At 72.1% G+C, this 43539-nt stretch carries 33 protein-coding genes and 2 tRNA genes (1 of these 35 cut by a window edge); 12 read left to right on the forward strand and 23 right to left on the reverse strand.

Translation table 11 applies throughout. The annotated features are described in order from the left end of the window. Positions 1-57, forward strand: the 3' end of a protein-coding gene (gene hisN / locus ACZ6SQ_RS31640) for a histidinol-phosphatase (protein WP_469568186.1). It extends 744 nt beyond the left edge of the window; 57 of the gene's 801 nt are visible here — the last part of the coding sequence; the start codon falls outside the window, past its left edge; it ends in the stop codon at positions 55-57. 170 nt (positions 58-227) lie between these two features. Further along, positions 228-620: a CBS domain-containing protein gene (locus tag ACZ6SQ_RS31645; RefSeq protein ID WP_386378861.1), complete on the forward strand. Its 393-nt coding sequence runs from the start codon at positions 228-230 to the stop codon at positions 618-620. An 85-nt stretch (positions 621-705) separates the two neighbouring features. Here ACZ6SQ_RS31645 and ACZ6SQ_RS31650 read toward each other — a convergent pair whose 3' ends face one another. Beyond that, the gene (locus ACZ6SQ_RS31650; RefSeq protein ID WP_469568189.1) at positions 706-2157 is read right to left on the reverse strand and encodes a catalase; all 1452 of its coding nucleotides are present in this window, start codon (positions 2155-2157) and stop codon (positions 706-708) included. Positions 2158-2301: 144 nt separating this feature from the next. Between ACZ6SQ_RS31650 and ACZ6SQ_RS31655 the strand changes: the two genes are divergently transcribed. Continuing rightward, a complete protein-coding gene (locus ACZ6SQ_RS31655) occupies positions 2302-2718 on the forward strand; it encodes a Fur family transcriptional regulator (RefSeq protein WP_356686356.1) in 417 nt (138 codons plus the stop codon). A 130-nt stretch (positions 2719-2848) separates the two neighbouring features. Here the strand turns inward: ACZ6SQ_RS31655 and ACZ6SQ_RS31660 are convergent. From ACZ6SQ_RS31660 to ACZ6SQ_RS31675, 4 genes are all read right to left on the reverse strand, one after another. Further along, a tRNA-Met gene (locus ACZ6SQ_RS31660) sits at positions 2849-2922 on the reverse strand. 636 nt (positions 2923-3558) lie between these two features. Continuing rightward, the gene (locus ACZ6SQ_RS31665; RefSeq protein WP_469568191.1) at positions 3559-5460 is read right to left on the reverse strand and encodes a tetratricopeptide repeat protein; all 1902 of its coding nucleotides are present in this window, start codon (positions 5458-5460) and stop codon (positions 3559-3561) included. Positions 5461-5689: 229 nt separating this feature from the next. Next, positions 5690-5763: transfer RNA gene (locus ACZ6SQ_RS31670), tRNA-Met, on the reverse strand. 56 nt (positions 5764-5819) lie between these two features. Further along, positions 5820-8783 (reverse strand): UPF0182 family membrane protein, encoded by a 2964-nt coding sequence (locus ACZ6SQ_RS31675; protein ID WP_469568253.1) that lies wholly within the window; start codon positions 8781-8783, stop codon positions 5820-5822. Positions 8784-8947: 164 nt separating this feature from the next. Between ACZ6SQ_RS31675 and ACZ6SQ_RS31680 the strand changes: the two genes are divergently transcribed. Beyond that, positions 8948-9490, forward strand: a complete 543-nt coding sequence (locus tag ACZ6SQ_RS31680) for a PPA1309 family protein (RefSeq protein ID WP_469568194.1) — start codon at positions 8948-8950, stop codon at positions 9488-9490. Between the two features lie 87 nt (positions 9491-9577). Here ACZ6SQ_RS31680 and ACZ6SQ_RS31685 read toward each other — a convergent pair whose 3' ends face one another. From ACZ6SQ_RS31685 to ACZ6SQ_RS31700, 4 genes are all read right to left on the reverse strand, one after another. After that, complete coding sequence (locus tag ACZ6SQ_RS31685; protein ID WP_469568197.1) at positions 9578-10672, reverse strand: YlbL family protein; 1095 nt, start codon at positions 10670-10672, stop codon at positions 9578-9580. A 48-nt stretch (positions 10673-10720) separates the two neighbouring features. Continuing rightward, the gene (locus ACZ6SQ_RS31690) at positions 10721-10885 is read right to left on the reverse strand and encodes a hypothetical protein (protein ID WP_386378866.1); all 165 of its coding nucleotides are present in this window, start codon (positions 10883-10885) and stop codon (positions 10721-10723) included. A 129-nt stretch (positions 10886-11014) separates the two neighbouring features. Next, positions 11015-11476 (reverse strand): molybdenum cofactor biosynthesis protein MoaE, encoded by a 462-nt coding sequence (locus ACZ6SQ_RS31695; RefSeq protein WP_469568199.1) that lies wholly within the window; start codon positions 11474-11476, stop codon positions 11015-11017. Between the two features lie 310 nt (positions 11477-11786). After that, positions 11787-12899, reverse strand: coding sequence for an SDR family oxidoreductase (locus ACZ6SQ_RS31700; RefSeq protein WP_469568201.1), 1113 nt, complete (start codon positions 12897-12899; stop codon positions 11787-11789). 193 nt (positions 12900-13092) lie between these two features. Between ACZ6SQ_RS31700 and ACZ6SQ_RS31705 the strand changes: the two genes are divergently transcribed. After that, positions 13093-14541: a zinc-dependent metalloprotease gene (locus tag ACZ6SQ_RS31705; RefSeq protein WP_469568204.1), complete on the forward strand. Its 1449-nt coding sequence runs from the start codon at positions 13093-13095 to the stop codon at positions 14539-14541. Further along, complete coding sequence (locus tag ACZ6SQ_RS31710) at positions 14538-15059, forward strand: NUDIX hydrolase (RefSeq protein ID WP_469568206.1); 522 nt, start codon at positions 14538-14540, stop codon at positions 15057-15059. The genes ACZ6SQ_RS31705 and ACZ6SQ_RS31710 overlap by 4 nt, the downstream gene beginning before the upstream one ends. Before the next feature lie 106 nt (positions 15060-15165). On the opposite strand, the gene ACZ6SQ_RS31715 is transcribed toward ACZ6SQ_RS31710, so the two are convergent. The 4 genes from ACZ6SQ_RS31715 to ACZ6SQ_RS31730 all read right to left on the reverse strand — a co-directional run bounded on the left by ACZ6SQ_RS31715 (position 15166) and on the right by ACZ6SQ_RS31730 (position 19073). After that, a complete protein-coding gene (locus tag ACZ6SQ_RS31715; RefSeq protein ID WP_389336223.1) occupies positions 15166-15921 on the reverse strand; it encodes an AIM24 family protein in 756 nt (251 codons plus the stop codon). Positions 15922-15935: 14 nt separating this feature from the next. Then, positions 15936-16616, reverse strand: a complete 681-nt coding sequence (locus tag ACZ6SQ_RS31720; protein ID WP_386378874.1) for an AIM24 family protein — start codon at positions 16614-16616, stop codon at positions 15936-15938. A 13-nt stretch (positions 16617-16629) separates the two neighbouring features. Further along, on the reverse strand, positions 16630-18345 hold the full coding sequence (locus ACZ6SQ_RS31725; protein WP_469568210.1) for a TerD family protein: 1716 nt from the start codon (positions 18343-18345) through the stop codon (positions 16630-16632). A gap of 131 nt (positions 18346-18476) precedes the next feature. Continuing rightward, positions 18477-19073: a M48 metallopeptidase family protein gene (locus ACZ6SQ_RS31730; RefSeq protein ID WP_386378876.1), complete on the reverse strand. Its 597-nt coding sequence runs from the start codon at positions 19071-19073 to the stop codon at positions 18477-18479. Positions 19074-19330: 257 nt separating this feature from the next. On the opposite strand from ACZ6SQ_RS31730, the gene ACZ6SQ_RS31735 reads away from it, so the two are divergent. Together ACZ6SQ_RS31735 and ACZ6SQ_RS31740 are read left to right on the forward strand one after the other, a co-directional pair. Beyond that, entirely contained in the window at positions 19331-20569 is a 1239-nt protein-coding gene (locus tag ACZ6SQ_RS31735; RefSeq protein ID WP_469568213.1) for a TOMM precursor leader peptide-binding protein, read from the forward strand. Next, entirely contained in the window at positions 20562-21962 is a 1401-nt protein-coding gene (locus ACZ6SQ_RS31740) for an ABC1 kinase family protein (protein ID WP_469568215.1), read from the forward strand. The genes ACZ6SQ_RS31735 and ACZ6SQ_RS31740 overlap by 8 nt, the downstream gene beginning before the upstream one ends. 13 nt (positions 21963-21975) lie before the next feature. On the opposite strand, the gene ACZ6SQ_RS31745 is transcribed toward ACZ6SQ_RS31740, so the two are convergent. The 5 genes from ACZ6SQ_RS31745 to ACZ6SQ_RS31765 all read right to left on the reverse strand — a co-directional run bounded on the left by ACZ6SQ_RS31745 (position 21976) and on the right by ACZ6SQ_RS31765 (position 25870). Next, complete coding sequence (locus tag ACZ6SQ_RS31745) at positions 21976-22185, reverse strand: hypothetical protein (RefSeq protein WP_389336239.1); 210 nt, start codon at positions 22183-22185, stop codon at positions 21976-21978. Between the two features lie 134 nt (positions 22186-22319). Beyond that, complete coding sequence (locus tag ACZ6SQ_RS31750; RefSeq protein ID WP_469568218.1) at positions 22320-22643, reverse strand: hypothetical protein; 324 nt, start codon at positions 22641-22643, stop codon at positions 22320-22322. Beyond that, entirely contained in the window at positions 22640-23008 is a 369-nt protein-coding gene (locus ACZ6SQ_RS31755) for a WhiB family transcriptional regulator (RefSeq protein WP_005480495.1), read from the reverse strand. The genes ACZ6SQ_RS31750 and ACZ6SQ_RS31755 overlap by 4 nt, the downstream gene beginning before the upstream one ends. 175 nt (positions 23009-23183) lie before the next feature. Continuing rightward, the gene (locus ACZ6SQ_RS31760; protein ID WP_469568220.1) at positions 23184-23510 is read right to left on the reverse strand and encodes a hypothetical protein; all 327 of its coding nucleotides are present in this window, start codon (positions 23508-23510) and stop codon (positions 23184-23186) included. Between the two features lie 164 nt (positions 23511-23674). Beyond that, the gene (locus ACZ6SQ_RS31765; protein ID WP_469568221.1) at positions 23675-25870 is read right to left on the reverse strand and encodes an ATP-dependent DNA helicase UvrD2; all 2196 of its coding nucleotides are present in this window, start codon (positions 25868-25870) and stop codon (positions 23675-23677) included. Positions 25871-26053: 183 nt separating this feature from the next. Here ACZ6SQ_RS31765 and ACZ6SQ_RS31770 point away from each other — a divergent pair, with 183 nt between their 5' ends. Continuing rightward, positions 26054-26296, forward strand: a complete 243-nt coding sequence (locus tag ACZ6SQ_RS31770) for a mycoredoxin (RefSeq protein ID WP_386378884.1) — start codon at positions 26054-26056, stop codon at positions 26294-26296. A gap of 68 nt (positions 26297-26364) precedes the next feature. On the opposite strand, the gene nudC is transcribed toward ACZ6SQ_RS31770, so the two are convergent. From nudC to ACZ6SQ_RS31795, 5 genes are all read right to left on the reverse strand, one after another. Next, entirely contained in the window at positions 26365-27306 is a 942-nt protein-coding gene (nudC, locus tag ACZ6SQ_RS31775) for an NAD(+) diphosphatase (RefSeq protein WP_469568225.1), read from the reverse strand. A gap of 157 nt (positions 27307-27463) precedes the next feature. Further along, the gene (locus tag ACZ6SQ_RS31780) at positions 27464-28867 is read right to left on the reverse strand and encodes a dipeptidase (RefSeq protein ID WP_469568227.1); all 1404 of its coding nucleotides are present in this window, start codon (positions 28865-28867) and stop codon (positions 27464-27466) included. 47 nt (positions 28868-28914) lie between these two features. Further along, on the reverse strand, positions 28915-32562 hold the full coding sequence (locus ACZ6SQ_RS31785; protein WP_469568228.1) for an ATP-dependent helicase: 3648 nt from the start codon (positions 32560-32562) through the stop codon (positions 28915-28917). Between the two features lie 179 nt (positions 32563-32741). Then, positions 32742-36212: an ATP-dependent helicase gene (locus tag ACZ6SQ_RS31790; protein WP_469568230.1), complete on the reverse strand. Its 3471-nt coding sequence runs from the start codon at positions 36210-36212 to the stop codon at positions 32742-32744. Positions 36213-36469: 257 nt separating this feature from the next. Continuing rightward, positions 36470-36856 carry an MGMT family protein gene (locus ACZ6SQ_RS31795; RefSeq protein WP_386378892.1) on the reverse strand — a complete coding sequence of 129 codons (387 nt, stop codon included), beginning with the start codon at positions 36854-36856 and terminating at the stop codon, positions 36470-36472. Positions 36857-37042: 186 nt separating this feature from the next. On the opposite strand from ACZ6SQ_RS31795, the gene ACZ6SQ_RS31800 reads away from it, so the two are divergent. The 3 genes from ACZ6SQ_RS31800 to ACZ6SQ_RS31810 all read left to right on the forward strand — a co-directional run bounded on the left by ACZ6SQ_RS31800 (position 37043) and on the right by ACZ6SQ_RS31810 (position 43404). Then, a complete protein-coding gene (locus ACZ6SQ_RS31800) occupies positions 37043-40060 on the forward strand; it encodes a lysylphosphatidylglycerol synthase transmembrane domain-containing protein (RefSeq protein WP_469568232.1) in 3018 nt (1005 codons plus the stop codon). A gap of 101 nt (positions 40061-40161) precedes the next feature. Next, positions 40162-41706 (forward strand): alpha/beta hydrolase, encoded by a 1545-nt coding sequence (locus ACZ6SQ_RS31805; RefSeq protein WP_469568234.1) that lies wholly within the window; start codon positions 40162-40164, stop codon positions 41704-41706. Between the two features lie 141 nt (positions 41707-41847). Next, on the forward strand, positions 41848-43404 hold the full coding sequence (locus tag ACZ6SQ_RS31810; RefSeq protein ID WP_469568236.1) for an alpha/beta hydrolase: 1557 nt from the start codon (positions 41848-41850) through the stop codon (positions 43402-43404). The last annotated feature ends 135 nt before the right edge of the window (positions 43405-43539 follow it).

The following is a 43539-nucleotide window of genomic DNA, read 5'->3' on the forward strand; positions in this document are numbered from 1 at the left end:
GCGTCCAACGGCCTGCTGCACGACGAGCTGCTGGGGTATCTCGACCCGCGCGGATAGGGACTCGACCCGCGCGGACAGGAAACGGAATATCCGCCACGCGCCGTCAAACGGCCGCGCGCGCCCTCTTGTTGACCCGTTCTTGACCTGCCACCCTGAAAGTCCCCCCACTTGTGAACTTGTGAATCGATGAACAAGGGGCGGGACACTCCAGGAGGTGGCTCAAGCCCATGCTCGTCCGTGACGCCATGAGCACGATGGTCCTCACCATCGGCCCCAACCACACCCTTCGTCAGGCCGCCGCTCTCATGTCCGCCCGCCGGGTGGGCGCGGCCGTGGTGCTCGACCCCGATGCCGGCGGCATCGGCATCCTGACCGAACGCGACGTCCTCAACTCCCTCGGCCTGGGCCAGAACCCGGACACCGAACGCGCCCACGACCACACGACCACCGACGTCGTCTTCGCCGCACCGGCCTGGACGCTGGAGGAGGCGGCCCGCGCCATGACACACGGCGGCTTCCGCCATCTGATCGTGCTCGACGAGGACGGCCCGGCCGGGATCGTCTCGGTCCGCGACATCATCCGCTGCTGGGTACCGGCCCGGCAGCAGGTCCCCGCCTGACCCGTCCCGTCCGCCCGTACGGCCAGAACGGGCCGGGCCTCCACAGGGAGGTCCGGCCCGCACCCGGCGCCGAGCGGCGGCGGCGTCAGCCGCGCAGTGCCTCGACCGCGGCGCGGAGCCGCTTGCCGAAGTCCTCGTCCGCCCGGCGGAAGTTGCCGATCGCCCGCTCGACGATGTCGTCGCGCGTGACGCCGGCCATCGCGCCCGCCAGGTTCGCGACCAGCCGCTCGCGCTCGTCCTCGCCCATCAGCCGGTAGAGCGTGCCCGCCTGGACGAAGTCGTCGTCCTCGGCGTGCACGGGAGCCGCGTGGTCGCCGGTGGCGCTCCTCACCGCGACCGGCTGCCACAGCGGACGTCCGGTCTGCTGCGGGCCGCCGAAGCTGTTCGGCTCGTAGTTCTTCGCGCCGTCGTGGCGGCCGTCGTACAGATACCCGTCACGGGAGTTGGTGCGCGCCTCGGTGGCGTGCGGACGGTTCACCGGCAGGTGGTCGGCGTTGATGCCGACGCGGTAGCGGTGGGCGTCGCCGTACGCGAACAGCCGTCCCTGGAGCATCTTGTCGGGCGACGGACCGATGCCCGGCACGAAGTGGGCGGGCGAGAAGATGCTCTGCTCGACCTCGGCGAAGACGTTGCGCGGATTGCGGTCGAGCTCCAGCCGGCCGATCTCGAGGGGCGGGTAGTCCTCGTGCGGCCACACCTTGGTGAGGTCGAACGGGTTGAAGCGGTACGTCGCCGCGTCCGCCGCGGGCATGATCTGCACCTGCACGGTCCAGCTCGGGTACTCCCCGCGCTCGATCGCCCGGCGCAGGTCGCGCTGGTGCGAGTCGGGGTCCCTGCCCGCGAGGATCTCGGCCTCGGCGGCGGTCAGGTTCTTGATCCCCTGGTCGGTCTTGAAGTGGTACTTGACCCAGAAGACCTCGCCGGCCTCGTTGTTCCACTGGAAGGTGTGCGAGCCGTAGCCGTTCATGTGGCGGTACGACGCCGGGATGCCGCGATCGCCGAACAGCCAGGTCACCTGGTGGGTCGACTCGGGGCTCAGCCCCCAGAAGTCCCAGACGTTGTCGGCCTCCTGGCTGCCCGTGTACGGGTCGCGCTTCTGGGTGTGGATGAAGTCGGGGAACTTGATGGCGTCCTTGATGAAGAACACCGGGGTGTTGTTGCCGACGAGGTCGTAGTTGCCCTCCTCGGTGTAGAACTTCAGCGCGAAGCCGCGCGGGTCACGGACGGCGTCCGCGGCACCGAGGTTGCCGGCCACCGTGGAGAACCGCAGGAAGACCTCGGTCCGCTTGCCGACCTCGGAGAGGAACGCGGCGCGCGTGTACGGCGTCACGTCCGCCGTCACCGTGAAGGTGCCGTACGCCCCGGCGCCGCGGGCGTGCACGACCCGCTCGGGGATGCGCTCGCGGTTGAAGTGGGCGAGCTTCTCCAGCAGGAGCTGGTCCTGGACCAGAACCGGGCCGCCGGCACCGGCGGTCTCGCTGTTCTGGTTGTCGGCCACCGGGGCACCGGCCTCGGTCGTAAGCGGTCCCTGAGTCACGTGGGTCTCCTGCGCCATGTCGTGCTTGTCCTGTCCTTTGGCCAAAGCCGTTGTCGATCCTATACTGGACTAAGTCCAAATCCAGCTGGACTCTAACTTCACACCCGGTCGTGACCTGGTCCGTCTAGCTGTTAGGCTGATGCCATGAGCGACCTTCTTGAGCGGCTGCGCGGACGCGGATGGCGGATGACCGCGCAGCGTCGTGTCGTGGCCGAGGTCCTGGACGGCGAGCACGTCCATCTGACGGCCGACGAGGTCCACGCGCGCGCGGTGACACGGCTGCCGGAGATCTCCCGGGCGACCGTCTACAACACGCTGGGCGAGCTGGTCACCCTCGGTGAGGTGCTGGAGGTCTCGACAGACCGCCGCGCCAAGCGGTACGACCCCAACGCGCACCGTCCGCACCACCACCTGGTCTGCGCCCGGTGCGGCGCGATCCGGGACGTCCACCCCTCGGGCAACCCGCTCGCCGACCTCCCCGACACCGAGCGCTTCGGCTTCACGGTCTCGGACGTCGAGGTCACGTACCGGGGCGTGTGCCCGGACTGCGCCAAGGCGTGACGCTCACCACCACCGCAGCATGAGAAAAGGCCCCCGGCATCGGGGGCCTTTTCCATGTGCGTACGCCGCACACCGGCTCAGCAAACACCGAGGGCCGGAACCCTTTCGGATTCCGGCCCTCGGCCTTCAGTAGCGGGGACAGGATTTGAACCTGCGACCTCTGGGTTATGAGCCCAGCGAGCTACCGAGCTGCTCCACCCCGCGTCGGTGAACAGAACACTACGTCAGGGACGCACACGGAAGCAAATCCATTCCATGGAGGCACGCGGGCCCCACCACCGCCTCCGCGGGCATGCGTGCCGCCAAGGGCGGCACGGGTGGGCGCGGCGGCACCTCGCACCGCCGCGCTGCGCATCGCTTCAGGGTTGGCATGCGACGCCGTAGGCCCTGACGCCAGTGGGCGAGTACGGGCCGCGGTCGGCTGATCGCGCCGTTCCCCGCGCCCCTAAAGACGCCCGCCTCCGCGGGCATGCGTGCCGCCAAGGGCGGCACGGGTGGGCGCGGCGGCACCTCGCACCGCCGCGCTGCACACCCCCCTCGGGGTAGGCACGGCGGCGCCGCAGGCCCTGACGCCGGTGAGCACCCGCGGGCCGTGGCGGGCTGAGCGCGCAGTTCCCCGCGCCCCCAAAGACGCCCGCCTCCGCGGGCATGCGTGCCGCCAAGGGCGGCACGGGTGGGCGCGGCGGCACCTCGCACCGCCGAGCTGCACACCGCCCTCGGGGTCGGCACGGCAGCGCCGTAGGCCCTGACGCCGGTGAGCACGCGCGGGCCATGGCGGGCTGATCGCGCCGTTCCCCGCGCACCCAAAGGGGCGCTTCAGGAACCCCCGGCCAAGAAGACCTACGCCGAGAGTTCCTCGCGCAGGGCGTCCCGCAACCGCGCCGCCCGCTCCGCGACCTCCGCAGGGCCGAGCGACACCGCACGGTCGGCCCACCGCTGCCCCTCCGCGAGCTCACCCCGACGCGCATAGACGAGGGCCAGCCGCAACGCCGCCCGCCCATGCCCGGCGTCAGCCGCCCGCGTCCACCACACCGCCGCCTCCGGCTCACTGCCCTCCCGCGCCAGCAGCAGCCCGAGGTTGAACGCCCCGTTCCGGGACCCGGCCTCCGCCGCGGACCGGTACCACCGCGCCGCCTCGACGACATCGCCCCGCGCCGCGGCCAGCATCCCGACCCGCACCTGGGCCCGCCGATGCCCCTGGGAGGCGGCCCGCTCGTACCACTCCTCGCACTCCGACCGCTCCCGCACCGGCTCCCCGAGCTCATGCGCGGACACGGGCGGCCGACGCGCGTCCAGCAGCGCGGCCAGCCGATAGGCACCCTCCGCGCTGCCCCCGCCGGCGGCGCACCGCAGATGCCGCTCGGCCTCCTGCTCCTCACCGTCACGCAGACGCGCGATCCCGACCTGGAGCGCGGCCTCGGTGTGCCCGGCGGCCGCCGCCCGCTCGTACCAGCGAAGGGCCGTCACGTCCTCGCCCCGCCCGGCGTAGAGGATGCCGAGATTGAACGCGGCGTCCACGCTGCCGGCCTCCGCGGCCTTGGAGAACCACGGCTCCGCGCCCGTCTGATCACTGCCCTGGAGCAGCAGGACGGCCAGCGCGTTGGCGGCCTCGCGGTGCCCGGCGTAGGCCGCCCGCCGGTACCACTGCTCGGCCTGCGGGACACGGCCCTGCTCGGCGCAGAGCAGCCCGAGGTTGTACGCCCCGTTCACATCGCCCGCGTCCATCGCGGCCCGGTACCACCGCTCGGCCGTCTGCGGCTCACCACGCTCGGCGTGCAGCGCGCCCAGCGCGTTCGCCGCGTTGCCGTCGCCGTCCTGCGCGGCACGCAGCCACCACACGGCGGCGCTCTCGGTGTCCCCGGCGTCGCGCAGCAGGAAGCCCAGCGCGCAGGCGGCCCGCGCCTCGCCGTCCTTGGCGGAGGTCAGGTACCAGCGCCCCGCCTCCTTCAGGTCGCCGCGCCGCTCGAGGATCGCGCCGAGGTGGAGTGCGGCTCGCCGGTGCCCGCGCGCGGCGGCCTGCCGGTACCACTGCTCGGCCTCCTCCGCGCAGACGCCGGACACCTCGCAGACGCCGGACACCTCGCAGACGCCGGACACCTCGGAGCCGCCGGGCTCACCGGAGACGCCCGTCATGACACCGTTGTCGGGCCCGGCTTCCCCCTCGGGCGCCCCCCTGCGGTCGAGCGCCCTGGCCAGGCGGTACGCCGCCTCCCGGTGCCCGCGCTCGGCGGCGGCGCGGAGCCACCGCTCGGCACCGGCGTCCCCGCGGTGCTCCAGCAGATCGGCGAGCGCGTAGGCGCCGAGGGCGTGGTCCTGCTCGGCGGCCTGGCGCAGCCAGTACTCGGCGGCGGGCTCGTCGCCGCGCTCACGGTGGTGGCGGCCCAGCGCGTGCGCGGCGGGCGCGGACCCGGCGACGGCGGCGATCCGCCACCATCCGGCGGCCTCGTCGGCGTAACCGCGCTGATGCAGCAGGACACCAAGATTGTTGGCCGCGGCCCGGTCGCCGGCGGCGGTCGCGGCACGCAGATGGGGCTCGGCTCCGTCGAGGTCACCGCGGCGCAGCAGCATGGCCCCGAGGACGCTCATCGCCTCGACGTCCCCCGCCTCTGCGGCGATCAGGTACTGCGCCTCCTCCGCCGCGTCGCCCGTTTCGTCCCGTTCCGGGCCGGGTTCCACGCGGCCGGAAGGCTGCACAAATCGCCCTGTCTCCAACAGAGTTGCCTTGTCCCCCATAACGTCCATCGTCGCACCACCTGCAACCTGGGTACACCCGGTATATCGCAGCCCGTGAGGTCACTTCAGCGTTTTGTCGACATGCCCACAGAGAGACAAGTCAAACACAGTTCGCTCAACTCCCCACGGCGGCGCGACGATCCCCCACGTATCTGCACATGCGTTCGCACACCACGAAGGCCCGGATCCTGTATCGGATCCGGGCCTTCGCCCGTCGACGTCATACCGTCGACTTCAGTAGCGGGGACAGGATTTGAACCTGCGACCTCTGGGTTATGAGCCCAGCGAGCTACCGAGCTGCTCCACCCCGCGTCGTTGTGGTGCAACCGTATCACGACGCGGGACGGGCTCTTTCAACAATTCCCTGCTCAGCCGCTCGGGCTGCTCGTGGGCTTCGGACTGCCCGCCGGGCTGGGACTGCCGGAGGGCTTGGGGCTGCCGGTCGGGCTGGGGCTGCTCGTGGCGCCGCCGCCGGCCTTGGACTGGGCCTCCTCGGCGCGCTTGAGGGCCGCCTCAAGATCCGCCTGCGCCTTGCCGTACGCCTCCCAGTCGCCGTTCTTGAGGGCTTCCTGGCCCTCGTCGAAGGCCTTCTGGGCGTCGTTCAGCGCCTGCTGGACCGTCGGGTTCTTCGACGTCGGCGGCTGCTCGGTGTCGTCACCGCCGTCGTCCGGCGGCTCGGGCGTCGAACTCTCCGCGCCGAACACCTTGTTGAGGGCCGCGTCGAGCGTGTCCTCGAAGGCCGTCTGGCCACCGTAGGTCACCAGCACCTTGCGCAGCAGCGGGTACTTCAGTCCGCCACCGCGGACGTAGACGGGTTCGACGTAGAGCAGTCCGCCGTCCAGTGGCACCGTCAGCAGGTTGCCGTACTCGACCTCGGAGTCGCCGCCTCTCAGCAGCCTGATCGACTCGGCGATGTCCTGTTCGGAGTTGAACTGGCTCTGCACCTGTTTCGGTCCGTCGACCGTGGTGCTCGTCGGCAGTTTCAGGATTCTGATCTTGCCGTAGTCGCCGGTTCCTGCCTCGGCGTCGACCGCCATGAACGCGCTGAGGTTGTCGCGCCCGTTGGGCGTGAACGTCGTCGTCAGCGAGAACGCCTGCGCCTGCTGGTCCGGCATCTTCATGCTGAGGTAGTACGGCGGAACCGCGTTGCCCGACTTGTTGGTCGGGTCGTCCGGCACCTGCCACACCTCGCTGCCGCTGAGGAAGGTGTCGGCGTCCTTGACGTGGTAGCGGGCGAGCAGTTCACGCTGGACCTTGAACAGGTCCTGCGGGTACCGAAGATGCGCCATCAGGTCCTGCGAGATGGCGGTCTTGGGCTCGACCGTGTCCGGGAACGCCTTCATCCAGGTCTTCAGGACCGGGTCCTGGGTGTCCCACTGGTAGAGCTTGACCTCGCCGGTGTACGCGTCGACGGTCGCCTTCACCGAGTTGCGGATGTAGTTGACCTGGTTCTGCTGCGCCACCACCGCGCGCGAGTTGTTCGTCGCGGTCAGCGAGTCGGCCGTGGTGTCACCGAGCGTCGTACGCGAGGCGTACGGGTAGCCGTTGGTGGTGGTGTAGGCGTCGACGATCCACTGGATCTTGCCGCCCACGATGGCCGGGTAGGCGTCGCCGTCGATGGTCAGCCACGGGGCTACCGCCTCGACACGGTCCTTCGGAGTGCGGTTGTAGAGGATGCGCGAACCCTCGCCGATGGCCCCGGAGTACAGGATCTGCGGCTCGCTGAACGCCACCGCGTACGCGGCCCGGTTGAGCGGGTTGGAGAGGTTGACGCCGCTCTTGGCCTTGTAGCTGTACGTCTTCTCGCCGCTGTCGTCGGAGTAGTCGATCTCCTTCTGGGGACCGCCGACGATCGAGTACGTGTTGGTCTTCTCGCCGTAGTACACGCGCTGCTCGTACGTGCCGAGGTCGCCCTTGGAGGGCAGGTCGGACTCGGTGAAGACCGGGCGGCCGTCGACGTCGGCGGTGGTGCCCTTGGCGGCGACCACGCCGTAACCGTGGGTGTAGCGGAAGTGGTTGTTGATCCAGTTCTGCTTGTCCACGCCGCTCAGGTTCAGCTCACGCAGGCCGATGACCGTGTCCTGGTCGGTGCCCTTGTCGTTGTAACGGTCGACGTCCAGGTTGGTCGGGAACGCGTAGTACTTACGCATCTGCTGGAGCTGCTGGAACGTCGGCGAGACGATGTTCGGGTCCATGATGCGGATGCTGGCCGTGGCGTCGACGTCGTCGCGCAGCTTGGACTGGTCCGCGGTGTTGCCCTTGCCCGAGTAGTCCGTGACCTGGGCGCCGTCGATGCCGTACGCCTCACGCGTCGCCTTGAGGTTCTTCTCGACGTAGGGCGCTTCCTTGGCCTGCTCGTTCGGCTGGACCTGGAACTTCTGGACGATCGCCGGGTACAGGCCGCCGATGAGGATCGCCGACAGGACCATCAGACCGAAGCCGATCACCGGCAGCTGCCAGGTGCGCCGCCACAGGGTGGCGAAGAACAGCAGCGCGCAGATGACGGCGATGCAGAACAGGATCGTCTTGGCCGGCAGATAGGCGTTCGCGTCGACGTAGCGCAGACCGGTCCAGTTGTCCGTGGCCTTGAAGTCGCTGGACTTCACCGCCAGGCCGTACCGGTCGAGCCAGTACGCGACGGCCTTCAGGGCGACGAACACGCCCAGCAGCACCGACAGATGGCCGGTGGCCGCGGCCGTGGCGCGCGCTCCCGGGCTGGTGATGCGCAGCCCGCCGTACAGGTAGTGGGTCAGCGTGGCGGCGATCAGGGAGAGGATCGTGGCGGCGAAGCCGAAGCCCAGCAGGAAGCGGTACCAGGGCAGGTCGAAGGCGTAGAACGACACGTCGAGGTGGAACTGCGGGTCCTTCGTGCCGAAGGAGACGCCGTTGACCCACATCAGCCAGGTCCGCCACTGGCCGGAGGCGGACGCGCCGGCGATCAGGCCCACCAGAGCGGTGACCGCGAGCAGCAGCCACTTCTTGTAGGGCGCGATCCCCATCCGGTAGCGGTCCAGGCTCTGCTGCTCCATGGACATGGCGCTCAGCGGCGGGCGCAGCCGGTGGGCCAGCCAGATGTTGAAGCCGACCGCGAGAGCCATCAGCAGGCCGAAGACGAAGAACAGCCCGATCTTGGTCGACAGCGTCGTGGTGAAGACGGACGAGTAGTTGACCGACCGGTACCAGAGCCAGTCCGTCCAGAAGCCCGCGAACATGGTGAACGTCATGCCGAGCACGGCAAGGACGCCCAGTGTCATGAGCAGGGTCCGGACACGCCGGGACGGGCGGCCCACTCTGATCCGTGGCCCCGTCGGGCCTCCGCCGCGGTCCGGCATCTGGAAAGCCAAGGTGCGCACCTCGAAGTTCGCTGTTGGTCGGTCAGGCCCCCGGGTGGGATGGCCGTCGGTCGGGCCCCGTGATCGTAGGCCCACACCTATGCAACTTACTCACGCTTTACTCGGTTCCCGATTCAGGTCACGAACCAGGCAGGATTGTGACCATGTCCAACACACCCATGGCGGCGAGCCCGCTCACCCGGGCCGTACTCGAGATCGACGAGTACGCCTCCGGCCTCGGCTGGGACCAGCCGGCCCGCCTCTTCGCCCTTGTAGACACCACGCGGCTGCGGACCCAGGAGCCCGCGCTGGCGGAACAGCTCGGCCTCGGGGACGAGCCGGAGACCACCGGTCTCACCCCGATCGAGCAGGACGAGATTCCGACGGACAAGGCGCTCGACGAGTTCCTCGGCACCATCGCCTGGCCCGACGCCGTGGTCGGCTGCGCGCTCACCGTCGAGCGGCTGATGCTGCCCCCGTCCGCGGAGGCCCAGGTTCCGGACAATCTCGGCGAGGCCCAGCTGGCGAAGTGGGTGGCCGGCCACCCCGAGCGCCAGGAGGTCCGGATGACGGTCGCGGTGCTGCGTGACGGCTCGCGCGACTCGGCGCTGCGGCTGCGCGAGAAGGACACCCCGACCGAGGTGCTGACCGGGCCCGATCTGGTGCCGGGGCTCGCGGAGGCACTCGCGGCGACGTTCGAGGACTGAGCGCGGACCGTCGTACGCCGCGCCGCGCCAGAAGGACGCCGGGGGCGCCCCTGTTTCAGGGGCGCCCCCGGCGTTGTCCGTCCGTGGTCAGCCTGTCGTGCACTTCGGCAGGGCGTCGGCGTCGCCGGAGCGGATGGCCTCCAGGGCGTCCAGGGCGTCGCCGATGGTGCCCACCTTCACCAGGGTCAGCCCCGAGGGGACGTCCTTGGCGGCCGAGGCGCAGTTCTCGGCGGGCGTCAGGAAGTACTTCGCGCCCTTGTCGCGGGCGCCCACCGTCTTCATCTCGATGCCGCCGATCGGACCGACCTTGCCGTCGTCGTCGATGGTGCCGGTGCCCGCCACGAACCGGCCGCCGGTGAGGCTGCCCGGCGTGAGCTTGTCGTAGATGCCGAGCGCGAACATGAGGCCGGCGCTGGGGCCGCCGACGTCGGCGAGCTTGATGTCGATGGCGAACGGGAAGGTGTGGTCGGTCCCGGCGGAGATGCCGACGATCGCGCGCTTCTCGCCGTCGTCGGCGGAGGTCGCCGTGGTGATCGTGACCTTCTTGGTCTCCGTCGGCGTCCGCTTCTCCTTCTCCGCGGCTGCCTGCTCCTTGGCGGGCACGATGGTGAAGACCACGTCCTCGCCCGCCTTGTGCCTGGTCACCAGTTCCGCCACGTCGGCCGGCTGCTTCACCGCCGTACCGTCCACCGCCTTGATCACGTCACCGGCGTGCAGCGCGCCCTCGGCCGGCGAGTCCTTCACGACCGTCGCGACGACCACCCAGGACTTCACGGGGACGTCCAGCTCCTTCAGGGCGGCGACCTTGGCGCTCTCCTGGGACTGGCTGAACTCCTCCGCGTTCTCCTGGGTCGACTGCTCCTCGGTCTTGCCGTCCGGGTAGAGCGTGTCGTGGGGCACGACCTTGTTGTCGTGCGCGAGCCAGCCGTAGACCGCCTCGACCAGGTTCATGCGGTAGTCGGCGCTGGTGACGCGGACGGTGGTCATGTTGAGGTTGCCGGTCGTCGGGTAGGTCTTGCGGCCCGAGATCTGCAGCACCGGCTCGCCGTCGTGATCGCCGAGAGTGTTCACCGTGGGGCCCGGCGACATCTCCGAGTACGGCACTTTGATGAGCACTCCCGCGCACAGGAGCGCGATCAGCATCAGGGTGGAGGCGAGCATCGTCGCGGTGCGGCGTGGCATGCCAAGACAGTACGTGACGAGCCTGTCGGAGCACCGTCAGGGCCGCGGTCAGCCGCCCGTGTGGGACTTCTCCATCGCCGCGCGGAAGCGGGCGTACCCGTCGAGCTCGGGGCCGTCACTGCGTGTTCTGCGGGTCCGGTTGGCCCAGCTGCCCCACAGGCCGGCGCCGATCGCGGCCACCAGCGGAATCAGCAACCAGGCGAGTGCCGCCATGCCGACCTCCCAACCCCACACCCGTGCGCGACTTACTGATCAGCAGATTAATCATCCGCACTGACAACGCTCACGGCAGGGGTGGGGTTACGCAACCGGGGATCCACCGGGTGACAGGCGCCACGGGGCTCAGCAGGCCCCGACCCACTCCTCGGTGCCGTCGGAGAACTTCTGGTGCTTCCAGATCGGCACCTCGTGCTTGAGATCGTCGATCAGCTTCCGGCACGCCTCGAAGGCCTCGCCGCGGTGCGGGCAGGACACGGCGACGACCACGGCGAGGTCGCCGACCTGGAGGTCGCCGACGCGGTGCACGGCGGCGAGGGCGCGTACGGGGTACTCGGCCGCGATCTTCTCGGCGATCCTGCGCATCTCCGCCTCCGCGGAGGGGTGGCAGGAGTAGCCCAGCTCGTCCACGTCCGCGCCGCCGTCGTGGTTGCGCACGGTTCCCACGAACAGGGCCGTGCCACCGGCCGCGGCGTCGCCCACCGCGGCGAAGACCTCGTCCACGGAGAGCGGGGTCTGCCTGATGCCGATCAGCTTGATGGGGTCCTGGGCGGGCTGCTCGCCGGGGTGATCGTTCATGGCTGCCATGCGTCCATCGTGCCCCACGGGGGTGGGGGGCGTGAATGCGGCTATCCGCTGGGGGGTGGGTGAGGGGTTTGGAGGTACGTACGGGAGGGGGTTGTGGGGGGGTGTGAGTGTGTGCGGGTCGGTGTGTGCGGAGGTGGGGGGCGGTCGCGCAGTTCCCCACGCCCCTTGGGGGTGGCCTGGGGCGGTGGGTGCGGGTTGTGGTGGGTTGTTGGCGCCGTTCCCCGCGCCCCTGGAGGGTGGCCTGGGGTCGTGGGTGGGTGCCGGGTGTCGTGGGTTGTTCGCGCCGTTCCCCGCGCTCCTTGCGGGTGGGTCAGATTCTGCGGCGGGCCTTTCGGGCTCGGCGTACGACCGCCGCCGCGCCCAGGAGGGCGACCGTCGCGCCCGCCGCGCCCGCGGCTGTCGCGTCCTTGCGGCCCAGTCGGCGGCCGGCGACGGTGTGGCGGCCGGACACCTCCTCCAGCAGCTCGGCGAGGACCTCCTCGTTGGTCCACTGCGGCCGCCACCCGGCACCGTGCAGCCGGCTGCCGCTCACCACCCAGGGGTACATCGTGTAGGCGAGGTCACCGGCGGGCGACGGCGTGAGGCCGATGCGGTGCAGCCGGGCCGCGGCGCCCAGGGCGACCGCCGACGGCAGCTCCATGCGCCGGATGCCGCTGAGCTCCTCGACCTCCTCCTGCTCCAGCCAGCCGTCGCAGCCGACGGCGAGCTCCCCGTCCGCCTTCTCCAGGACGGTGTACTCCAGGGCGCTGCACAGATCCTCGACGTGGCAGAACTGCCAGGCCGGCCGCGACCCGGCCACCACGAGCAGCCGCGGCGACTCGAAGTACCTGGTCAGCGCGGTGTCCGTGCCGCCGACCAGGATCGCGGGGCGTACGACGGTGACGTTCAGGCCGGGATGCGCGCGGGGCGCGCGGCGCGCGAGCCGCTCGATCTCCAGCAGGTCCCCGACACCGGTCGCCTCCGCGGTGGCCCGCAGCTCGGCGTCCTCGGACAGCGGCAGCTCGTTGTCCTCAAGGGCGCCGTAGACCATCGAGGAGGTGCACAGCACGACCCGGTGCACCCCCGCCGCCGCGGCCGCGGTCAGCACGGTCTGCGTACCGCGCACGTTGTACGCCGTCCGCGCGGCCGGGTCCGTCTCCAGGTCCAGGTCGAGCGCCAGGTGCACCACCACGTCGGCGCCCCGCAGCTTGTCCGCGATCGCCGGGTCGCGCACGTCGAGGATGTGCCACTGGGCCTCCGCGCACGGCCCGCGCCGCTCGTCGATGGCGATGACCTGCTTGATCTCCTCCGACGCGGCGAGCCGCTCGGTCAGCATCGCGCCCACGCCGGACGCGGCGCCGGTGACCGCGACGACGGGCCCGCGCGCGGCGGGAGAGGTTGAGAGGTTTCGCGCTGCGCGAACCTGCGGGTCTGGGGAACTCACCGGGTGTCTCCAGCGGTTGTCTTCAATACGGGCGCGAGTGACGCGTACGTACCAGCTGGCATCCATCCTGCCGCAGGCCTTCTGTCGGCGAAGCACCGAGGCCCCAACCGCCCGCGGTGTCTACGCTGGGTGGTGTTGTCGGGCAGTCGTGCCGTCGGGAAAGAACCGATGGCCTTACCAGCCGAGGAATCCCGTGAGTGACACCCCATTCGGATTCGGCCTTCCGCCGGAGGAGCCGGAGGACGGCGACGAGGGCAAGAAGAAGGACCAGCAGAGCGGTGGTGGTCAGGGACCGGCCAACCCGTTCGGTTTCGGGCTGCCCGGAGCCGGAGGCATGGGCGGCGCGGACAATCCGCTCGCTGCCATGTTCGGTTCGCTGAACCCCACCGACCTGGGGGCCGCGTTCCAGCAGCTGGGCCAGATGCTCTCCTACGAGGGCGGCCCGGTGAACTGGGACATGGCCAAGCAGATCGCCCGTCAGACGGTCTCCCAGGGGACTTCGGACGGCGTGAAGGACGCGAGCGTCGGCCCGGCCGAGCGGACCGCGGTCGAGGAGGCCGTGCGTCTGGCGGACCTGTGGCTGGACGACGCCACCTCGCTGCCGTCCGGCGCGGGCATCGCCCTGGCGTGGAGCCGTGCCGAATGGGTCGAGGCCACCCTGCCCGCCTGGAAGGAGCTGGTCGACCCGGTCGCCGAGCGCGTCGGCGGTGCCATGGGCGACATCCTGCCGGAGGAGATGCAGGCCATGGCCGGCCCGCTGATCGGCATGATGCGCTCGATGGGCGGCGCGATGTTCGGCACCCAGATCGGACAGGCCGTGGGCGTGCTGGCGGGCGAGGTCGTCGGTTCGACCGATGTCGGCCTGCCGCTCGGCCCCGCCGGCAAGGCCGCGCTGCTGCCGGTGAACATCGAGGCGTTCGGCAAGGACCTGGGCGTCCCGAAGGAGGAGGTGCGGCTGTATCTCGCCCTGCGCGAGGCCGCCCACCAGCGTCTCTTCGCGCACGTGCCCTGGCTGCGCTCGCACCTGTTCGGCGCGGTGGAGGGTTACGCGCGCGGGATCAAGGTCGACACCGCCAAGCTGGAGGACGTGGTCGGCCAGTTCGACCCGCAGAACCCCGAGGAGCTTCAGCAGGCGCTCCAGCAGGGCATGTTCCAGCCGGAGGACACCCCGGAGCAGAAGGCCGCCCTGGCCCGGCTGGAGACGGCTCTGGCGCTGGTGGAGGGCTGGGTGGACGCGGTGGTCCACGCCGCCGCCAAGCCGCGTCTGTCGTCCGCCGACGCGCTGCGCGAGACCCTGCGTCGGCGTCGCGCCACCGGTGGTCCGGCCGAGCAGACGTTCGCCACGCTGATCGGCCTGGAGCTGCGCCCGCGTCGGCTGCGCGACGCGTCCCGCCTGTGGGCGTCCCTGACGGACGCGCGCGGTGTGGACGGCCGTGACGCCCTGTGGGCCCACCCGGACATGCTGCCCACGGCCTCCGATCTGGACGACCCGGACGGCTTCGTGCACCGCGAGCACCTGGACTTCTCCGAGCTGGACAAGATGCTCGGCGAGGCGGCGGGCGGCTCCGCCGACAAGCCGGACCTGCGCAAGAAGGACGACGACAACAAGGACGACGACAGCAAGGGCGACGACACCGAGTGAGCCTGTACGACGACGCGGTCCTCGTGCTGAAGGGCTACGAGGACCAGCCGGAGCTGTGCCAGGCCTACCTGGACCAGCTCGCCGCCCACCCGGACGGCATGTGGAAGGCCTGCGAGACGGGCCACCTCACCGCCAGTGCTCTGGTGATCGACCCCTCGCGCCGACGCGTGCTGCTGACCCTGCACAAGAAGCTCGGCATGTGGCTCCAGATGGGCGGGCACTGCGAGCCGGGTGACCCGACCGTGGAGGCCGCCGCCCTGCGCGAGGCCACCGAGGAGTCGGGCATAGCGGGCCTGACGCTGCTGCCGGGCGGCCCGGTGCGCCTGGACCGGCACGCCATCCCGCCGCCCTGCAACTGGCACTTCGACGTCCAGTACGCCGCGCTGGCCCCGGCCGGGGCGGCCGAGACGATCAGTGACGAGTCGCTCGACCTGCGCTGGTTCGCGTACGACGAGGTGGCCGCTGTGGCGGACGGCTCGGTCGTCCAGCTGCTCGAGGCGACCCGCGCCCGGCTGTGAACCCGTAGAACGTACGTAGGACGAAGGCAGGACGACGAACGCCCGGCCGGGAATGCGTAAGGGGTGGCCTCTTAGAAGCCACCCCTTACGTCTGTTTTCCGGACGGTCAGCTCCAGACGTTGCCCTGGTTCTGACCGCGGGCCCCCTGCTGGCCCATGCCGTACTGGGCGGCGAGGCCCTGGCCGATCTGGGCGTTCTGCGGCGGCAGCAGTTCGCTGGGCTGGACCAGGGCGTAGCCGCTGCCCATGAAGCTGAGCTCCCAGCCCTCACCCGTGTTGCCGCGCCGGCGCCACACGCCCGAGGAGTGCGTCTGGGCCTGCATCTGCACCCGCAGCGAGGTGGACCAGGCGACGATCGCGTCGGCGTCGCAGTTGACGTACTTGTCCGGGGTGACCTGCATCAGCAGCGGGGCACCGGAGGTCATCAGGGCGACCTTGCCGCGGCCCGTGATGTTGAGCTGGTACTTCCCGGAGCCGGAGATGCCGTACTGGCTGTCGACGGCGATCACCTCGTGGTGCAGGCTGGAGTCCATCGCCAGCACATAGCTGGAGTCGACGGTGAGACCGTCCTGGTCCACGTCCATGAGGTGGACGTGCTGCTTGAGGTTGGCGAGGTAGACCGTGCCCTGCCCGTGGCAGCGCATCAGGTCCAGGCCCTCGCCCGTGTGGGCGCGCGACCGGCGCTGGCTGTTGTTCTCGAACTCGGCGTCGAACTCGACCATGCCCTGGTAGGCGACCATCGTGCCCTTGCGGGCGAGGATGTCGTCGTGGCCCTCCAGGGTCACGCGGAGCATCTGCTTGTTCTGCAGCGCCCAGCGGTCCTGGGTCTGCTGGTCGTTGTAGGCGAAAAGCGGACTCTGCATGGTGGTGCTCCCCCTCAGCCCCGGAACCGGAGACGGTCGGTGCTGTCCTCGCTGGGCTGGACGACGACGATGCCCTGGCCGGAGAAGGCCATCTGGTAGGCCTCGCCGCTGCCCCGGCCGATCAGCGACTGCGCCTTGAAGCTGCGCTTGCCCTTGACCTTGAGGTTGGGCGACCAGGCCACGAGCGCGTCCGGGTCGACGTACGTCTCGTCCTCGCCGCCGCCGCAGTCGACGACGATCGGCTTGCCGCGCGAGGTCAGGGCGACCCAGCCCTGGCCGGAGATCTTGGTGTTCCACAGGCCCTGGCCCGCGAACTTCGCCAGCCCCTTGACCCGCTCCACGCCCCAGGTCAGGTGCGCGTCGAAGGCCAGCAGGTTGGTGGCGTTGACGGAGATCCCGTCGCCGTTGAGGTTGATCACGACCACGTTGGCGCCGTAGTCGGCCAGGTAGAGCAGGCCGTCGCCGGAGCACTTCATCAGCGGCGCGCCCTCACCGGTCGCCCAGTCACGGGCGACCTGGCGGACGGCGGGCGGGTTGGGCTCGTACTGCACGAAGCCCTCGTAGGCGACCATCGAGCCCACACGCGCGAGGAGGTCGTGCCCGGTCTGCATGGCGACCTTCAGCATGTGGTTGCCGTGGTTCTCCATGCGGGCGGTCACCGGCGCGGGAGCGAAGCCCGCGAGCGGCTGGTTCATGTCGGGCTCTCCCTCAGATCTCGTACGGCTGGACGACGATGAAGTTGCCGGGCGCGCCCCGGAACTGCAGGTTGGTGCTCTCGCCGGTGTCGCCGGGGTAGGCGTTGCGGCGCATACGGACCTGGCTGGAGACGACCACCTGGGCGGCGGCGGACCAGGCGACGACCGCGTTGCAGTCGGCGAACGTCGTCGGGGTGACCGGCAGGACGACGGGCGTGCCGTGGGTCTTGACGATGATCGTGCCGGTGCCGGTGAACTGCATCGTGAACAGCGCGCCGCCGGGGATGCCGTGTCCCTCGATGCGGCGGACCTCGTGCTGGAGGCTCTCGTCGAAGGCGAGGACGTTCTCCGCGGAGACGCAGAGGCCGTCGCCCTGGAGCTCGATGGGGTGCAGCATCGTGGAGTTCTCGGCGAAGAAGACCTGGCCCTGGCCGGTGCAGCGCATCAGCTGCATCTCCTGGCCGGTCGCGTTGCCGGTGATCCTGCCCGCGAAGCCCGCGCCCTTGTAGCTGAAGTCGACCTTGCCCTGGTACAGGACCATGCTGCCCTGGCGGGCGAGCACCGGCTGGCCGCCGATGCCGAGGTCGACGCGGACCATCTTCTTGTTCTGCGGCGTCCAGCGCTGGCCGGTCGGCGTCTCCCGGAACTGCTGGAGCGCGCCCGCCACACCGGGGGCTCCCTGCGGGGCGCCCTGGGGGGCTCCGTAGGGCGCCTGCTGGCCGGGGACAGGGGCCTGTCCGTAGCCGGGGGGCTGCTGCTGGCCGTAGCCCGGCGGCTGCGGCGGCTGGCCGTAGCCCGGCGGCGGGGGCGGGGTCTGGCCGTAGCCCGGCGGCGGCGGGGTCTGGCCGGGCACCGGCTGGCCGTACCCGGGCTGGGGCGGCTGGCCGTACGGCTGCTGCGGCTGGGGCGGCTGACCGTAGGGCGCCGGGGGCGGCGGCGGAACGGTGCCGCCGGGCGGGGTGTGCAGGGGCGCGACGATGGTCGGCGCGGTGTGCACCTGGGGCGCCGGCGCCGGGGGCGGCGTGGCTCCGGGCGGCGGCGCGAAGCCCTGCGCGGCCGGCTGGGGAGCCGGGGGCGCGGCCGGGGCGCCGAAGGAAGGCTGCGGTGCGGGGGCCGGAGCGGCCGGCGCGCCGAACGCCGGCGCCGCGAAGCCGGGCGTGGCACCCTGGGCCGGGGGCGCCTGCGGTGCGGGCGTCTCCTCCTCCATCACCTCGCCGCCGAAGTTCTTCAGCAGCGCCTCGAGGCCGCCGTCGAAGCCCTGGCCGACGGCGGCGAACCGCCACACGTCCTTCAGGTAGAAGTCGCCCAGCATCACGGCGCGCTCGGTGGAGAACTCCGAGCCGTTGAAGGCGTAGCGCGCCACCTCCTCGCCGCCCGCGACGATCCGCAGGTAGCCGGGGGCGACCTGCGACATCTGGCCGGCGCCGTCGATGGTCGCCGTGAAGGCGAGCTTGTGGATGTTCGCCGGGATGCGGTCGAGTGTGATCCGGAAGGACTCCGTGTCGCCCGCCTGGGCGCCGAGGAGCTGGATCGACTCCTCGGGGGACTTCGGCTGGTTGAAGAAGACGAAGTACCGGTCGTCCGAGAGCCGCTCGTCGGCGTCCAGACCGAAGCAGCTGATGTCGAAGGTCAGTCCGGGGCCGGAGATCTGCACGCCTACGTACAGATCCGTGCCCGCGGTGAGGTCACTGATCCTGGCCTTGTGGCCGCGTTGGAATTCCCTGGCCATGCGTAACGACCGTCCCCCATCCCGAAGTGAGTGCGTCGCGCCAGGCTAACGGCAAACTCGGACAGCGCACGATGTCGGTACAGACCCGGTACACAACCGCAGCGCCCTTCCGACCTCCCGCGCGGGGGCGGTCACTCTCCGCGCGCGCCCGGCAGATGGGGCAACCGGTCGGCCGCGACGACTCCTTCGAGATAACCGCGGGCCCGCTCGGTGCGCGGATAGGCCTCCAGCAGCCGCCAGAAGCCGGGGCCGTGGCCGGGCACGAGCAGATGGGCGAGTTCGTGCAGCAGGACGTAGTCGACGACGTACTCGGGCATCCCCTGGAGCCGGTGCGACAGACGGATGCTGCCCTCGGCGGGCGTGCACGAGCCCCAGCGGGTGTTCTGGTTGGTGACCCAGCGCACCGAGGCGGGCCGGGCGCGTCCCTGGAAGTACTGTGCCGACAGCCGCGCGGCGCGTTCGGCGAGTTCGTCGTCGCCGAGGACCCGGCGGCTCTCCTGGGCGGCCAGTTTGTCGAGCATGACGCCCACCCAGCGTCGCTCCTCCGCCTCGGACATCCGGGCGGGGATGAGCACGACGGTGCGATCACCCTCGCGGTACGCGGAGACCGTCCTTCGTCTGCGGGTACTCCTGCGGACCTCGATCGCGCTCGTCCCCGAGCCGCTGGGCGGCTGGCTCGTCGTGCTGCGCTGTGGAGTTCCGGCGCTTTGCAGGGGGTCGGCGGGCACGCCCCGACGTTACCCGCTGCACACGGGGGAAGTCCCGACTCCGGACCGTTTCCGCGGAGATCCGGCGTCCGGCCCTTGACGCACCGAGCGGATGTGTACGACGAGCTGTTCGTACGACAACTCTCCGTCACCTGTGGACAACTTTCGGGGCACTCGGAGCGGGCCCGGCATGCTGGCATTCGCCGGCGGGGCGGGCAGACCCCACGCTCCCGCTCCGCCGGTTCCACCGAACGTTTCCGGGGCTACGGGGGCCTGTCATGCATCCGATGGTGAAACCCGCGCTGCGGCGCGGCTGGCGCGACCTGAACACCGTGCAGTTCGGCATGACGCCGGCGCACGCGATGACGCTCGGTCCTATGGACACGGCGTCGGGGAGCTTCCTGGACCTCCTCGACGGCACCCGCGGGCTGCCGCTGCTGCGCGAGGAGGGCGGCCGTATGGACCTGGCCGACGGCCAGGTGGACGCCCTGGTCCAGGGCCTGGCGCGAGCGGGCGTGCTCGACGACTCCCAGGGGGGCGGACCGGCCGCCGACGCGCTGCGCGCCGAGCGGGAGGTCCTCGACCGGCTGCGGCCCGATCTGGCCTCGCTGTCGCTGACCACGTCCGCGCCCGGTGAGGCCATGGGGCTGCTCGCCGCCCGCGGCGCCCTGCGGGTGCGCGTGCTGGGAGCGGGCCGGGTGGGCGCGCTGGTCGCCTCGCTGCTGTCCGGCGCGGGGATCGGCGAGGTGGAGGTGCGTGACGTCGGCACGGTCGAGCCGGGGGACGTCTCCCCGGGCGGTCTGCGCGCCGACACGGTCGGTGAGCGCAGGGAGGAGGCCGCCCGGCGTGCCGTGCGCGAGGCCGCGCCGGGCCGCCCGCCGCGCCGTGGCCCCCGTTCTCCCCTTCAGGAGCCCGAGCGGGGTCTGTCCCTGGTGATCATCGCCCCGCGCGACGACGCCGCCGTCCACGCGCCCCTTCCGTCCGCGACGGAGTCCCTGCTGTCCTCGGGCACTCCGCATCTGTACGCCGGTGTGGTGGAGGCGACGGGTGTCGTCGGCCCGCTGGTGCTGCCCGGCGCCACCGGCTGCGCCGGATGTCTGCACCGCACCCGCACCGACCGTGACCCGACCTGGCCCCGGCTGGTCGCGCAGTGGCACTCGGGCCGGCCGCGCCGGGCACCCGCCTGCGATCTGTCGCTGGCCACCACCGTCGCGGGCCTGGCCGCGGCCCATGCGCTGGCCTTCCTCGACGGCCGGACCCCGTCCAGCGCGGGGGCCCGCTGGGAGGCCTCGCTGCCCACGCTCCACTGGCACGCGCGCCCCGTCCTGGCGCACCCGGAATGCCCGTGCGGCGCCGGCACACGGGAAACAGACCGTGGTGACGGCGAAGGTAATGAGGAACACACCTCGGAGACCGGGGGTCGGCACGAGAGAATGGCAGTGCGACGGTCGTCAACGGAGTCGGACCGAACGGCGGGCGTGGCACGGCCGGTCGGCATTTGGAGGGCGCATGTCTGATCTTCCCCGGAAGGCGGTCACCCGGACCGCCAAACTCGCCGCGCTTCCGCTCGGCTTCGCCGGACGGGCCACCTGGGGGCTGGGCAAGCGGATCGTGGGCGAGTCCGCGGAGATCGTCGGCCGCGAGCTTCAGCAGCGCACCGCGGAGCAGTTGTTCAAGGTGCTCGGCGAGCTCAAGGGCGGCGCGATGAAGTTCGGGCAGGCGCTGTCCGTCTTCGAGTCGGCGCTGCCCGAGGAGATCGCGGGCCCCTACCGGGCAGCCCTGACCAAGCTCCAGGAGGCGGCGCCGCCGATGCCGACGCGCACCGTGCACGCGGTGCTCGGGGAGCGGCTGGGCGAGGACTGGCGCGCGCTGTTCCTGGAGTTCGAGGACAAGCCGGCCGCCGCCGCCTCGATCGGCCAGGTGCACCGGGCGGTGTGGCACGACGGCCGTGAGGTCGCGGTCAAGGTCCAGTACCCGGGCGCCGGAGAGGCCCTTCTCTCGGACCTGACCCAACTGAGCCGTTTCGCCCGCCTGTTGGGGCCGCTCGTGCCGGGCATGGACATCAAGCCGCTGATCACGGAGCTGCGCGACCGGGTCACCGAGGAGCTCGACTACGCCCTGGAGGCGCAGGCCCAGCAGGCGCACGCCGCGGAGTTCGCGGACGACCCGGACGTGGTCGTGCCCGCGGTGGTCCACCAGTGCGACCAGATCCTGGTCACCGAGTGGATCGAGGGCGTCCCGCTGTCGGAGATCATCTCCGACGGCACCGAGGAGCAGCGTGACCGGGCCGGACAGCTGCTGGCCCGCTTCCTGTTCTCCGGCCCGGCACGCACCGGCCTGCTGCACGCCGACCCGCATCCCGGCAACTTCCGTCTGCTGCCCGGCGGCCCCGAGGGCGAGGACGACTGGCGTCTCGGCGTGCTCGACTTCGGCACCGTCGACCGGCTCCCGGGCGGGCTGCCCTCCCCGATCGGGCACTCCCTGCGGATGACCCTGGACGGCGAGGCGGAGGCGGTCTACGAGCTGCTGTGCACCGAGGGGTTCGTCAAGGAGTCGATCGACCTCGAACCCGACGCGGTCCTCGACTATCTGCTGCCGATCATCGAGCCGGCCCGCGTGGAGGAGTTCACCTTCACCCGCGGCTGGATGCGCAGCCAGGCCGCCCGGGTCGCCGACCCCCGCTCCCCCGCACACCAGCTGGGCCGCCGGCTCAACCTGCCGCCGGCCTACCTGCTGATACACCGCGTGACCCTGAGCACCATCGGTGTGCTGTGCCAGCTGGGCGCGACGGTGCGGCTGCGGGAGGAACTGGCGGAGTGGCTGCCGGGGTTCGTGGACGACTTCGACGAGGCCGCCCTGGAGGAGGACTACCCCGAGGACGACGAGGAGGCGGCGGTGGCGGAGGCCTGAGGGCCGTCCGGAGCTACCACCAGTTCGAGTCCAAGCGCCCCTCGATCGCCCGGAGATTCTCCCGCGAGCACCGGTCGCAGAAGTAGCGTCGGACGCTGTTCTCCACGGAGCAGGTCCAGGTCGGCTGTGGCGCCCGGGCCGGGGTGCCGCAGCGGGCACACACAAGGTTCTCGGGGTCCGCGGCGGAGCCGCCGTCGTCCCCGCCTGCGGGAAGACTCGTCACCTGCCGACGATATCTCCACAATCGTCCATTATCCCGGCACAACGCACCACGGGGGCCGGTCCGTTCGGACGGACCGGCCCCCGCGTGAAGTTCTCGCCTCCCGGCCGGGAGGCCACCGCTTCAGGTGGTGGTGATTACTGCATGACGGCGATCGCCAGCGCGCGCCGGGCGCGCAGCGACGCACGCTCGGCACGGCGCTGCATACGGCGAGCGGTCGCCACGCTCAGTGCGCGGCGCTCCTGCTGCGCCTCACGCAGGCGGTCGTGCATATGCGCACGTGCCAGGGCTTCTGGGATGAGTTGCATCTCACGGGTCCTGTTCTGGCGCGAACCGGTCGCGCGGGTGGTGGTGATGTCTTCGAACGCGGAGCCACTGGGCTCGCTGGTGGACGGCTTCATCGGGGCCTGCTTCTTGGGGTCGTGCGTGAAAGGACGGTCGATGGTTCCTGCGGTGTTCATGCCGTGACCGGGTTCTTGCGCGGGCGCCCACGCGGCCGCTTGCGGGCCACGACGACACCCTGGACGAACAGCTCGCCGCCCCAGACGCCCCAGGGCTCACGCCGCTCCTTCGCGCCGGCGAGGCAGGCCTCCATCAGCGGGCAGGTGCGGCACAGGGACTTGGCGTACTCGACGTCCGCCGGGGACTCCGCGAAGAAGACCTCGGGGTCGTAGGAACGGCACGGGACGGGTACGCCGAGGTTCTCGATGGCGTCGTCGAGCGCGGTGAGCGCGGTGAGCGGGGTCAAGGTGGAGTCCTCCGTGAGGCCGGGCGGGGGGATCGTTTCGGAAGGCGGTACGGACGGGGCGTGCGCTTCGAGTTGCACGGTTCGTCTTCCTCGTCTGGTCGTTCCGGCCCTGTAGGGCCGGGGGCGGCTTTGGTACCCGGTTCTTTTCTTGTCCCGAGGCCCCTTCGCTCTGCCTCCCCGTTCGGGGAAAACAGAAGGGCCGCGGATCCCGGATGGGGTTCCGCGGCCCTGAAGGCGCCGGCCTGATCGACGATCAGGCTGGATCACTCCAGGGTTCTGGCCCACGGAAGGCCCACATCAGGTGGTGCTGCGTCGTCTGCTTCCGGAATCCGGCACCGGTAGCCGTAAAGGCATAGGCCTGGGCCCCTGCCACTACTGCCGCTTCCAGTGCCTTGGTCGGTCGCTCATTGCGCTCACGGACGGGAAGGCCCGCGAGAGACAGGGAGGACGCCGGACGGTCGGCACGAATGCCGGACAGACCGGTGCCATGGTCCGAAGAGCCGAGCATGCACAGGGAAGCGACGACCGAGCGATCGGTCATTTTGACGGCGCTGATGGTGCTGGTCTTGATGCTGATCACTGGACTCGCCTCCTCTCGGCGTCTCGGGGGACCGGTGCGAACCAGTCCGACGGATATGCAAGTACAACACGGAATCGGGGCCTGGAGAAGGCCGCCGTTCCCACGCCTAAGAACCTATGGGGATTGCTGGGGCATGCGCAAACTATTTTTTCGACGAGTTCGTATCAGTCGTCCTCGGCCCCCGCCGTGGGGTCCTGACCGGCGCAGATGGCCAGGACATCGGCCCCGTAGCGGTCGAGCTTGCGGGTGAGCACGCCGGGGATGCGGGCGAGCTCCACCGGGCCGGCGGGTGCCGCCTCGGCGATCGCCATCAGCGTCTTGTCGGTGAAGACGCAGAACGCCGGCTGCCCGCTGCGGAGCGCCTGGACCTCCCGCCACTCGTGCAGCCGCTCGTACAGCGCCTCGTCCATGTCGGAGGGGCAGTCCTCGCAGCGCATCAGCTTCATCTCACCGGCGTCGGTGAGCGTGCGCCCGCACACCCGGCAGCGCGCCGGGGTGCGCTGCGTGCGCCGGGGGACGGCCCGCGCCGCGCCCGCGAAGCCGCGCTCGACTCCGCCGGCGGTGCCGGAGCCCGCGCGCCCCACGGTGGTGCCGGTGCCCGGGCGCAGGCCGTCGAGGAAGCGGCTGGGTCTGCGGTTCGGCCGGAGGCCGGGCGAGCGGGACAGCGCCCAGGAGACGTGCAGGCGCTCACGGGCACGGGTGATGCCCACGTAGAGCAGCCGGCGCTCCTCCTCGATCTGCTCGTCCGTTCTCGCGTAGGTGATCGGCATCATCCCCTCGGCGACGCCGACCAGGAACACGACGTCCCACTCCAGGCCCTTCGCCGAGTGCAGGGAGGCGAGGGTGACCCCCTGCACGGTCGGGGCGTGCTGGGCGCTCGCGCGCTCGTCGAGTTCGGCGACGAGGTCGGCCAGGGTGGCGCCGGGGCGGGCGGCGGCGAAGTCCTGGGCGAGGTTCACCAGCGCGGCGAGCGACTCCCAGCGCTCCCTGACCGCTCCGGACCCGGCGGGCGGCTGCGAGGTCCAGCCCTCGCCGGAGAGCACGGCACGGACCTGGGAGGGCAGGTCGACGGCGTCGTCGAGCAGGGAGTCGTTGCCGCCGAAGCGGGCCGCGCCGCGCAGGGCGATGCCCGCCTTGCGCACCTCGGGGCGGTCGAAGAACCGCTCGGCGCCACGCAGCTGGTAGGGCACACCGGCGTCGGCGAGGGCCTGTTCGTAGGACTCGGACTGGGAGTTCGTTCGGAAGAGCACGGCGATCTCGCTGGCCGGGACGCCCGAGTCGAGCAGTTCGCGGATGCGGCGGGCGGCGCCCTCGGCCTCGGCGGGTTCGTCGGTGTACTCGGTGAAGACCGGCTCGGGTCCCGCCTCGCGCTGGGAGACGAGTTCCAGCCGGTGGTCGGCGGCGCGGCCGCGGGCCTGGGCGAGCAGCCCGTTGGCCAGGTGCACCACCTGCGGCGTGGAGCGGTAGTCGCGGACGAGCTTGACGACGGTGGCGCCCGGGTGGCGGACCCGGAAGTCGAGCAGATGGTCCGGGGTTGCGCCCGTGAACGAGTAGATCGTCTGGCTGGCGTCACCGACCACGCAGAGGCTGTCGCGCTCCCCCAGCCACAGCTCCAGCAGGCGCTGCTGGAGCGGACTGACGTCCTGGTACTCGTCGACCACGAAGTGCTGGTACTGGGCCCGCACCTGGTCGGCGATGTCGTGCCGGTCCTGGAGGACGGCGACGGTGAGCAGCAGCACGTCCTCGAAGTCGATCACCCCGCGGTCCCGCTTGACGTCCTCGTAGGCCGTGTAGATCCGGGCGATCTCGGCCGGGCTGCGAGGGGCCTCGCGTCCGGCCTTCGCGGCTGCGAGCGCGTAGTCGGCGGGAGTGGTCTGGGTGACCTTGGCCCATTCGACCTCGGCGGTGACGTCCCGCAGCTCGCCCCGGTCGAGCCGGATGCGGGAGGCGGCGGCCGCGTCGGCGACGAGCTGGGCCTTGCGGTCGACGATCCGGGGCAGGGAGCCGCCGATCGCTTTCGGCCAGAAGTACTGGAGCTGACGGAGGGCGGCGGAGTGGAACGTACGGGCCTGGACGCCGGTCGCGCCGAGCTGGCGCAGTCGGCCGCGCATCTCACCGGCGGCCCGGTTGGTGAAGGTGACGGCGAGCACGCTGGAGGGCTGGAGGATGCCCGCCCGCACCCCGTAGGCGATGCGGTGGGTGATCGCGCGGGTCTTGCCCGTACCGGCTCCGGCCAGCACGCACACCGGGCCGTGCAGGGAGGTGGCCACCTCGCGCTGCTCCGGGTCGAGCCCTTCGAGCACCGCGTCCGGTGTGTCCGGGACGTGGGGGAAGAGAGGGGAGTGCGTTGCTGCTGTCACATGGCCATGCTGCCAGGTCGCCGGAGACGGGCGAGCCGGTTGTCCACAGGCTCGCCCCGATAGTCGTACCGATGCGACAGGCGTCACGTCGGCGGGCATACCCCCGGCGGGAATGAGGGCCGGGTCGCGTATGTTCCCTCTTCGGACGACCTCACCCCGAGCCGGCGAAGGAGAGCGCGAGACATGCAGGGCACTGTGACGATGTACAGCACGACGTGGTGCGGTTACTGCCAGCGGCTGAAGAAGCAGCTGGACCGCGAGGGCATCGTGTACGACGAGATCAACATCGAGCAGGACCCCGCGTCCGCCGCCTTCGTGGAGAAGGCGAACGGCGGGAACCAGACGGTACCGACGGTTCGCTTCCCGGACGGCTCGACGCTCACCAACCCGTCGCTGGCCCAGGTGAAGCAGAAGATCGGCGTCTGATCCCACGGTCCGCACGACGAAGGGCGGCCACCCCCGCTGTGGGGGTGGCCGCCCTTCGTCGTGCGGTCTCAGACGCTGCGGGTGGGCAGCGGCTTGCCGTACCACATCTCGATCAGCCGGGCCGCGATGGAGATGCCGTACGGCGGGAGCACCTCGCCGGAGTCGAACGCGGCGCTCAGGTCGTCGCGGGAGAACCAGCGGGCCTCGTGGATCTCGTCGCCGTCCACGTCTATCTCCGTGCTCGTTGCGCGGGCCATGAAGCCCAGCATGAGGCTGGAGGGGAACGGCCAGGGCTGGCTCGCGATGTACTCGACCCGGCCGACGGCCACCCCGGCCTCCTCGAACACCTCGCGGCGCACCGCCTGCTCGATGGACTCGCCGGGTTCGACGAATCCGGCGAGCGTGGAGAAGCGGCCCTCGGGCCAGTGCACCTGGCGGCCCAGCAGGATGCGGTCGTCGGCGTCGGTGACGGCCATGATCACGGCCGGGTCGGTGCGCGGGTAGTGCTCGGCGCCGCAGGCCGGGCAGCGGCGGATGTGCCCGGCGGCGGCGATGACCGTGCGCTCGCCGCAGCGGGAGCAGAAGCGGTGGGTGCGCTGCCAGTTCTCCAGGCCCACGGCGTGCACCATCAGGCCGGCGTCGCGCGGGGAGAGCAGCAGTCCGGCCTCGCGCAGACCGGCCGGGCGGGCGGACTGGTCGATCCGGCCGGGGAGGGCGTCCTTCTGGAGGGCGAAGTAGCTGACGCCGTCCGCGTCGGTGCCCAGGAAGTAGCGGTGCGCCTCGGTCAGGGGCGCCTCGAAGGACGGCGTCATGACCAGCTCGGTCGTGCCGTCGGGCGTCTCGTCGATGAGGACCTGACCGCCGGAGACCACGAAGCATCGGGTCGTGGGGTGGCTCCACGCCGCCGCGAGCCAGGCCTCGTCGAGGCGGTGGTGGGCGGCGCGGTCGATGCCGCTCGGGGCGGTGAGCGAGATGGGTCGGTCGGCGGTGTGGTCGGTCCAGGTGGTCACGGGTGCTTCCAACTCCCCCGGGGTGCAGCGGTTGGGTTCGGCGGCGGTTCAGCGGGACGTTCGGCAGTGGGTGACCGGGTCCGGCGGTGCTGTGCGGTGGCGGCCGGCGCTACCAGTGTCCCCCGTGCGCGGGGGCGTCCTGGACGATGCCGGGCGGTCAGTTCTCATGGCGCCAGTTCTCGGCGAGGTCGCCCCACAGATAGGCGGCCGTCTCCACGCCCTTGACGAGCAGGTCCAGCTCGACCTTCTCGTTCGGCGCGTGCCAGCCGTCGGAGGGGACGGAGATGCCCAGGAAGAGCACGGGTGCGCCGAGCACCTCCTGGAGGTCCGCGGCCGGGCCGGAGCCGCCCTCGCGCGTGAAGCGGACGGGGCCTTCGAAGGCGCGGCTCATCGCGCGCGCCACGGACCGCAGGGCCGGGTGGTCCAGCGGCGTCAGGCACGGGCGCGTGGCCGGGCCGAACTCGATCTCGCAGCGGACCCCGGCGGGCACCTGCTCGGCGGCCCAGGCGCGGACGGCCTTCTCGATGTGCGTGGGGTCCTGGCCCGCGACCATCCGGAAGGACAGCTTCACCATCGCCGAGGACGGGATGATCGTCTTGCTGCCGGGGCCCTGGTAGCCGCCGCCGATGCCGTTGACCTCGGCGGTGGGGCGGGCCCAGATCCGCTCCAGGGTGGTGTGCCCGGCCTCGCCGTGGGTGGCGTGGGACCTGGCGGTGCGCAGCCAGTCCCGCTCGTCGAAGGGCAGCTCGGCGAAGAGTTCGCGCTCGCGGTCGGTCAGCTCGACGACACCGTCGTAGAAGCCGGGGACCGCCACGCGCGCATGCTCGTCGTGCAGCGCGGCGACGAGCCGGGCGGCGGCGGTCGCCGGGTTGGGCACCGCGCCGCCGAAAGAGCCGGAGTGGATGTCCTGGTCCGGGCCGTAGAGCCGGATCTCGCACTCCGCGAGGCCCCGCATGCCCGTGCACACCGTCGGGGTGTCCTCGGACCACATCCCGGTGTCGGAGACGATCACGGCGTCGGCGGCGAGCCGTCCGGCGCGCTCCTCGACGAGGGCGCGGAAGTGCGGCGAACCGGACTCCTCCTCGCCCTCGACCAGCAGCTTCAGGTTGACCGCGGGAGCGGTGCGGCCGGTCGCCGCGAGATGGGCGCGCACACCAAGGGTGTGGAAGAAGACCTGGCCCTTGTCGTCGGCCGCCCCGCGCGCGTAGAGGCGGTTCTCGCGGACGACCGGCTCGAAGGGGTCGCTGTCCCAGCCGTCCTCGCGGGCGGCGGGCTGCACGTCGTGATGGCCGTAGACGAGGACGGTCGGCGCCTGGGGGTCGCTGGAGGGCCACTCGGCGAAGACCGCCGGGGCGCCCGCGGTCTCCCAGACCTCGACGACGGGGAAGCCGGTCCCGGTGAGCCTGTCCGCGAGCCAGTCGGCGCTGCGCCGTACATCGCGGGCGTGGTCGGGCTGGGCCGACACGGACGGGATGCGCAGCCATTCGGTGAGGTCGTCGAGGAAGGCGGCGCGGTGCTGCTGGATGTACTGGCGGACGGCGCTGTCCGGGGTCTGGCTCATGGTCACGAGCCTATCGGCCCGCACGGACATCCTTGTTGGGCGGTTCGTCACATACCGTCGTCCGCATTGGGCGGTTCGTCACATGCCGCCTCGGGCGCGTCCTCCTCGCGCAGCAGCCGCTCGATGGCCGCCCGGTCCGGCAGATCGCGCGGGCGTACGACCTCTCCGGTGCGGACATACAGGAACGCCGCCGTCACCGACTCCAGGGGCACCCCCTGCTGCCGCGCCCAGGCGAGCCGGTACAGGGCGAGCTGGAGGGGGTCGGCGGTGTGCTCGCGGCCGGTCTTCCAGTCGACGATCTCGTACGTCGCCGTGTCGCCGTCGCCGTCCTTGTAGACGGCGTCGATCCGGCCGCGAACGACCCGGCCGGCCAGGGCGAGCTGGAAGGGCGCCTCGACGCGGTAGGGCGTGCGGTGCGCGTACTCGGTGCGCTCGAAGGCGTCCTTGAGCGCCTCCAGGTCGCGCTCGTCGGCGATCTCGGCGTCCGCTCCGGGCAGGTCGTCCGGCTCCAGCATGGGCAGCGTCAGCGCTTCGAAGCGGGCCTCGACCCAGGCGTGGAAGCGGGTACCCCGGCGGGCCGCGCGCTGCGGCGGTCGCGGCATGGGGCGCGCCAGCTCCTGGGCGAAGCCGTCCGGGTCGGCGGCCAGGCGCAGCAGCTGGGAGGCGGTCAGGCCGGCCGGGAGCGGCACGTCGGTCACGGCCTGGCGGGCGCGCAGGAGCTCTCCGGTGAGGGCGTCGAGGTCGCGGTCCCAGGAGGCGATCGTGCGGGCCTCCTCGGGGGTGAGGGCGTCAGCGCGCGCGGGACGGGCTCGGGTGCGCGTGAGGGGCCGCCCGGGCTCGTCCGGGGGTCCGGGGAGGCCGGTGGACGCGAAGGTGTCGTCCGGGGTCGCCGTCGGGTGGTCCGGGGTGGCGTCGAAGGCCGTGGTGTCGTCCGGGGCCGTCGCCTGGTGCGGGACCGTGGGGCGCTCCGGCGTGAAGGAGTCCCAGTCGTCCGGGTCGCCCTCGAAGGGCTCCTCCTCGAAGGGCTCCTCGTCTCCGGGGTACGGGTCGTCCTCGCCGGGATACGGCCCGGGGTACGCCTCGTCGCCGAAGGGCGGTTCGTCGTCCTCCGGGGGCGCCGGCCAGTCCGGGTCCTCGTCGCGGCCGGGGTCGTACGGCGCGGCGGAGTGGGTGCCGGGGTCGGCGGTCAGGGCCTCCAGGTGGGCGAGGACCGTCTCGGCGGCCGCGCGGCGGCGGGCCAGGGCCGTGCCGTCCAGGGGCAGCGGCCAGGCCTGGTCGGCGGTCTCCCGGTGCAGCGCCGGGTTCTCCTCGTCCTCCTGGGGTTCCGCCGCCCAGGCCTCGATCTCGCCGTGACCCGCGACGCAGTGGTCGTGCAGCGCGAGCAGGAAGTCGGACGGTCCGCGCGGCCTCTTCTGGCTGGGGCCCCACCAGTGGCCGGAGCCGAGCAGGAGCGAGCGGGGGCGGGTGAAGGTGACGTAGCCGAGGCGGAGCTCCTCGGTGTGCTGGTGCTCCTTCATCGCCTCGTGGAAGGCCTTCATCCCGCGCGAGTCCCACGCCTCGACGTCCGGCAGGGTGTCGGCGTCGCCACGCAGCTCGTGCGGCAGCACCTTGGCCTGGGCCGTCCACTTCTCGCGTCCCTGGCCGCTCGGGAAGTTCCCGCCGACCAGGCCGGGCACGGCGACGACGTCCCACTCCAGGCCCTTGGACTTGTGCGCGGTGAGCACCTTCACGGTGTTCTCGCCGCCGGGCAGCGCGTTGTCGAGGCCCTTCTCGTACTGCGCCGCGGTGCGCAGGAAGCCCAGGAAGGCCAGCAGCGTGGCCTCTCCGTCGGAGGCGGCGAAGGAGGCCGCGACGTCGAGGAAGTTCGACAGGGTCTCGCGGCGGCGGGCGGCCAGGGCGTGCGGGGACGCCGACAGTTCGACCTCAAGGCCGGTGACGGCCAGGACGCGGTGCAGCACGTCCATGAGCGGGTCGGCCAGGCTGCGGCGCAGCTCGCGCAGTTCGGTGGCCAGACGGGCGAAGCGCACGCGCGCGTCCGGCGAGAACGGCAGCCGGTCGTCGTCCCCGCCGCCCGCAGCGCCGTACACCGGTGTCTCCAGGAACGTGTCGAGGGCGTCCGCGAGCGATATCACCTCGGCCGGATCGACCCCCTCGACGGCCGCGGCGAGCCTGCGGTCCGGGTCGTCCTCGTCGCCCACGCGCGCGTGGGACACCAGCAGCCGGGCCCGGCGGCCGAGCAGGGCGAGGTCGCGCGGGCCGATGCGCCAGCGGGGGCCGGTCAGCAGCCGGACCAGTGAGGCGTTGGCCCCGGGGTCCTGGAGGACCTCGCACACGGCCACCAGGTCGGCGACCTCGGGCAGGTGCAGCAGACCGGACAGGCCCACGACCTCGACGGCGACGTCACGGGCGACGAGCGCGCCCTGGATCTCGGCGAAGTCGGTCGCCGTGCGGCACAGGACGGCGATCTCGCCGGGCGGGGTGCCGGTGCGCACCAGATGGGCGATGGAGTCGGCGATCCAGTCCATCTCCTCGGCGTGGGTGGGCAGCAGCGCGCAGCGGACCAGGCCGTCGCGTTCGGCGCCGGGTGCTGGGCGCAGCGCCTCCACGCCCGCGTGCAGCGCCCGCAGGGGCTCGGCGAGGCCGTTGGCGAGGTCGAGCAGACGGCCGCCGCTGCGCCGGTTCTCGCTGAGCGCCTGGCGGGTGGCGGGGCCGCCGTCGGCGTGCGCGAAGTGTTCGGGGAAGTCGTCGAGGTTGGCGACGGACGCGCCGCGCCAGCCGTAGATCGCCTGGCAGGGGTCGCCGACCGCGGTGACGGGGTGGCCGGTGCCGCCGCCGAACAGGCCCGCGAGGAGCACGCGCTGGGCCACGGAGGTGTCCTGGTACTCGTCGAGCAGCACCACGCGGAACTCCTCGCGCAGGATGCGGCCCGCCTCGGGCAGCTGGGCGAGCCGTGCGGCGAGGGCGATCTGGTCGCCGAAGTCGAGCAGATCGCGCTCCTGCTTGGCGGCGCGGTAGCGCAGCACGAGGGCCGCGAGGTCCCGGCGGGCGGCGGCGGCCTCGGGGACCTTGCGCAGGTCGGCGTTGGTGAGCTTGGCGCCCTCCAGGGAGAGCAGCAGCCCGGCGTCGTACGCGCGCAGGCTCTCGGGCCGGACCAGGTGCTCGGACAGCTCGGCGTCCAGGGCGAGGAGGTCGGCGACGAGGTCCGCGAAGGAGCGGGTGAGCGCCGGGTAGGGCCCGGGGGCCTCGCGCAGCACGCGCGCGGCGAGCTGGTAGCGGGTGGCGTCGGCGAGCAGGCGCGCGGTGGGCTCCAGGCCGATGCGCAGACCGTGGTCGGTCAGCAGACGTCCGGCGAAGGAGTGGTACGTCGAGATGACCGGCTCGCCGGGCGGGTTGTCGGGGTCGATGACGTCCGGGTCGGTCACGCCCGCGCGGACCAGTGCCTTGCGGACACGTTCGGCGAGTTCGCCGGCGGCCTTGTTGGTGAAGGTCAGGCCGAGCACCTGTTCGGGGGCGACCTGGCCGGTGCCGACCAGCCACACCACGCGCGCCGCCATCACCGTGGTCTTGCCGGACCCGGCTCCGGCCACGATCACCTGCGGGGCGGGCGGCGCGGTGACGCAGGCCATCTGCTCCGGGGTGAACGGAATGCCGAGAAGCTCCTTGAGCTCCTCGGCGTCGGTGATGCGGGCGGGCATGCCGAAGAGGCTATCGGCGCGTACTGACACCGAGGGCCACGACGGCCTCGGCGGACGGAAGAAGCGCAGGTCGGCGGGGGTGGTGCGATCGGTCACGCCGGTAGCGGGGCGTCATGGCCGCAACATGCCGCCCCACGCCGGTCGCTGGGCGTCCTGGCCGCACCATGCCGCACGGCCGGCTACTCGACCACCTGCCGCCCCTCCGGACGGGCGCTGCACGAGGCGCGGAAGCTGCAGTGGGTGCAGTGCTGGCCGGTCGACGGGGTGAAGCGCTCGTCGAGGACCTTGCCCGCGGCCGTGGCCAGCAGGTCGCCGACCCACTCCCCCTCCAGGGCCTCCTGGGCCTGCACCTTCGGCAGGGTGTCGCCGCCGTCGCGCTTGGCCGCGCCCTGGCGCAGGTGGACGAGTTCGGCGCCGCCGGGCTCGGGGCGCACCCCGTCGAAGGCGTCGTCGACGGCACCCTCGCGGACGGCGAGCTGGTAGACGGCGAGCTGGGGATGGTGCTCGACCTCGCGGGAGGTGGGCGCCTGCTTGCCGGTCTTGAAGTCGACGACATAGGCGCGGCCCTGGCCGTCGGTCTCGACCCGGTCCATCTGGCCGCGGATGCGTACCTCGTAGTCGCCCGCCGCGAGAGTGACGTCGAAGTCGTGCTCGCTGGCCACCGGCGTGCGTCCGGTGCGGTCCGTGACGTGCCAGGTCAGGAAGCGTTCGAGCGCCACGCGCGCGTGGTCCTTCTCCTGCTCCGACTTCCAGGGCGCGTCGAAGGCGAGCGCGTTCCACACGGAGTCCAGCCGTTCCATGAGGACGTCGAGATCGGCCGGGGTGTGCCCGGAGGCGACCTCGTCGGCGAGGACGTGCACGACGTTGCCGAAGCCCTGGGCGGCGGTGGCAGGCGCGTCGGCCTTCACCTCGCGGCCGAGGAACCACTGGAGCGCGCAGGTGTTGGCGAGCTGGTCGAGGGCGCTGCCGGAGAGCGCGACGGGCTGGTCGCGGTCGCGCAGCGGCACCTTGGACGCGGTGGGCTCGAACATGCCCCACCAGCGGTAGGGATGCGCGGAGGGCACCAGCGGGCGCCCGTCGTCGTCGGTGAGGGCGGCGAGCCGGGCCAGTCGGCGGGCGGCGGCCTCCCGGAGGGCGTCGGAGACCCGAGGGTCGACCGTGGTGGCGCGCAGTTCGGCGACGAGCGCGGCGACCGACAGCGGGCGCCGCGGGCGGCCGGTGACGTCCTTGGGCTCGACGCCGAGCTCGGTGAGGAAGCGGGAGGGCTGGTCGCCGTCGTCGGCGGGTGCCTTCACCGCGGTCACGACGAGCCGTTCACGCGCGCGTGTGGCGGCGACGTAGAACAGCCGCCGTTCCTCGGCGAGCAGGGCGCCCGGGGTGAGCGGTTCGGCGAGTCCGTCGCGGCCGATGCGGTCGGCCTCCAGCAGGGAGCCACGGCGGCGCAGATCGGGCCACAGTCCCTCCTGGACGCCCGCGACGACGACCAGGCGCCACTCCAGGCCCTTGGAGCGGTGCGCGGTCATCAGACGCACGGCGTCGGGGCGCAGGGCGCGCCGGGTGAGGGTGTCGGCGGCGATGTCCTCGGCGTCGATCTGCTCCAGGAAGTTCAGCGCGCCGCGCCCGCCGGTGCGCTCCTCCGCCCGCGCGGCCGTGGCGAACAGCGCGCACACGGCGTCCAGGTCGCGGTCGGCGTTGCGGCCCGCCGCTCCGCCGCGTCGCGCGGTCCGCTCCAGCCGTGCGGGCCAGGGGGTGCCCTCCCACAGGTCCCACAGCGCCTCCTCGGCCGTACCGCCGCCGGCGAGGCGCTCGCGGGCCTTGCGCAGCAGCGCGCCCAGACGCTGCGCCCCGCGCGCGTACGCCGGGTCGTGCACGGCGAGCCGCTCCGGCTCGGCCAGTGCCCGCGCGAGCAGCTCGTCGGAGGGCGGGGGCACGGCGTTGCCCGCGGCCCGCTCCTCCTCCCGCAGGGCCCGCCCCAGTCGGCGCAGGTCAGCTGCGTCCATACCGGCGAGCGGGGAGGCGAGCAGAGCGACGGCGGTCTCGGTGCCGAGCCAGCAGGGTGCGGGGAGGCCGGTTCCGGCGGGGACGGTGTCGTCGCCGGGCGTCTCTTCGCCGACGTCGGCGTCCTGGTCGACGTCGGCGTCCTCGGCCTCCCCGGCCGCTGTGTCCACAGACTCGGCCGTATCCACAGGCTCGGCTGTATCCACAGACTCGGCTGAGTCCAGAGGCTCGTCTGCGGACACAGGCTCGCCGCCCCCGGCCTCCGCCTCCGCCACGGCCCGCAGCGCCGACAGCAGGGGCGCCACGGCGGGCTCGTGCCGCAGTGCCAGGTCGTCGCCGTCGATGTCGAGCGGGACGCCCGCGGCGCTCAGGGCGCGGCGGACGGCCGGGATGGTGCGCGAGCCGGCGCGCACCAGGACGGCCATCTCGCTCCAGGGGATGCCGTCCTCCAGGTGGGCCCGGCGCAGGATGTCGGCGACGTTGTCCAGTTCCGTGCCGGGCGTCGGGTAGGTGAGGACCTCGACGCGGCCTCCGTCGCGGACCGGGGCGAGGTCGCGGTGGGCGCGCACCCGGTCCGCGGGGAGCCGGGTGAGCGGCATGCGCTGGGTGAGCAGCCGGGTCGCGGCGAGCAGCGTGCCGCCGGAACGGCGGGAGGTGCGAAGCACCTCGACGGGGGCCGGGCCGCCGTCCACGCGCGCGAAGGTGCGCGGGAACTCGAGGATGCCGTTCACGTCGGCGCCGCGGAAGGCGTAGATCGACTGGTCGGGGTCTCCGAAGGCGACGAGGGTGCGCCCGCCGCCCGCCAGGGCGTCCAGCAGCCGCACCTGGGCCGGGTCGGTGTCCTGGTACTCGTCGACGTACACGGCGTCGTACTGCGCGGCGAGCCGCTCGGCGACCTCCGGGCGGCGGGCGAGGAGGACCGCGCGGTGGACGAGCTCGGCGTAGTCGAGGACGCCCTGGAGGTCGAGGACGTCCAGGTACTCCGCGAGGAAGGCGGCGGCGGCCCGCCAGTCGGGGCGGCCGATGCGGCGGGCGAAGGCGTCCAGGGCACCGGGGTCCAGGCCCAGCTCGCGGCTGCGGGCGAGGACCGCGCGGACCTCGTCGGCGAAGCCCCGGGTGGTCAGGCAGGCGCGCAGTTCGTCGGGCCAGCGCACATGGGCGAGGCCGAGGCGTTCGAGGCCGGTCTGGCCGGCCAGCAGCTCGCGTACGGCGACGTCCTGCTCAGGGCCGGACAGCAGCCGCAAGGGTTCGACGAACAGGTCGCTGTCCTGGTGGGCGCGGACCAGGGCGTAGCAGAACGAGTGGAAGGTGGTCGCCTGGGGCGCGCGGGCCGCTCCCATGCGCAGGGCCATGCGGTCGCGCAGTTCGACGGCGGCCTTGCGGCTGAAGGTGAGCACGAGAACGCGCCGGGGGTCCGCGCCGCGCGCCGCGCGGGCCGCGACGGACTCCACGAGGGTGGTGGTCTTGCCGGTGCCGGGACCGGCGAGCACGAGCAGCGGTCCGCGGTCGTGGTCAACCACCGCGCGCTGTGCCGCGTCAAGACGAGGGGGATCCGGTCGCGCCGGACGGGTACGGACCAGTCGGTAAGCGCCACGGTTCCCCTGTCGCACCGCGGGGTGCGACAGGCGCCTGGTGGAGGAAGAGGAGCTCACGTGGTTCGCCGGTCCTGGTGGGTGTGCTGGTTGCCGGGCCGTCTCGCGGGAAGAGCGGTGGCCGGGAGGTGAGGGGGACGCGCGCTGCCGACGCTACGCCGACGAGAGGATCGGAAGCAGAGCTTCCGGTTGTTCCCTCCCGGCTCGTGCGTCACGTTCGTCCCTCACCCCACGAACGTACGTCATGTCACGGACGTGCCCCGTTTCCCTCTTACGGATCACGCGTCCCCCACGCCCGCCCCCGATGGCGGAAGCTGTCAGGTGTGACCCTGCGCGTGTTCGCCGCCGTCCCATCGCGCCCGCTTCATGTCGACGCGGGGCAGATGGCCCTCGGCGGCCCTGCTCGCCTCCTTCAGGGGCGTCCCCTCGGCCCGGTAGTTCTCGAGCGCGCGCAGCTCGTGGCCGGGCAGCAGCGTCCCGTCCGCGCGGGTCACGCGCCACCAGGGCACGGCCCCGCCGTACAGCGCCATCACACGGCCCACCTGGCGCGGCCCGCCCTCCTCCAGCCATTCGGCGACGTCGCCGTACGTCATGACCCGCCCCGGCGGAATCAGTTCCGCGACCTCAAGGACCCGCTCGGCGTACTCGGGCAGCTCGTCCGCGTACTCCGCGCGGGCGTCGCGCGGCAGCCTCTCCTCGCTCATTCGCCCCATCCTGCACCACCCCACCGACAATGTGAGCGCCCCGCCACCGTGCGTATCCCTCGCCCGAGGGCGGTGCTTCCGGCAGACTGTGCGCCCCCGCGTTTGCACCCTGATGCCCCCGTGTGTCGGTGCGGCATGCCACCATCATGCGGGCGGTGACCGTTGATACGAGATCAAGAAGAGACGATGAAGCAGCAGGGTGTGCACCCCGAGGACGCGGAGGGCACCTCTGACGCTGCGTCGCGCCCCGACACCGGGCAGGCCGGGAAGCCGGCCGGGCGCCGCACCGCAGAGCCGCGCGGACACGGCGAAGGTCGTCGCGAGAGCGAAGACGCCGAGCGTCGCGACAGTGAAGTCGGCGGCCCTCGCGAGAGCGACGGCGGCCGTCATGACACCGAGGACGGCGACCGCCACGACGGCGACGGCCGCCGCGGCTCCGGCCACGACGGTGACATCGACCACGACCGTGACTTCGACCACGACAGCGACAGCGACAGCGACGACCGTGGCATCGATCACGACCACGACATCGACGACCGCGACATGGACGACAGCGACGAGTTCCTGGCCGACGAGGTCGAGGGCGACGAGGTGGAGGGTGACGAACCGCTCCTCCCCGCGCGCGTGCACCGGCCCTCCGACCTCATGCGGCTGCTGGTCGGCGTGCTCGCCGTCGTCGTGCTGCTGGCGATCGCCGGGTTCGCCCACGGCACCACCTCCGGCCTGGAACAGGACATCAACAAGGGCACCGGACAGGCGCCCGACCTGCTGATCAAGATCGCGGGGCTGGCCTCCAGCATCGCCATCCTCCTGGTCCCGGTCGCCTTCGCGATCGAACGTCTGATCAAACGGGACGGGCTGCGCATCGCCGACGGCGTGCTCGCGGCCGTCCTCGCGCACGGCGTGACCCTCGCCACCGACCTGTGGGTCGCCCGTGCCGCCCCCGACTCCATCCAGGACGCGCTCACCCAGCCCTCCCCCGGCGACATCAACGCCCTGACCGACCCGGTGCACGGGTACCTGGCCCCGGTCATCGCGTACATGACGGCGGTCGGCATGTCCCGCAGACCCCGCTGGCGCGGGGTGCTGTGGATCGTGCTGATGCTGGACGCCTTCTCGATGCTGGTGACCGGCTACACCACACCGTTCTCGATCATCCTCACCGTCCTGATCGGCTGGAGCGTGGCCTACGGGACGCTCTACGCCGTCGGCTCGCCCAACGTCCGCCCCACCGGCCGGACGCTGATGGCGGGCCTGCGTCACGTCGGCTTCCGCCCGGTAAGCGCGGCCCGCGAGGACGTCTCGGACGCCTCCGACAGCACCGACCGGGGCAGACGCTACTTCGTCACCCTGGAGGACGGCCCACCCCTCGACGTCACCGTCGTCGACCGGGAGCAACAGGCCCAGGGGTTCTTCTACCGGGTGTGGCGCAACCTCACGCTGCGCGGCATCGCGACCCGGCGCAGCCTGCAGTCGCTGCGCCAGGCGCTGGAGCAGGAGGCCCTGCTCGCCTACGCCGCCATCGCCGCGGGCGCCAACGCGCCCAAGCTCATCGCCACCTCCGAGCTCGGCCCCGACGCCGTGATGCTCGTCTACGAGCACACCGGCGGACGCACCCTGGACTCGGTCTCGGACGAGGAGATCACCGACGAACTGCTGCGCAGCACCTGGTGCCAGGTGAAGGCGCTGCACTCGCGGCGCATCGCGCACCGCAGGCTCGCGGGTGACGCGATTCTGGTGGATCGTTCCGGCAAGGTGATCATCACCGATCTGCGCGGCGGCGAGATCGCGGCCGGTGACCTGCTGCTGCGCATGGACGTCGCCCAGCTGATGACCACGCTCGCGCTCCGGGTGGGCGCCGAGCGCGCCGTGGCCTCCGCGGTCGGGGTGCTCGGCCCCGACACCATCGCCGACTGCCTGCCCATGCTCCAGCCGATCGCGCTCACCCGCTCCACGCGCGCGACGCTGCGCCGGCTCGGCCGCGAGCGGGCCGAACGCGAACGCGAGGCCGTGCTGGAGGCGTCCCGGCACGCCAAGCAGGCCCGCCTGGAGGCCACAGAGGCCGCCGAAGCCGCCGAGGGCGGCACGGGCGGCACCGCGCCCGTCCGCCTGGACAAGGCCGACAAGAAGGCCGTACGCGCGGAGGCGCGGGCCGAGAAGCGGGCCATCGACGAGGCTCTGGAGGAGGCGCGCGAGGAGGACCTGCTGACGCAGATCCGGCACCAGGTGCTGCGCATCCGCCCGCAGGCGCCGGTCGAGCCGGTCCGGCTGGAGCGGGTGCGGCCGCGGACGCTGATCAGCATCATCGCCGGTGCCATCGGCGCGTACTTCCTGCTGTCCCAGCTCACCCACATCGAGTTCGGCACCCTCTTCGCCGAGGCCGAGTGGGGCTGGGTCGTGGCAGCGGTGCTGTTCTCCGCGCTGAGCTATGTCGCGGCCGCGATGAGCCTGCTGGGGTTCGTGCCGGAGCGGGTGCCGTTCCTGCGGACCGTCGGCGCGCAGGTCGCGGGCTCGTTCGTGAAGATCGTGGCACCGGCCGCGGTCGGCGGTGTGGCCCTTAACACGCGCTTCCTGCAACGCGCGGGCGTGCGGCCGGGTCTCGCGGTGGCCAGTGTGGGCGCGTCGCAGCTGTTCGGCCTCGGCTGCCACATCCTGATGCTGCTGTCCTTCGGCTATCTGACCGGCACCGAGAAGACGCCGTCGCTGTCGCCGTCCCGGACCGTCATCGCGGGCCTGCTGACCGTCGCGGTGCTGGTGCTCGTGGTGACCTCGGTGCCCTTCCTGCGGAAGTTCGTCTCCACGCGCGTGAGGTCGCTGTTCGCGGGTGTCGTTCCGCGCATGCTCGACGTGCTCCAGCGGCCGCAGAAGCTGGTCACCGGCATCGGCGGCATGCTGCTGCTCACGGCCTGCTTCGTGATGTGCCTGGACGCCTCCATCCGCGCCTTCGGCGACGAGTCGACGTCCATCAGCCTCGCCAGCGTGGCCGTCGTCTTCCTGGCGGGCAACGCGCTCGGTTCCGCCGCGCCGACGCCGGGCGGTGTGGGCGCGGTCGAGGCGACCCTGACCGTCGGTCTGATCGCGGTCGGGCTGCCCAAGGAGGTCGCCGCCCCCGCCGTGCTGCTGTTCCGGCTGCTGACGCTGTGGCTGCCGGTGCTGCCGGGGTGGCTGGCGTTCAACCAGCTGACGCGGAAGGGCGCGCTGTAGCGGAGCGCCCGTGCGACGCCCCGGACGGGGTCGCGCGGGCCCCGTCCCTCGTACGGCCCGTGCCCCGCGCGACCCGCCCCGCCCGGCCGCAGGATGGGATCATGCCGAAGCCCTGCCGTGTGCGCGCCGTCGCGCTGACCGCCACCGCCGTGCTGCTCTCCTCCGTGCTGGCGGGATGCGGCGACGACGACAAGGACGAGGATCCGACGGCCCAGAAGCTGAGCTGGGAGGACTGTCCGCCGCCGTCCCAGGCCGAGGGCGGCGGGGCCGCACCCTCGCCGCTGCCCGACGGCGACGAGTGGCAGTGCGCCACCATGAAGGCGCCCCTGGACTGGGCCAACCCGAAGGGCGACACGATCGGCCTGGCGCTGATCAGGGCGAAGACGACGGGCGACAACAGCGACCGGATCGGCTCGCTCATCTTCAACTTCGGCGGACCGGGCGGCTCCGGTGTCTACACGCTGCCGGCCTTCGGCCCGGACTACGCCACCCTGCGCACACGCTACGACCTGGTGAGCTTCGACCCCCGCGGCGTCGGCCGCAGCGCCCCCGTGACCTGCCTGAACGACCAGCAGCTCGACTCCTGGTTCCAGCAGGACGCCACCCCCGACGACGCCGCCGAACGCACCGCGCTGCTGGACGGCACCAGGGACTTCAACGGGGCGTGCGAGGAGCACTCCGAGCGGATCATCCCCCATGTCCGCACCACCGACGCCGCCCGCGACCTGGACCTGATGCGCCAGGTGCTCGGCGACGAAAAGCTCTACTACTTCGGCATCTCGTACGGCACCGAACTCGGCGGCGTCTACGCCCACCTCTTCCCGGGGAACGTGGGCCGGGCCGTCTTCGACGCGGTGGTCGACCCGACGGAGACCTCCGAGCAGGGCTCCCTCGGCCAGGCACAGGGCTTCCAGCTGGCCCTGGAGAACTACGCCGAGGACTGCGTCTCCAAGGTCGAGGAGTGCCCGGTCGGCGACAGCGTCCAGAACGTCCAGGACCGCATCGCCAAGCTGCTGAAGGACCTCGACACCCAGCCCATCCCCGGCGCGTTCCCGCGCGAGCTGACCCAGTCCGCGGCCACCACCGGCATCATCCAGGCCCTGTACTCCAAGGACCTCTGGGAGTTCCTCACCGAGGCCCTCGACCAGGCGTACGGCGGTGACGGCCAGCTGCTGATGGTGCTGTCCGACTCGATGAACGGACGCAGCGCGAACGGCGAGTACAGCAACATCACCGCGGCGAACATCGCCATCAACTGCTCCGACGACAAGGCCCGTTACGGCGTGGACTTCGTGCGCTCCAGGCTCCCCGAGTTCCGGGAGGCGTCGCCCCTGTTCGGGGACGCCCTGGCCTGGGGCATGGTCAGCTGCACCGACTGGGCGGTGCCGGGCGCGGCGGCCCACCCGGACGTCAGCGCGCCCGGCTCGGCGCCGATCCTCGTCGTGGGCAACACCGGTGACCCCGCGACACCGTACGAGGGGGCCCGGCGGATGGTGCAGGCGCTGGGCCCGGGCGTCGGGGTGGAGCTGACGTACAAGGGCCAGGGGCACGGGGCCTACGACAGCGGGAACAAGTGCGTGCTCAGGGCGGTCGACGGCTATCTGCTGAACGGGAAGGTGCCGGCGTCGGGGACGGTCTGCTCCTGACCGGCCACCGAGCCGCAGTCCCGGCAAAACCGCAGGTCAAAAGGTTATCCACAGGGCCGGGCGGACTGTGCCGGGCCCGGCCTACCATGGCCTGACCGCCGTTCGCCCGCCGAAGCGCGGACGGCCAGGGAGGGGACAGACATGCGCCGATTCCTCAGGTGGGCCGCCGCGGGCGCGACGACCGCACTGCTGCTGACGGGCTGCACCGGCGGTGCCACGGACAGCGGCAGGGAGAGCCAGGACGACGACGGCAGGAACGGCACCCGGACCGGAGGCCTGGCGCCACCCTCCGGATCCGTTCTCCCGTCCTCCCTGACCGCGCAGGAACTGGACTGGGGCGAGTGCCAGGAGACCCCCGACTCCCCCGCGCCCGGCGGCGACTGGCGGTGCGCGACGCTGAAGGTGCCGCTGGACTGGGCGCAGCCGGAGGGGAAGACGACAGGACTCTCCCTGATCCGCTCCGAGGCCCGCGGCGACGACCGCATCGGCTCGCTGGTCTTCAACTTCGGCGGACCGGGCGGCTCCGGTGTGTCGGCGATGCCCTCCTACGCCGCGGTCGTGTCCTCCCTGCGGGACCGCTACGACCTGGTCAGCTTCGACCCGCGCGGAGTGGGCGGCAGCGAGGGGATCCGGTGCCGCGACGACAAGGCGATACAGGCCGCCGAGGCGGTGGACATCACCCCGGACACACCCGCAGAGGAACGCGCCTTCCTGGCGGACGCGGCCGGCTTCGGCCAGGACTGCGCCCGTACGACCGGTGAGCTCATGGCGCATGTCTCGACCACCGACACCGCACGCGACATGGACCTGATGCGCCATGTGCTCGGCGACGACGAGATGCACTACTTCGGCATCTCCTACGGCACCGAACTCGGCGGCGTCTACGCCCACCTCTTCCCGGGGAACGTGGGCCGGATGGTCCTGGACGCGGTCGTCGACCCCACCGCGGACGCCGTCGGCCACGCCGAGAACCAGACCCTGGGCTTCCAGCGCGCGCTGAACGACTACCTGAGGTCCACGGGCGAGGACCCCGAGCGGGGCACGGCCAGGATCGCCGCGCTCCTGGAGCGGCTCGACTCCGACCCGCTCCCGGCCACGCCCGGCCGTGAGCTGACGCAGAGCATGGCGGTCATCGGCATAGTGCTGCCGCTCTACAGCAAGGACAGCTGGCCGAGCCTGACCAGCGCCCTGGAGGCGGCCGAGTCGGGCGACGGCTCCGAACTCCTCGCGCTGGCCGACATCTACAACGAGCGGGACGCCTCGGGCCACTACGGCACGACGACCCACGCCCAGCGCGTCATCTCCTGCCTCGACGACAGGCAGCGCCCGACACCCGACGAGGCGAGAAAGTCCCTGCCACGGTTCGAACGCCTCTCCCCCGTCTTCGGCCCCTTCCTCGGCTGGGACACGGCCGGCTGGTGCCACGACTGGCCCGTGGACGGCCGACACGACACCCCGGAGGTCTCCGCCCCCGGCGCTCCCCCGATCCTCACGATCGGCAACACCGGCGACCCCGCCACCCCGTACGAGGGCGCCCGCCGTATGGCCGACGAACTCGGCGAGGACGTCGGTGTGGTCCTCACCTGGAAGGGCGAGGGCCACGGCGCCTACGGCAGCGGCAGCGACTGCGTCGACTCGACGGTCGACACCTACCTCCTCGAGGGCACGCCGCCACGGGACGGCAAGGTGTGCTCCTGAGGCAGCCGGGCCCGCGCGGGGCCGAACCGGGCGGCCGCGGGGGGACGGCTTCCCCCGGAGAGTGTGATCCGCGCCCGGGGGCAGCGGGGGAGAGAGCGGGAGGAGGGTGGGGCGGTGGAGCAACCGCGGTCCCGC

Source organism: Streptomyces sp. NPDC048600 (assembly GCF_055587025.1).

Excerpts from the sequence above, each read along its gene's own strand:
- ACZ6SQ_RS31715 (WP_389336223.1), bottom strand. The coding sequence starts at position 15,921 with ATGCAGAGTCCGCTTTTCGCCTACAACGACCAGCAGACCCAGGACCGC.
- ACZ6SQ_RS31685 (WP_469568197.1), bottom strand. The coding sequence starts at position 10,672 with ATGCCACGCCGCACCGCGACGATGCTCGCCTCCACCCTGATGCTGATC.
- ACZ6SQ_RS31695 (WP_469568199.1), bottom strand. The coding sequence starts at position 11,476 with ATGGCAGCCATGAACGATCACCCCGGCGAGCAGCCCGCCCAGGACCCC.
- ACZ6SQ_RS31785 (WP_469568228.1), bottom strand. The coding sequence starts at position 32,562 with ATGCCCGCCCGCATCACCGACGCCGAGGAGCTCAAGGAGCTTCTCGGC.
- ACZ6SQ_RS31805 (WP_469568234.1), top strand. The coding sequence starts at position 40,162 with ATGCCGAAGCCCTGCCGTGTGCGCGCCGTCGCGCTGACCGCCACCGCC.
- ACZ6SQ_RS31675 (WP_469568253.1), bottom strand. The coding sequence starts at position 8,783 with ATGCCGGACCGCGGCGGAGGCCCGACGGGGCCACGGATCAGAGTGGGC.
- ACZ6SQ_RS31665 (WP_469568191.1), bottom strand. The coding sequence starts at position 5,460 with ATGGACGTTATGGGGGACAAGGCAACTCTGTTGGAGACAGGGCGATTT.
- ACZ6SQ_RS31735 (WP_469568213.1), top strand. The coding sequence starts at position 19,331 with ATGCATCCGATGGTGAAACCCGCGCTGCGGCGCGGCTGGCGCGACCTG.
- ACZ6SQ_RS31720 (WP_386378874.1), bottom strand. The coding sequence starts at position 16,616 with ATGAACCAGCCGCTCGCGGGCTTCGCTCCCGCGCCGGTGACCGCCCGC.
- ACZ6SQ_RS31810 (WP_469568236.1), top strand. The coding sequence starts at position 41,848 with ATGCGCCGATTCCTCAGGTGGGCCGCCGCGGGCGCGACGACCGCACTG.
- ACZ6SQ_RS31740 (WP_469568215.1), top strand. The coding sequence starts at position 20,562 with ATGTCTGATCTTCCCCGGAAGGCGGTCACCCGGACCGCCAAACTCGCC.
- ACZ6SQ_RS31655 (WP_356686356.1), top strand. The coding sequence starts at position 2,302 with ATGAGCGACCTTCTTGAGCGGCTGCGCGGACGCGGATGGCGGATGACC.
- ACZ6SQ_RS31645 (WP_386378861.1), top strand. The coding sequence starts at position 228 with ATGCTCGTCCGTGACGCCATGAGCACGATGGTCCTCACCATCGGCCCC.
- ACZ6SQ_RS31795 (WP_386378892.1), bottom strand. The coding sequence starts at position 36,856 with ATGAGCGAGGAGAGGCTGCCGCGCGACGCCCGCGCGGAGTACGCGGAC.
- ACZ6SQ_RS31725 (WP_469568210.1), bottom strand. The coding sequence starts at position 18,345 with ATGGCCAGGGAATTCCAACGCGGCCACAAGGCCAGGATCAGTGACCTC.
- ACZ6SQ_RS31770 (WP_386378884.1), top strand. The coding sequence starts at position 26,054 with ATGCAGGGCACTGTGACGATGTACAGCACGACGTGGTGCGGTTACTGC.
- ACZ6SQ_RS31680 (WP_469568194.1), top strand. The coding sequence starts at position 8,948 with ATGTCCAACACACCCATGGCGGCGAGCCCGCTCACCCGGGCCGTACTC.
- ACZ6SQ_RS31780 (WP_469568227.1), bottom strand. The coding sequence starts at position 28,867 with ATGAGCCAGACCCCGGACAGCGCCGTCCGCCAGTACATCCAGCAGCAC.
- ACZ6SQ_RS31750 (WP_469568218.1), bottom strand. The coding sequence starts at position 22,643 with ATGAACACCGCAGGAACCATCGACCGTCCTTTCACGCACGACCCCAAG.
- ACZ6SQ_RS31800 (WP_469568232.1), top strand. The coding sequence starts at position 37,043 with ATGAAGCAGCAGGGTGTGCACCCCGAGGACGCGGAGGGCACCTCTGAC.
- ACZ6SQ_RS31690 (WP_386378866.1), bottom strand. The coding sequence starts at position 10,885 with ATGGCGGCACTCGCCTGGTTGCTGATTCCGCTGGTGGCCGCGATCGGC.